Source organism: Lactiplantibacillus garii (genome assembly GCF_003885105.1).
Classification (GTDB): domain Bacteria; phylum Bacillota; class Bacilli; order Lactobacillales; family Lactobacillaceae; genus Lactiplantibacillus; species Lactiplantibacillus garii.
Genome location: NZ_QWZQ01000022.1, coordinates 1 through 50,848 on the forward strand (window position 1 = coordinate 1; position 50,848 = coordinate 50,848).

45 protein-coding genes, 1 rRNA gene and 1 riboswitch are annotated in these 50,848 nt (G+C 48.1%); of the genes, 8 read left to right on the top strand and 38 right to left on the bottom strand.

Translation table 11 applies throughout. The features are described from left to right. The 13 genes from D1831_RS07710 to pth form a co-directional block, all read right to left on the bottom strand. Window positions 1-117, bottom strand: a 16S ribosomal RNA gene (locus tag D1831_RS07710); the annotation flags it as partial. Window positions 118-713: 596 nt separating this feature from the next. Next, window positions 714-2,213, bottom strand: a complete 1,500-nt coding sequence (lysS, locus tag D1831_RS07715) for a lysine--tRNA ligase (protein ID WP_125072356.1) — start codon at window positions 2,211-2,213, stop codon at window positions 714-716. Window positions 2,214-2,314: 101 nt separating this feature from the next. Further along, a complete protein-coding gene (gene dusB / locus D1831_RS07720; protein ID WP_125072357.1) occupies window positions 2,315-3,328 on the bottom strand; it encodes a tRNA dihydrouridine synthase DusB in 1,014 nt (337 codons plus the stop codon). 2 nt (window positions 3,329-3,330) lie between these two features. Beyond that, window positions 3,331-4,218 carry an Hsp33 family molecular chaperone HslO gene (hslO, locus tag D1831_RS07725; RefSeq protein ID WP_125072358.1) on the bottom strand — a complete coding sequence of 296 codons (888 nt, stop codon included), beginning with the start codon at window positions 4,216-4,218 and terminating at the stop codon, window positions 3,331-3,333. Window positions 4,219-4,311: 93 nt separating this feature from the next. Beyond that, complete coding sequence (gene ftsH, locus D1831_RS07730; RefSeq protein ID WP_125072359.1) at window positions 4,312-6,540, bottom strand: ATP-dependent zinc metalloprotease FtsH; 2,229 nt, start codon at window positions 6,538-6,540, stop codon at window positions 4,312-4,314. Between the two features lie 100 nt (window positions 6,541-6,640). Further along, the gene (gene hpt / locus D1831_RS07735) at window positions 6,641-7,180 is read right to left on the bottom strand and encodes a hypoxanthine phosphoribosyltransferase (protein WP_125072360.1); all 540 of its coding nucleotides are present in this window, start codon (window positions 7,178-7,180) and stop codon (window positions 6,641-6,643) included. A 19-nt stretch (window positions 7,181-7,199) separates the two neighbouring features. After that, complete coding sequence (gene tilS, locus D1831_RS07740) at window positions 7,200-8,552, bottom strand: tRNA lysidine(34) synthetase TilS (protein ID WP_125072361.1); 1,353 nt, start codon at window positions 8,550-8,552, stop codon at window positions 7,200-7,202. A gap of 115 nt (window positions 8,553-8,667) precedes the next feature. Next, entirely contained in the window at window positions 8,668-9,213 is a 546-nt protein-coding gene (locus D1831_RS07745) for a S1 domain-containing RNA-binding protein (RefSeq protein WP_125072362.1), read from the bottom strand. A 124-nt stretch (window positions 9,214-9,337) separates the two neighbouring features. Then, entirely contained in the window at window positions 9,338-9,736 is a 399-nt protein-coding gene (locus D1831_RS07750) for an FtsB family cell division protein (RefSeq protein ID WP_125072363.1), read from the bottom strand. Window positions 9,737-9,857: 121 nt separating this feature from the next. Beyond that, entirely contained in the window at window positions 9,858-10,139 is a 282-nt protein-coding gene (locus D1831_RS07755; protein WP_318531883.1) for an RNA-binding S4 domain-containing protein, read from the bottom strand. Window positions 10,140-10,141: 2 nt separating this feature from the next. Beyond that, entirely contained in the window at window positions 10,142-11,746 is a 1,605-nt protein-coding gene (locus tag D1831_RS07760; protein WP_125072365.1) for a putative polysaccharide biosynthesis protein, read from the bottom strand. 19 nt (window positions 11,747-11,765) lie between these two features. After that, complete coding sequence (gene mfd / locus D1831_RS07765) at window positions 11,766-15,302, bottom strand: transcription-repair coupling factor (protein ID WP_125072366.1); 3,537 nt, start codon at window positions 15,300-15,302, stop codon at window positions 11,766-11,768. A gap of 16 nt (window positions 15,303-15,318) precedes the next feature. Then, a complete protein-coding gene (gene pth, locus D1831_RS07770; RefSeq protein WP_125072367.1) occupies window positions 15,319-15,876 on the bottom strand; it encodes an aminoacyl-tRNA hydrolase in 558 nt (185 codons plus the stop codon). Between the two features lie 326 nt (window positions 15,877-16,202). On the opposite strand from pth, the gene D1831_RS07775 reads away from it, so the two are divergent. From D1831_RS07775 to cbpA, 3 genes are all read left to right on the top strand, one after another. Beyond that, window positions 16,203-17,156 (top strand): L-lactate dehydrogenase, encoded by a 954-nt coding sequence (locus tag D1831_RS07775; protein ID WP_404819890.1) that lies wholly within the window; start codon window positions 16,203-16,205, stop codon window positions 17,154-17,156. 231 nt (window positions 17,157-17,387) lie between these two features. After that, window positions 17,388-18,782: a L,D-transpeptidase family protein gene (locus tag D1831_RS07780; protein ID WP_125072369.1), complete on the top strand. Its 1,395-nt coding sequence runs from the start codon at window positions 17,388-17,390 to the stop codon at window positions 18,780-18,782. A gap of 153 nt (window positions 18,783-18,935) precedes the next feature. After that, complete coding sequence (gene cbpA / locus D1831_RS07785) at window positions 18,936-19,574, top strand: cyclic di-AMP binding protein CbpA (protein WP_125072370.1); 639 nt, start codon at window positions 18,936-18,938, stop codon at window positions 19,572-19,574. 692 nt (window positions 19,575-20,266) lie between these two features. Here cbpA and D1831_RS07790 read toward each other — a convergent pair. The 10 genes from D1831_RS07790 to D1831_RS07835 form a co-directional block, all read right to left on the bottom strand. Beyond that, window positions 20,267-20,773 (bottom strand): QueT transporter family protein, encoded by a 507-nt coding sequence (locus D1831_RS07790; protein ID WP_125072371.1) that lies wholly within the window; start codon window positions 20,771-20,773, stop codon window positions 20,267-20,269. 4 nt (window positions 20,774-20,777) lie between these two features. Beyond that, window positions 20,778-20,822, bottom strand: a riboswitch (PreQ1 riboswitch). 213 nt (window positions 20,823-21,035) lie between these two features. Next, window positions 21,036-21,428 (bottom strand): type II toxin-antitoxin system PemK/MazF family toxin, encoded by a 393-nt coding sequence (locus D1831_RS07795; protein WP_125072372.1) that lies wholly within the window; start codon window positions 21,426-21,428, stop codon window positions 21,036-21,038. 277 nt (window positions 21,429-21,705) lie between these two features. After that, complete coding sequence (gene alr, locus D1831_RS07800) at window positions 21,706-22,833, bottom strand: alanine racemase (RefSeq protein WP_125072373.1); 1,128 nt, start codon at window positions 22,831-22,833, stop codon at window positions 21,706-21,708. Further along, window positions 22,833-23,195 (bottom strand): holo-ACP synthase, encoded by a 363-nt coding sequence (gene acpS, locus D1831_RS07805; RefSeq protein ID WP_125072374.1) that lies wholly within the window; start codon window positions 23,193-23,195, stop codon window positions 22,833-22,835. The genes alr and acpS overlap by 1 nt, the downstream gene beginning before the upstream one ends. Window positions 23,196-23,433: 238 nt before the next feature. Further along, the gene (locus tag D1831_RS07810) at window positions 23,434-25,014 is read right to left on the bottom strand and encodes a DEAD/DEAH box helicase (protein ID WP_125072375.1); all 1,581 of its coding nucleotides are present in this window, start codon (window positions 25,012-25,014) and stop codon (window positions 23,434-23,436) included. A 252-nt stretch (window positions 25,015-25,266) separates the two neighbouring features. Further along, window positions 25,267-26,655 carry a UDP-N-acetylmuramoyl-tripeptide--D-alanyl-D-alanine ligase gene (locus D1831_RS07815; RefSeq protein ID WP_125072397.1) on the bottom strand — a complete coding sequence of 463 codons (1,389 nt, stop codon included), beginning with the start codon at window positions 26,653-26,655 and terminating at the stop codon, window positions 25,267-25,269. Window positions 26,656-26,997: 342 nt separating this feature from the next. Next, window positions 26,998-27,786: a hypothetical protein gene (locus tag D1831_RS07820; protein ID WP_179950307.1), complete on the bottom strand. Its 789-nt coding sequence runs from the start codon at window positions 27,784-27,786 to the stop codon at window positions 26,998-27,000. 60 nt (window positions 27,787-27,846) lie between these two features. After that, window positions 27,847-28,746 (bottom strand): zinc metalloprotease HtpX, encoded by a 900-nt coding sequence (htpX, locus tag D1831_RS07825; protein ID WP_125072377.1) that lies wholly within the window; start codon window positions 28,744-28,746, stop codon window positions 27,847-27,849. Between the two features lie 11 nt (window positions 28,747-28,757). Further along, window positions 28,758-29,318 carry a LemA family protein gene (locus D1831_RS07830; RefSeq protein WP_125072378.1) on the bottom strand — a complete coding sequence of 187 codons (561 nt, stop codon included), beginning with the start codon at window positions 29,316-29,318 and terminating at the stop codon, window positions 28,758-28,760. Between the two features lie 105 nt (window positions 29,319-29,423). Beyond that, window positions 29,424-30,128, bottom strand: a complete 705-nt coding sequence (locus D1831_RS07835; protein ID WP_125072379.1) for a class A sortase — start codon at window positions 30,126-30,128, stop codon at window positions 29,424-29,426. 199 nt (window positions 30,129-30,327) lie between these two features. Between D1831_RS07835 and D1831_RS07840 the strand changes: the two genes are divergently transcribed. Then, on the top strand, window positions 30,328-31,464 hold the full coding sequence (locus D1831_RS07840) for a baeRF6 domain-containing protein (RefSeq protein ID WP_125072380.1): 1,137 nt from the start codon (window positions 30,328-30,330) through the stop codon (window positions 31,462-31,464). 216 nt (window positions 31,465-31,680) lie between these two features. Here D1831_RS07840 and D1831_RS07845 read toward each other — a convergent pair whose 3' ends face one another. The 6 genes from D1831_RS07845 to D1831_RS07870 all read right to left on the bottom strand — a co-directional run bounded on the left by D1831_RS07845 (window position 31,681) and on the right by D1831_RS07870 (window position 37,761). Next, window positions 31,681-31,926, bottom strand: a complete 246-nt coding sequence (locus D1831_RS07845; protein WP_125072381.1) for a type B 50S ribosomal protein L31 — start codon at window positions 31,924-31,926, stop codon at window positions 31,681-31,683. 107 nt (window positions 31,927-32,033) lie between these two features. Beyond that, the gene (rho, locus tag D1831_RS07850; protein WP_125072382.1) at window positions 32,034-33,341 is read right to left on the bottom strand and encodes a transcription termination factor Rho; all 1,308 of its coding nucleotides are present in this window, start codon (window positions 33,339-33,341) and stop codon (window positions 32,034-32,036) included. Window positions 33,342-33,366: 25 nt separating this feature from the next. After that, the gene (locus D1831_RS07855; protein ID WP_125072383.1) at window positions 33,367-34,647 is read right to left on the bottom strand and encodes a UDP-N-acetylglucosamine 1-carboxyvinyltransferase; all 1,281 of its coding nucleotides are present in this window, start codon (window positions 34,645-34,647) and stop codon (window positions 33,367-33,369) included. 231 nt (window positions 34,648-34,878) lie between these two features. Then, a complete protein-coding gene (locus D1831_RS07860) occupies window positions 34,879-36,489 on the bottom strand; it encodes a CTP synthase (protein WP_125072384.1) in 1,611 nt (536 codons plus the stop codon). A gap of 175 nt (window positions 36,490-36,664) precedes the next feature. Beyond that, on the bottom strand, window positions 36,665-37,276 hold the full coding sequence (gene rpoE / locus D1831_RS07865) for a DNA-directed RNA polymerase subunit delta (RefSeq protein ID WP_125072385.1): 612 nt from the start codon (window positions 37,274-37,276) through the stop codon (window positions 36,665-36,667). Between the two features lie 44 nt (window positions 37,277-37,320). After that, entirely contained in the window at window positions 37,321-37,761 is a 441-nt protein-coding gene (locus D1831_RS07870) for a DUF1934 domain-containing protein (protein ID WP_125072386.1), read from the bottom strand. Between the two features lie 225 nt (window positions 37,762-37,986). On the opposite strand from D1831_RS07870, the gene D1831_RS07875 reads away from it, so the two are divergent. Genes D1831_RS07875 through yidA form a run of 3 tightly spaced genes read left to right on the top strand, consistent with a single transcriptional unit; the run spans window position 37,987 to window position 40,995 of the window. Continuing rightward, complete coding sequence (locus D1831_RS07875) at window positions 37,987-38,787, top strand: lipoate--protein ligase family protein (RefSeq protein ID WP_225422819.1); 801 nt, start codon at window positions 37,987-37,989, stop codon at window positions 38,785-38,787. A gap of 24 nt (window positions 38,788-38,811) precedes the next feature. After that, window positions 38,812-40,164, top strand: coding sequence for an HD domain-containing protein (locus tag D1831_RS07880; RefSeq protein WP_125072387.1), 1,353 nt, complete (start codon window positions 38,812-38,814; stop codon window positions 40,162-40,164). Window positions 40,165-40,185: 21 nt separating this feature from the next. Continuing rightward, entirely contained in the window at window positions 40,186-40,995 is an 810-nt protein-coding gene (gene yidA / locus D1831_RS07885; RefSeq protein WP_125072388.1) for a sugar-phosphatase, read from the top strand. A gap of 67 nt (window positions 40,996-41,062) precedes the next feature. On the opposite strand, the gene D1831_RS07890 is transcribed toward yidA, so the two are convergent. The 4 genes from D1831_RS07890 to D1831_RS07905 form a co-directional block, all read right to left on the bottom strand. Next, on the bottom strand, window positions 41,063-42,043 hold the full coding sequence (locus D1831_RS07890) for a hypothetical protein (protein ID WP_125072389.1): 981 nt from the start codon (window positions 42,041-42,043) through the stop codon (window positions 41,063-41,065). An 80-nt stretch (window positions 42,044-42,123) separates the two neighbouring features. Continuing rightward, window positions 42,124-43,146: a YdcF family protein gene (locus tag D1831_RS07895; RefSeq protein ID WP_125072390.1), complete on the bottom strand. Its 1,023-nt coding sequence runs from the start codon at window positions 43,144-43,146 to the stop codon at window positions 42,124-42,126. Between the two features lie 118 nt (window positions 43,147-43,264). Beyond that, window positions 43,265-44,245, bottom strand: coding sequence for a ribose-phosphate diphosphokinase (locus D1831_RS07900; RefSeq protein WP_125072391.1), 981 nt, complete (start codon window positions 44,243-44,245; stop codon window positions 43,265-43,267). A gap of 298 nt (window positions 44,246-44,543) precedes the next feature. Then, window positions 44,544-45,365 carry a serine hydrolase gene (locus tag D1831_RS07905; RefSeq protein ID WP_125072392.1) on the bottom strand — a complete coding sequence of 274 codons (822 nt, stop codon included), beginning with the start codon at window positions 45,363-45,365 and terminating at the stop codon, window positions 44,544-44,546. Between the two features lie 173 nt (window positions 45,366-45,538). Here D1831_RS07905 and D1831_RS07910 point away from each other — a divergent pair, with 173 nt between their 5' ends. After that, window positions 45,539-46,264, top strand: coding sequence for an N-acetylmuramoyl-L-alanine amidase (locus tag D1831_RS07910; RefSeq protein ID WP_225422821.1), 726 nt, complete (start codon window positions 45,539-45,541; stop codon window positions 46,262-46,264). A gap of 219 nt (window positions 46,265-46,483) precedes the next feature. Here the strand turns inward: D1831_RS07910 and D1831_RS14830 are convergent, their stop codons facing one another. The 5 genes from D1831_RS14830 to D1831_RS07930 form a co-directional block, all read right to left on the bottom strand. Further along, a complete protein-coding gene (locus D1831_RS14830; RefSeq protein WP_263853680.1) occupies window positions 46,484-46,612 on the bottom strand; it encodes a hypothetical protein in 129 nt (42 codons plus the stop codon). Between the two features lie 21 nt (window positions 46,613-46,633). Next, window positions 46,634-48,016 (bottom strand): bifunctional UDP-N-acetylglucosamine diphosphorylase/glucosamine-1-phosphate N-acetyltransferase GlmU, encoded by a 1,383-nt coding sequence (glmU, locus tag D1831_RS07915; protein WP_125072393.1) that lies wholly within the window; start codon window positions 48,014-48,016, stop codon window positions 46,634-46,636. 65 nt (window positions 48,017-48,081) lie between these two features. Beyond that, complete coding sequence (purR, locus tag D1831_RS07920; protein WP_125072394.1) at window positions 48,082-48,918, bottom strand: pur operon repressor; 837 nt, start codon at window positions 48,916-48,918, stop codon at window positions 48,082-48,084. 209 nt (window positions 48,919-49,127) lie between these two features. After that, window positions 49,128-49,925 (bottom strand): metal ABC transporter permease, encoded by a 798-nt coding sequence (locus tag D1831_RS07925; RefSeq protein WP_179950309.1) that lies wholly within the window; start codon window positions 49,923-49,925, stop codon window positions 49,128-49,130. After that, complete coding sequence (locus D1831_RS07930; protein ID WP_125072396.1) at window positions 49,918-50,619, bottom strand: metal ABC transporter ATP-binding protein; 702 nt, start codon at window positions 50,617-50,619, stop codon at window positions 49,918-49,920. The genes D1831_RS07925 and D1831_RS07930 overlap by 8 nt, the downstream gene beginning before the upstream one ends. Between the last annotated feature and the right edge of the window lie 229 nt (window positions 50,620-50,848).

The following is a 50,848-nucleotide window of genomic DNA, read 5'->3' on the forward strand; positions in this document are numbered from 1 at the left end:
ACTCACTCAAATGTATTTCATGATGCAAGCACCAATCAATACCAGAGTTCGTTCGACTTGCATGTATTAGGCACGCCGCCAGCGTTCGTCCTGAGCCAGGATCAAACTCTCAAATTAATGATGAGTTTTAAAGCTCATTTAATGTTGTACTAAAATTTATTTGCTAGCGAATTGACTTCGCAAATGTTTCGCTCTTGAATCAAGTTCAAGAGACCCTACACATTTGATTCGTCGAAACTTTGTTCAGTTTTCAAAGGTCTAATTCGTTAAGTTGATTACCTCAACGCAACTTAATCATCATACCAAGTCATCAATAACTTGTCAACAACTTTTTATAAATGATTTTTGCTGAAGCTAAGCGGTAAACCGCTTTGTGCGCCTCAACAACGTATACTAATTTACCAATTATCCCCCACAATTGCAAGCCCCAAATTTTAAATTTAACCAGTAATTATTGTCATATTAAATCCCCTAATTTTACAATGTACGGATATCTAAAACGTTATTGGTCTATTTTTATTTGAAATTGGTATTTAAGGGACTCATCATTCGGATTTGCTTAATTTTAATCAGATAATCAAAAACAATGTTCGTCCTATGCAAACAGATGATTTTTTCAAAAATAATCTGTTTCACTCCATAAATTCGCTATCCATACAAAAAAACGACTTAAAAATCGGCAACTGCCAACTTTTAAGTCGTTCAAAAATTAATTACTTATCTTCTTCTGGACGCATCGTTGGGAACAATAAAACGTCACGAATTGAGTCCGCGTCGGTCATTAACATAACCAAGCGGTCAATCCCGACACCCAAACCACCAGTAGGCGGCATCCCGTATTCGAGGGCTTCGACGAAGTCTTCGTCAATGTGTTCCGCTTCGTCGTTACCTTCAGTCCGTTCAGCGGCCTGAGCTTCAAACCGTTGCCGTTGATCAATCGGATCGTTCAGTTCACTAAAGGCGTTTGCGTATTCGTTACCTAAGATAAACAGTTCAAACCGGTCCGTAAAACGAGGGTCCTTTTCGTTCTTTTTAGCCAATGGTGAAATTTCTACCGGGTGACCGTAAACGAAAGTCGGTTCGTTTAACGTATCTTCAACGAATTCTTCAAAGAAGGCGTTGATGATGTGACCAACTTTCCAGTACTTTTCGTACTTCACGTGGTGTTCATCCGCCAATTTACGGGCATCTTCCAGTGACATTGGTTGCCAGAAGTCGATTCCAGTCTTTTCCTTAATGGCGTCCACCATGTGAATCCGGTGGAACGGCTGGTTAAAGTCCACTTTTTGATCGTGGTACGTTACGATACCGTCGTCAGTTACGGCGTCGGCAGCGGCCTTGAAAATGCCTTCCGTTTCGTCCATCACGTCGTGGAAATCATAGTACGCCACGTAAGTTTCCATCATCGTAAATTCAGGGTTATGTTCACGGTCCATCCCTTCATTACGGAAAACCCGACCAATTTCATAAACCTTTTCCATCCCACCAACAATCAACCGTTTGAGGTGTAATTCCAGTGCGATCCGCAAGTATAAGTCAATGTTTAACGCGTTGTGGTGCGTGATAAACGGACGGGCCGCCGCACCACCAGCCTGGTTATGCAACATCGGAGTTTCCACTTCGGTAAAACCTTGACCATCCAAGTGGTGCCGAATTGCCGAAATAATCTTGGTCCGTTTCAAGAAACGGTTAAAGCTATCCCGGTTAGAAATCAGGTCTAAGTAACGTTGGCGGTAAATCTGTTCCACATTTTGTAATCCGTGGAACTTATCTGGCAGTGGCCGTAACGCCTTTGATAAGAACGTTAATCTGGTAACTTTGATCGTCAATTCACCAAAGTCCGTCTTAAAGACTTCCCCGGTAATCCCTAAAAAGTCACCAATGTCGGAACGTTTGAAAATGTGGTACGTGTCTTCCCCGACCACGTCTTTCCGGATATATAATTGCATTTTACCGGAACGGTCCCAAATGTCCGCAAAACCAACCTTACCTTTACCACGTTTGGCCTGCATCCGACCCGCAATGGTTGCTGTTACGTGCTTTGCGTCTAAGTCGTCTTTGTCCATGTCCCCGTATTTATCATGCAAGTCCTGGGCTAAATCTGTTCGTTCAAACCGGTGACCAAAGGGATCAATGCCCTCTTCACGCAGTTCATTCATCTTGTCGCGACGAACCTTAAGTTGGTCGTTCATCGTCTGTTCTTGTCGTGCCACTAGTGTTCCTCCATTTCTAGTTAGCGTACAGTTTACCTGTACCTAAACAATCACTACATGTTAATTTTCACAGTCAAGTTGCAAAAATGCAAGTGAATTCTTCACTTTACCGCGTGAGTTGCCAAATAAGTTGCCGTCCGCTCGGAAAACTCCCGCAAAATCGTCTGCATCTCCGCGAACGACTGGGCCTCCATTAACGCAACCTTGGTCCGGGCCGAACGGGGAATTCCTTTTAAATAGTACGGTGCCTGTTCACGAAATTCGTGACAGCCTCCCCGTTCACCCTTTAAGGTTACCAATCGTTGCAGGTGTTCCTGCGCCGTCTGCATTTTTTCCGCCGGACTAGGAGCAGCCAGTAATTCACCGGTCGCCAAATAGTGCGCCGTTTGTCGTAGCATCCACGGATTACCCTCAACAGCCCGGCCAATCATCACGGCGTCGGCACCCACTTTGGTCAGCATTTTTTCGGCATCCTGGGGAGTCTGAACGTCACCGTTCCCCATAAACGGAATCGTCAAGCTATCCGCGACGCGCTTCAACACGTCCCAATCCGCATGACCACGATACATTTGTTTCCGGGTCCGGCCATGCATAGCCAACGCTGCCGCTCCCGCCCGTTCGGCTGCCCGGGCGTTTTCCACCGCGTAGACGTGCTGGTCATCCCAACCAGTCCGCATCTTGACCGTCACCGGCTTAGCCACCGAAGCCGTTACCGCCGCAACCATTTCGTACACTTTACCGGGGTCTAACAGCCACTTAGCACCAGCGTCGGTTTTAACCACCTTGTTGACCGGACACCCCATATTAATGTCAATGATGTCGGCCGTCGTGTGCTGGTCCACGAACTGTGCCGCCTTAACCAGGGTCTCCTTAGAGCCGCCAAAAATTTGGATACTCATCGGGTGCTCCTTGGGATCAACGAACATCATGTCGAGCGTTTTCTGATTGTTATACATGATTCCCCGGTCCGAAATCATTTCACACACGACCAGGCCCGCACCAAAATCTTTACAGATCACCCGAAAGGCGGCGTTCGTCACTCCCGCCATCGGGGCAACAACTAACCGGTTGGGGATAGTGACGTCCCCAATCTGCCACGGACCGTTACCGACCATAATTAATCCTTCCCCTTAGAACGGGACAACACGGCCTCTAATTCAGCTTCACTAAAGTGATACTGGTTACCACAGAAGTGACAGACCGCGGTGGCACCGTGATCCTGATCGATCATGTCACGGACTTCGTGTTTTGGCAACGCCATTAAGGCTTCCGCAAACCGTTCCTTCGAGCAGTCGCATTCAAACTTAACGGGCATCGTATCAAGTACCTTGACGTCCCCATCAAACAACTGGTTTAGGATGTCTTCCGGTGTTTTACCTTCCCGCAAAAGCTGTGAAACTAACGGCATGTCCTTTAACTTAGCTTCCAGCGTATCGATTGCCTCGTCAGTCGCGTTTGGTAACACCTGAACAAGGAACCCACCGGCCACACCAATCGTATTATCGTCGTTCACAAAAACCGACAATCCGACTGCCGACGGGATTTGCTCCGACTGGGCTAGATAGTAAGTAAAGTCTTCACCCAATTCACCCGAAACAAGTTGCACGGTTCCGGTAAACGGATCACCGACCCCCTGATCCTTTGTCACGGATAAAAAGCCGTCGGTCCCAACGGCCCCCTTCACGTCAATCTTATGCTTAGCGTTCAGCGGCAAGTGTACGTGGGGGTGTTGCAGGTAACCCTTGACCGTTCCGTTAGCATTACCGTCGATCACAATGCCACCCACCGGGCCGTTTCCGTTAATTTTAACGGTCATTCGTTCTTCACCCTTTAACACCGAAGAAGCTAGTAGCAGCGTTCCGACCAAGCTACGACCGAGTGCTGCCGAAGCAGCGCTCCACGTATCGTGGCGGCGCTGGGCTTCCCTTACAATTTCAGTTGCGCTAACGGCGTAGGCCCGAAACATTTCGTTCCCGGCCACACTCTTTACTAAATAATCTGCCATTTAAATACTCCTATCTCACATTTAATATTCTGCAATATCATACCGCATAAAAAGAGCCGAGACAAAGTCCCGGCTCTTTTACAGCTTGATTTATTAAGCTTGACTATTGTGATTTGAATCATCGGACTTTGGAGCGGCACTTTCAGCACCGTCTTCACCCGGTAAACCAGTCTCGTGATCGTCAACGGTTGAATCCGCAGATTCCGCCGAATCAGATGCTTCAGAACCAGCTTGTGATTCACTTGGGAAGGTTGGCTGCTCAGCGGCACTGCTTTCAGCAGGTGCTTCTGAGGCCACTTCACCCTTATCAGTCGCTTCGCTGGATTGGATCGTCGCCTGCTTTTCGGCTTCACGACGTTCCAATTCGCGTTTGGATTCTTCAAAGGTAGCGGCTTTTTCACTAGGGAATTGGCTTGCACTATCCTTTTCAGGCATCTTACCAGTCTTAAACAGACTAAGAATTTGCTTTTCATCCAAAGTTTCGTACTTCAAGAGGGCTTCCGCAATCACCTTATGCTGTTCACGGTGCGACTGAATGATATCGGTAGCCGTCTGGTGAGCTTCTTCCGCTAACCGGCGAACTTCGTCATCAATCAACTGTGCCGTGTGTTGTGAAAAGGCGTTTGCACCCATCCCTTGTTGGTAAGCAGCTTGCTGGTTGGCGTTTTCCAACTCAACCGGTCCGAGTTTTTCACTCATCCCGTATTGGGTGACCATGGCCCGGGCAATTTGCGTTGCCTGTTCAAAGTCATTGGAAGCACCGGATGATTGGGCGTCAAAGATAATTTCTTCGGCGGCCCGGCCACCCATTAAACCAGCCATCTGTTCCTTGGCATCGCGTTTTGACATTAGCATTTGGTCTTCACGCGGTAACATGATGGCGTAACCGCCAGCACGGCCCCGTGGCACGATCGTAACTTTATGCACGACCCGCGCATCGTTTAAGACCAACCCAACAATCGTATGTCCAGCTTCGTGGTAGGCGACGGTTTCCCGTTCCTGCTTGCTGACCACCCGGTCGTGTTTAGCCGGCCCGGCGATAACCCGGTCTTCGGCTTCATCTAAGTCGGACGCGTCGACTTGCTTCTTATTACGACGAGCAGCAAGTAACGCCGCTTCGTTCAATAAGTTTTCAAGATCGGCACCCACGAACCCTGGCGTTTGCTTAGCAATTTCTTTCAAATCAACATCGGCAGCCAACGGTTTGTTCTTAGCATGGACTTTCAAAATGGCTTCACGGCCCTTAACGTCCGGACGGCCCACTAAGATCTTCCGGTCAAAACGACCTGGACGTAGCAAAGCAGGGTCCAAAACATCGGAACGGTTAGTAGCAGCCATGACGATAACGCCTTCGTTACCCGTGAACCCATCCATTTCAACCAATAATTGGTTCAAAGTTTGTTCACGTTCGTCGTGGCCACCGCCCATGCCGTTACCACGTTGCCGCCCAACGGCATCAATTTCATCAATAAAGATGATTGATGGTGCGTTCTTCTTGGCTTGATCAAACAAGTCCCGAACCCGGCTAGCACCAACCCCGACGAACATTTCGACGAAATCGGAACCAGAAATCGAGAAGAACGGCACGCCGGCTTCACCGGCAACCGCTTTGGCAAGCAACGTCTTACCAGTACCCGGAGGCCCCTCGAGTAATACCCCCGATGGGATCCGGGCGCCCAGTGACACGAACTTACGCGGATCTTTCAAGAATTCGACGACTTCGACCAATTCTTGTTTTTCTTCTTCTTCACCGGCAACGTCGGAGAAACGAACTTTGTTTTGTTTACTATCGGCTGGTTTAGCCTTGGTCTTACCAAAGTTCATGACCCGGTTGTTACCGCCGCCTTGTCCGGCTTGTCCCATCATCATGTAGAACAGGAATACAAACAGGATCAATGGCGCGATATACATTAACAGCGTGACCCAGATTCCGCTAGACTCTTCGGCCTTGGCCGTTAAGTTAACGTTGTGTTTTGCCGCCAACTTGGAAACTTGATCAACCGTTGAATTATTTTCCAACATCGTTGTTGAAAACGACGTGGTCTTCGTTGAAGCACTCTTAATCCCTAACGCGTTAGCGGAAGAAGTTGATTGTGCCTTACGGTATGAACCCGTTACCTTGTAGACGCCACCACTAGGCTGGATACTAACGTTCTTAACGTTATCCTTGTCTAATTGTTTGACAAATTCGCTATAGCGAATATTTTGGGTCTGTGAGCTGGAATTTCCACCAAAGAAGAAGTAGATAATCCCCATCAAGCTTAAGAAGATCAAAATATAAAATAAGCTATTACGAAAGAGTCCATTGCGTCGATTGTTCATATGTGCCTCCTTCATCGAAACTTTTATATACTGTTTAAAAGCACGGTACTATTCTTCGATAGTCTAAATAATAGCACATTTGACTATCATTGACCAATTATTAATGCTCGTAAATTTTGGGCTTCAAAATTCCGACGTACGGTAGGTTACGGTAACGTTCCGCGTAATCCAAACCGTACCCCACCACGAACTCATTTGGTACTTCAAAACCAATGTAATCAGCCTTAATATCCACGAGGCGCCCCGCTGGTTTATCCAACAGTGTGCAGACCTTAACGGAGTTGACGTCCCGGCGTTTTAATAAGTCTACTAAAAACTTCAGCGTCCGACCCGTATCAATAATATCCTCAATCACTAACACGTCCCGGCCAGTCACGTCCGCATCCAGGTCCTTAGTTAACTGAACCTCACCACTTGAAATGGTCTCATTCCCATAACTAGATAGGTTAATGAAATCAAGATCCGCGTAAATATCCATTTCCCGGATAATATCCGTAGTGAATAAGACGGCACCCTTGAGTACACAAATAATTAATGGGTTCTTGCCAGCATAAGCGGTCGTTAGTTCTTTTCCAAGTTTCTGTGCAACCTGATGGATTTCCTCGCGACTATAAAGTACTCGTTCAATGTCGTTGTTCATCGTTTCAGATGTACTCCTTTCAACTCCCATGTTTTAAGGCTAAAAATACTGTTTGCGTGCCAAAATCGTGGTCACGATAAGTAAATTTATGACCAACGACCCACAAGACCTGTTCGTGAGCATTCACCAACACCCGTACCCGTGACCGCTGCTCAGCCGGTAATTTTTGATCAATCAGGACCCGGCGAACACTTTGGTGACCACCCCCACGCAACGTGAGTTGATCACCCGCTCGCCACGGCCGCCAGTACAACGGCCAGTCTTGCTCGACCAACCGTAAGGGCTGCCCAGCGGCAACGGTCGGGTGTGAAAAAAGACCCGCGGTTTGAGTCGCAGTAATTTTCTGCCATTGGTTTAAGTCTACCATAATTTTTTCACCGGGCATTAACTTTTTAACCCTTTTTTTATGCGGACGAACGTCAATGATATCAACCTGTTTCACTAAATCAACGGTACCGTTGACTGGTAGTGTTCCGGTCGGGTGGTTGGTATTTTGCAACCAGTGCATTACCGGACGCAGCTTCTCCTCGCTAAACAGCTCGTGCGTACGCTGATGAAGCCAGGCGCGTAGTAGTGGTAACTGCCACGCTGCCGGCACCCGTTGCAAAGCCGCTAAATTGACGGTTTCCGTCTCCGTGACCACGTGCGGTAACAAGTACGCGACCATCTCACTTTTGGCCGTTAACAACTGCCGCAACTGTTGCTGGTACCCCGCCACGTGCGTCAAAAATTCAGGGTTGACCGTCGTTAACTCGGGGACGACCCGTTGACGAATCCGGTTACGGGTAAACTGGACGTCCTGATTAGTGACATCCTCGTAAAATTGAATTTCCTGCGCGGCGGCGTACGCCCGAATTGTTTGCTTCGACCACGTTAACAATGGTCGAATCAGCTGACCACCAGCAAACGGTCGTTGTGGAGCAATGCCCGTTAACTGCGCAACGTCACCCCCTCGGGCTAACTTCATCAAATAAGTTTCCGCCTGATCGTTGGCGTGGTGTGCCGTCAACACAGCTACCGCGCCCGTCGTGGCCATGACTTGTTCAAAAAAGTGGTACCGAAATGCACGGCCCGCCGCCTCCACTCCGGTTTGGGGGTGTGATTGAACCGGCCAATCCGTAACCTGTAACGTTAAGTGGTGTTCAGCACAGTACCGAGTCAAAAAAGCGGCTTCCCGCTGACTCTGCCGGCGTAAATGATGATTAACGTGAGCCACAATGATGCGGGGACGTTGACGTACCGGCAGCCGTTGTAGCAAAGTCAGCAACACCATCGAATCAACCCCGGTCGAAACGGCGACGACCACCGTTTTAGTCGGGTACAGTAGTCGCGATTGCGCCAGTTGCCGATTAAATTGTTGAACTGGGGTCACATTCTCACCTTCCCGTAACAAGTTAAAAAAAGACGGACGTGACCCGTTTGCGTCACGTCCGTACTTAATTACATTTAAACTAAATTAATGGCAAGTAACACTTCAAGTACGTGTTTTAGCTACGCCGACCGCCCCGGCCGCCACGTTTACCTTCAGTATTGCGTTTCAACGTTGCCAGACGGTCTTCACTTTCCTTTAAGAAGCCGGACATTAATGAATCAAAGTCCTCTTTTTTATTTTCATGTTGCCGTGATTGGTAGCGGCCACCGCCGTTACCTCCCCGCGAATGAAAATTATTTGGCCGTTCACGGTGATTACCGTTGCTTTGGTGTTCGTTACGATCGGAGCGACCGTGATTATTACCTTGGTGGTTACCACCCTGATGGGAATTACGATGGTCACCATGGCCGTGTTCACCCTGTGGGTGGTCGACCGCTTTGCGAATTGACAAACCAATCTTACCATCGTTACCAACGGATAATACTTTGACAGTCACTTCGTCGCCCACACTCAAAACATCGTGGATATCCTTAACAAAGCCATCGGAAACTTCACTGATATGAACCAGCCCCGTTTGATTATTACCCAGGTTCACGAACGCACCAAAGTTGGTGATCCCGGATACCTTACCAGTGACTTTCGTACCTACTTCAATTGCCATAAAAAAAGTTGTTCCTCCTATGAAATAATGGTTTTAGTATAGCATACTTTGTGAAATATCGAGTTAAACATTTTAACTCGCAACAAAAAGTGGTCTACCCGTTAAAAGCAGACCGCAACCCCGACTAATTAGCGGTTACATCGGCTGCATTATCATTTGGTAAGCTATAAACCGTTTCGCCGCTCTTCGTGTAATCGTACTTTGACCGCAATAATTTTTGTAAATAATCTTTATTATTGAGTTGTTTGATTTGCGTTTCTAGCTGGCCATTTTTTTGTTGGGCCCGTTTCAACTTGACCTGACTGGTCGCCACTTCACGGTTCACTTGGTGCAAACTCACGCGCGTATTGATCAGTTGATAGCCAAAGAGTAACATTAACGCGCCAAATACCGCGACAATCAAAACAAACCGCCGACGTCGAACCTGAGCGACCCGCTGCTTTTGACCCTGATAGTCGCTGGCAACTTGACGCGAATAATCGTTATCTAACTGTTTGATTTTGCTGCGTGAACCGTTCGTCATGCTGGTGCAGTCCTTTCAAATTGGGTTGCCTAAATTATAACAACTTCAACCGGCGGTGTAAACGACATCATTTCGATTAAACCAATGTTTGGGGCCATATCAATCAACCAAAGCATCCCCATTAATCACTAAACGGTTGCCGATAATCCGTTTTATAATCTTCGCTCACGATGTCATACATGAGTTCGGCATCGTTTTTCTTGGTCGTTTCAATCAACTGGGTCACCTTGACCGTTAACGTTTTATTGCCAAAACCGATAATTAACTCATCGTCAACGTTCACGTTGCTTGATGATTTGGCAACTTTGCCGTTGATTTGAATCCGCCCCTTATCCGCAATTTCTTTAGCGACGGAACGCCGCTTAATAATCCGTGAAACTTTTAAAAACTTATCTAAACGCATACTCATGAATGATGTTCCTTTCCTTTTGCAACGGCTTTGATCAAGCGTTTGCCGTATGGTAGCACTAGCCACTCCCGAATCGAGAATAGTCGAACAACCACCGCACCACCAACGAAGACAATGATGCCGATGACCACGCCAACGAGCGTGATGATCCCGGCAATGCCCCGGTTATTTGCCATGGCGGGACCGACGAGCGCTTGAATCTCATGGCTGCTGATCAGTACGACGATGCCCATCGCGGCGCTAATCGCTAACAGCTTGATCACGTAGCCGCTTTCTAATAAAACTTGTTGTAGATCATCCGGCGAACCCAACCACATAATGCCAAACATCACGGCTAAACTTAACGCCGTCACGAGACTGGCGCCGTTGATTCCGTAACGTACGACTAAGGTGTAGTTAAGGGCCAATTTAGTTACCAGGCCGGCCACGATTCCAATAATCATCGCGGTGTACTGGTTCAAACTTTGTAACACACTGGTATAGGTTGTGATCAGCGCTGCGAAAATAATGCTCAAAACGTAAATTCGGAGCGCGGTCGTGCCTTCTAACGAGCCAAACAACAACCGGTTAATTTGGGGCATTAGTACGATTAAGCCGACCGTTGCCGCCATTGAAAGGGCTAAACTCACGTGCACCATGGCCTGGGTGTGCCGTTTAAATTCAATGAATTGCCGCTTGGCTAACGCGTTGGTTAGCGCTGGTAACAGGGTGGCTGAAAACGACGTGGCTACTACTAACCCTAGTTGTACTAAGGGCTGGCCCCGGTCAAAGACCCCTTTGAGTGACTTGGCAATTTCCGGTAACTGGCCCTGAGCAACCAACCCTTTCATGACGGAGAACGAGTCAATCAGTTGCAACAAAATGACGACCGCTGCAACGAGGCACAGGGTCCCCCCCTCAACGATGAACCGTTTCGTGAGTTTCCGGTAACTTGGCAGCGGACGGGTCGCAGTGGGCGCGGGCGCTAATAAGTGCTTAAGCCCGAAACCGGTAAAGACGAGTGACGAACAGATGGCAGCAAAGGCGGCCGAGCTCATCGCCCAGGTTCCCATGTGATAATCATCCCACCCACGGTGAATACTAAAGTAGGCGGCCATAATAATAACCCCGACCCGCACGACTTGTTCAATCAATTGGGACACCGCGGTGGGGCCCATCAAGAACTGTCCCTGATAGTAACCCCGCCCGGTTGCCAACCACGGCATAAAAATGAACATCCACGCAACCGAACTGACGATTGGTGCGAGCCGAACGTCACCCATCCGAATGGCGATCCAGTTTGCGCCCAGTTGCAACCCCAGAAAAATGACTAATGATAAGCCACTTAAAATGTGGAAGGCCCGCCTGGTCACCAACGACTTGCTGGTTTCGTCCGGTTGTTCAGCGACTAATTTTGAAATGAAGTTGGGAAAGCCGTTTAACGCGAAGGTCATCCCGATACCATAAATCGGGTAGATTTGCTGATAAACGTAAAACCCGGTATTTCCCACCATGTTTTGTAACGGAATCCGGTATACCGCGCTCAAGATTTTCGCCACGAGTGACGAAATCGATAAAATGAGGGCACCCCGGAACATGGTGTTCAGGTGTTCCTTTGGCATAACAAATCCCTTCTACCGATCACTTGACCGGTGCACTGGCCGAATCATCCGCGGGGGTTAAAATCGCACCTAACTGCTGGACGAACTGGGTCAGCTGCTCCAGCCATTCTTTAGTTTGCATTTTCGGCTGGATCACTAATTTAACCTTCATTTTATCATCATCGATTCCGACTGTCGCTCGTAATTTCGTTTTTGCAAGAGCTTTAAAGATATCTTTAGTATCTAGTTTGGCAGTTCCCTGTTTAGACAGCGTCAAGTGCAGATCACTGTCGGCCCGCTGAATTTTCTCGATCAAGGCGTCATCAGCCAACATCTTCAACCGTCCGACGGCTAGTAAACTGGCAACTTCGTCAGGATAATCACCGAACCGGTCCATCAAGTCGTCCTGGACTTCCATGTACTGGTCATTATTTTCCAACTGGCGAATTCGTTTATAAATTTCGATCTTTTGCCGTTCGTCTTCAATGTAACTGGTTGGCAGGTAGGCTTCGATACCCAACTCAATGGTTGCATCGGTCTTGACTTTCGCCTGTTGTCCCCGCTTCTTAGCGACGGCTTCCGACAACATTTGAGTATATAAATCGTACCCAACGGAATCAATGAATCCGTGCTGCTGCTTACCTAAGAGGTTCCCGGCTCCCCGAATCGAAAGGTCGCGCATCGCGATCTTAAAGCCGGACCCGAGTTCGGTAAAGTCCTTAATGGCTTGCAGGCGTTTTTCACCCACTTCGGTTAAAACCTTATTCTGCTGATAAGTAAAGTAGGCGTACGCGACCCGACTACTGCGCCCGATTCGGCCCCGCAACTGGTAAAGTTGTGACAAGCCCATTCGATCGGCGTTTTCTACGAATAAAGTGTTGACGTTCGGAATGTCGACCCCCGTTTCAATAATGGTCGTCGTGACCAGCACGTCGTACTCACCGCGAATGAAGTCGTAAAGAATCCCCTCCAACTGCGATTCGGGCATCTGACCGTCGATGTGTGCCACCGCAGCTTCGGGTACCAAGTCTTTGATCTGCGCGACGACCTTGTCAATATCGTGTACCCGGTTATGCAAGTAAAAGACCTGCCCGTTACGTTGCATTTCCCGCTCGATACCTTCCTTGATTACGCCGTAATTTTGCTCCATGACGTAGGTCTGAATGGGGTAACGGTTAGTCGGTGGGGTCTCAATGACCGACAAGTCCCGCACACCCAGCATTGACATGTGCAGGGTCCGCGGAATCGGTGTCGCCGTTAATGTCAACACGTCAACACTCGCCTTTAACGCCTTGAGCCGTTCCTTATGCTTGACCCCAAACCGTTGTTCCTCATCAATGATCAGCAGGCCTAAGTCGGCAAAGTCGACGTCCTTTGAGAGTAACCGGTGGGTCCCAACGACAATGTCCAACTCGCCGTCCTTTAGTTGCTGGACCGTCTCCTTCATTTCTTTGGGCGTCCGGAACCGTGACAACATGCCAACGTTGACCGGATAACCTTCAAAGCGGTTCAGCATGGTTTCGTAGTGTTGTTGCGCCAGAATGGTCGTTGGCACCAAAAACGCCACCTGTTTACCAGCTTCAATCGCTTTAAAAGCTGCCCGGAGCGCCACTTCGGTTTTCCCGTAACCCACGTCACCGACCAATAGCCGGTCCATCGGCTTAGGCCGTTCCATGTCGTGCTTGATTTCATTGATACTCCGCAGTTGGTCCGGCGTCTCCGCGTACGGAAATTCGTTATCAAAATCATCTTGATAGCTATCGTCTGGTGGGAAAGCATAGCCCTTTTCGGCTTCCCGCTTCGCGTAGAGCTCCACGAGTTCATCCGCAATATCTTCAATCTTAGCCGCGACCTTGCGTTTGGCCTTCGTCCACTCAGTTCCCCCCAACTTATTGATATGGGGTGTTTTAGATTCCGAAGAAACGTACTTCTGAACCAGGTTTAACTGGGTCACCGGGATAAAAATCTTCGCGTTATTCTGATAGGCAATCGTAATGTAGTCCTGGTGGACCCCATCGACTTCCAGCGTTTGCATCCCGACGTACTTCCCAATCCCGTGATTAACGTGGACCACGAAGTCCCCGGGTTTTAAGTCGGTATAGCTTTTCAGCCGTTCCGCGTTGGCCAAGGTCTGGCGACGGGGCCGCTTTTTAGTGACCTTCTTGAACATTTCCTGTTCGGTGATCACCACTAAGTGCCCGTCTGGAAATTCAAACCCATTTTGCAGGCTGCCTTCCACGATTTGGACGACACCCGGCTGAAGGTTTTCCGCCTTTGTCATGACGGCTTGAATTTCAAAATCATCCAGCGTGTTGCTGACCTTGGTTAACCGCTCCGCTTCCGAAACCATTAGCACCACGGTTTGCTTTAATTTATGCCACCGGTCCAGTTCCGTTTTTAGCGTCGGAAGTTGGCCAAAGAACTCCTGCATCGGCCGTGTCCGGACGTTGGTCACCTGCGCTAACTTTACGTTACCAATTCCCTTTTGAAATAGTGAAATCAGCACCTGGGCGTGTTGGTCGTCACGCAGCAAGTCTCGCATCTCATTCCCGTAAGTTGCCGTGGACAGGACCCGGTGGTGCGCCAGCTGATCCGTTACCCAGTCGGCTTCTTGACTCAGCAACTGTTGCTCACTGTCCAAAATTCGGGAATATTCGTCAAAAATCACGACACCGTCAGGGGCCACGTAATCAAAGAGACTCGTTTTACGGTCGTATAAATAATCACCATATAATAGTAAATCACTGCCAATTAAGCCCTTTTCCATATCGGCTAAGGGTTGAGCCAAGTTATCCGCTAATTCTTGACGTTCCGCGGGTTTTAACTGCTTACTTTCCGTTGCCATCGCGGCTTTTAAGCGTTTGGCTCCGGTTTGAAGCATGGCGGTCGTTAAAATAAAATCAGTGGCCGGCAACACCGTATAATCATCCAAGTTTTCCACCGACCGTTGCGTCGCCGGATCAAAGTACTTTAACGTATCGATCTCGGTATCAAATAAATCGAGCCGCAACGGGTAATCCGCATCCAGGGGATAAATATCAACAATTGACCCCCGCACCGCGAAATCACCGGGACGCGCAACTAACTGTTCTTTAACGTAGCCCATGTCGTGTAACTGGTGTTGGAGCTTTTCAAGATCGAGGTCGCCACCCACTTTTAGCGGTAGAGTCGCCGCTTTAAATTGTTCAACCGGTGGTAAGAACCGCCGGGCCCCCGAGACCGAGGTCACCACAATGGCCGGGGTATCCCGCAGTAACGCGTTGACCGCCCGTACTCGTTGCGCTCGGTATTCGGGAGAACTGGTTGCAATTTCCGACGCCATCATTTCTTCGGCGGGGAATAAAAAGACCTGGTCGTCATCCAACAGACCGCTCAAATCGTCGACCATTTGACTCGCATGAAAGAGGTTGTCCGTCACGATCAATAAAGAATGCGTCAATTGATGAAATAACGCGCTTAAATAAACCGTACGTGCAGAACCGTTTAAGCCGGTAATGAGCTGACGACTCTTCGGGCTAATGCCCGCTAAAATTGTTTGAAAGTCGGGCGTTTGCTCAACAATCGCTTCGATATCCATGTGACTTCCTCCCTGACTAGTTATACTGATTCATGACCGCGGCAAAGTCCCCCGTGGTAAGCCAAGCTTCAATGGCGGCTACCGCCGTAATCTTGGCGTCGTTAAAGGCGGCTTGTTGTGCTGGTGAAAATTTTCCCAACACGTAGTCGACCACGCTCATTTTTTGCGGGTGGTCGATGCCCACCTTAACGCGTTTAAACTTCTGATCCCCCACGTGATTAATAATGCTCTTGATCCCGTTATGACCACCAGCCGAACCCTTTTGTTTTAGCCGCACCTTGCCCAACGGTAAATCAAGGTCGTCGTGCACGACTAAGAGGTCAGCCGGGGCCACGTTGTAGTAACTCATCAGGGGACCAACCGCCCGGCCCGAATCGTTCATATAAGTTGACGGTTTAACAATCATTACTTTTTCGCCGTCTTTAAAGGCCGTTGCGACCTCCGCCTCAAACTTACTCGTCTGAAAATCGGCGTTTAACCGCTGGGCCACTTCGTCAACGACCATGAAGCCAACGTTGTGGCGCGTCTGTGCGTACTTGTTTCCGATATTACCCAATCCTACGATCATTTTCATGTGATTAACTGCTCCCATTATCCTTGGCATACCAAACAGGCCGAATCGGGACTTACCCTGATTCGGCGATCCGCCTGTTGCTTATTTTTCAAGCCTGAAAAATGCGTTACGACCCTCAAAAAGTGCGGTCATTTTCATAACGCTTATTTAGTGCAATCAGTATACCACAATCCCCACGTAAACGCCCGCCAAACGTGCGCTCGTCAATTTGTGATAAATTTATTAAAAGCGTGTAAAAATTAGCGACTTGTGATTGTTAATCATGGTATAATCTAATCGTTGAAAGACAAATTTTCGTTACGAGAGGATGACTTATTTTGACAAGCATGCCAAATCATCAAAAAGTTGTGTTAGTCGGCGACGGCGCCGTTGGATCCAGTTACGCTTTTGCCATGGCACAGCAAGGAATTGCTGAAGAATTTGTAATTGTTGATGTCATCAAGGACCGCACCAAGGGTGACGCCCTGGACCTTGAAGACGCCCAAGCATTCACCGCTCCCAAGAAGATTTATTCGGGTGAATACAGCGATTGCAAAGACGCTGATTTAGTTGTGATCACTGCTGGTGCCCCACAAAAGCCCGGCGAATCACGTTTAGACTTAGTTAACAAGAACTTAAACATTCTGTCTTCCATTGTAAAACCAATCGTCGACTCCGGTTTCGACGGCATCTTCTTAGTTGCCGCTAACCCGGTTGACATTTTGACTTACGCTACTTGGAAATTCTCTGGTTTCCCGAAGGACCGCGTTATCGGTTCCGGGACTTCCTTAGATTCCTCCCGTCTCCGGGTTGCCTTAGGTAAGAAATTCAACGTTGATCCACGTTCCGTTGATGCTTACATCATGGGTGAACACGGCGACTCTGAATTTGCTGCCTACTCAACGGCTACCATTGGGACGCGTCCAGTTAAGGACGTTGCTAAGGAAAACGGCGTTTCAGAAGCCGACCTTGCCGAACTTGAAGATGGCGTTCGTAACAAGGCTTACGACATCATCAACTTGAAGGGTGCGACCTTCTACGGTATTGGGACCGCCTTAATGCGGATCTCCAAGGCCATTCTCCGCGACGAAAATGCCATCTTGCCAGTTGGTGCCTACATGGACGGCCAATACGGCTTAAACGACATTTACATCGGTACTCCCGCAGTCATCGGTGGCACCGGCTTGAAGCAGATCATCGAATCCCCGCTTTCAGCCGACGAAATGAAGAAAATGCAAGACTCCGCTGCAACCTTGAAGAAGGTTTTGACGGACGGCTTAGCTGCACTCGATAACAAATAGTTTTAAATTACACCGAACCCGGAAATTTTCCGGGTTCTTTTTTTATGCACTGGCTCAGCCCGTCAACGTTATAAACAATGACTACCAGTCACGATCTTTTATGACGACTTAATGCGCAAAATGCGCTTTCTTTGTGTTTTCACCCCATCAACACCAGCCTTAGGGTTTGCACTTCGTGGGATTCTGTTATAAGGTGAAAATATTACAAACCAAACGGAGGCCAACATTATCATGAAGCACAAACGCGGGCTCATCATTGGTGGCAGCATTCTCGGCATTCTTATCGTGGCCTACGCTGCTACCAGCCTAATCTGGCAAAACCAGCGGACGTTCTTACCCAATACCGAAGTTGCTGGGATCGACGTCAGTGGTCAAACCGCCGCTCAGGCCGCTCCTAAAGTGAATCACGCTTTAGAACACCGCACCTACCACATCGTAGAAAACGGACAAACGCAGTACAGTTTTACAAGCAAGTCGGCCGGTATTTCCATTAACACCAAAAAAGATTTAAGTCAGTTAGTTTCCAAACAAAACTATTGGAGTTGGCCCGTTGCGTTACTAACTTCCGCGCAGGCAGCCAATGACGCGGCCGTCGGTAATTTAACAATTGCCAAGACCGATTTACAGACCTTACTCAAAAAAATTACGACTAAGGCCAACCAAACGCACCGGACTAAAACCGAAAACGCTAAGTTAGTTTACAAAAATAACGCGGTCGCCATAAAAAAAGAAGTCCAAGGGACGGAATTAAGTCAATCCAAACTCAAAAAACTCGTCGTTAAATCACTAAGTGAAGGCAAGAGTCAAATTAGTTTAAAGGACGCCTACGTCAGCCCCACCGTTACGAGTACTAACGCTAATTTAAAATTGGCGCAACGCAAGTCCCAAAAGTACGCGGTCGAAACGGCCACGTATAAGATCAACGGCCACAAATTCACGATTCCTCACGATACGATCCTTAGTTGGATCAAAGTTGATCAACAGGGAAACGTTACTTTGGATCAGAGTGCCGTTTTAAGTTACGTTAAACAATTAAACGCTAAGTATCACACCTACCACACGACCCGCACGTTCAAAAGTACCAAGCGTGGTACGGTCAAGGTCAGCGGTGGCTTCTACGGTTGGACAATCAAAACCAACGCCGAAGCCAAGGCCCTTTCCAAAGAAATCTTAGCCGGTAAAGACTTTACCCGTTCACCGTTGATCAACGGTTCCGGTTACAACAACAAGGGGACCGACATCGGAAATACCTACATTGAGGTCGATAAGGTCAACCAGCACATGTGGGTCTACGTAGACGGTAAATTAAAGGTCTCAACCGACGTTGTGACTGGTAAGCCCGGCAAACACGCCACGACAACCGGTGTCTGGTACGTTTGGAGCAAGCAGCGTAACGCCACCTTAAAGGGTGATAACGACGACGGCTCCAGTTACTCACAACCCGTTTCCTACTGGATGCCGTTTGACAATACCGGTGAAGGGATCCACGACTCGTCATGGCAAACTAAGTACGGTGGAACCTGGTATAAAACCCACGGTTCGCACGGTTGTGTCAACACCCCACCATCGGTCATGGCCAAAGTATTCGCGGCCGTTCCAACTGGGACACCCGTCATCGTTTTCTAATTTAAATTTAATTTATAAAAGCCAGTCCGCACCATTCAGACTGGCTTTTATACTGCTTATATCCGTCATTCCAGCGCAGATTGCTACAAAACAGTTTTGATTTTATGGTATTATTTATTAAAACAAACTAATAAATCTGGGGGATCATCCGTTATGTTATTAAAAACTCTCGTTAAACCCAAAGAACGTTTAACCACGGTCACTGCTGATTCGACCTTGGAAGAAGCTTTACAAGTCCTTGAAGACTCCGGCTTCCGCTGTGTACCGATTCTTGACGAAACTGGCCACATTTTCCGCGGCAATATTTATAAAATGCACATTTATCGCCATAAGTCCCTCGGGGGTGACATGTCCCTCCCCGTTACCTCATTATTAAAAAACGCGACCAAAACGATTCAAGTCGACGCCGCCTTTTACAACGTCTTCTTCTCCATCAAAGACTTGCCATACATTGCGGTGCTTGACGAACACGGTTACTTCTACGGCATCCTAACGCATACCCGGTTACTCGACATGCTGTCGCAATCCTGGAACGTTAACGTCGGCAGCTACGTCCTTACCGTTGTTTCCATCGGTGAACGGGGCGACCTTGCCGCCATGGCCAAAATCATCACTAAGTACACGTCCATCGCCGGTTGTTTGACCCTCGACGTTCAAAACGGCACGCTGGGTCACCGGACGTTATTCACCCTTCCAGAAAATGTCGATACCGAAAAATTAAAACGCATCACCGACAACTTAAACCGTAAACAGTTTAAAGTGATCGAAGTGGAAGACTTACAAGCCGAATAATCTTACTTTTATAACGCCATTAACGTTAACTCGTTAGTGGCGTTTTTTAGTTCAAGGCCTTTAAGTTACCAGATTTAATTTAAATTGGTTAACCCAATCTGTTTTAAATTCCGCTTATCGATTCTAAGTTAGTGCCTATTTCCCAGCCCTCCAGGCTTAGACTAGTCATTGGCGGGCGTTAAACACTAATTTGCTTAGTCTTAATGGCACGTTGCTTAAAACACTTGATTCTAAGTGCCAACCAGATTGGTTTTCGCTAGATAACGATAAATACTCTTTAATCCATTACATACAAGACTAGAAAAAATTTCAAGGTATCTATGACGTTGCGTAAAAATCGTCAGTAAATGGGAAAATTCTTTTTCAATTTACTGACGAATATCAATTCTAACCTACTCGGCTACTTATCCAATTTAAATAATGAGATTCCATCTAGGCACCCGGAGAAGTTTTGGCATATCGCTGTGAAATTGTTGTTGGTCGCGGTCTTTTCGCGGGCGTCGTCCCAGGTGGGGCATTGTTCTAACTAGTCCCACGTCGCAAAGTTACGATAAAAATAGTCAGCGAGTTATTAACGGCTCAACTCGCTGACTATTTTTTAAATGACGTTTAATTCAATTTTGAACGAACTGTGTTTCAACCCGTTAGGGCCTTTCAGCATGCATCAGGCTTCAACTATCCCGTGATGACAACTAACTGATGCGGTCGCTAAAGTGTAGGACCCGGTTGAGACCGTACATGATTGGGGCCGTCACCGTCATGATGATGAGTTCGGATAACGCGGTCGTTAAATAAGTCGGCCAAAATGCGACCCCGCTACTCATCAGCGTAATCATCAGGGCAATCATGAACATTGAAACGGTGAATAAAAAGATGTTTAAAGCCATCCGCTGCCAGACTGTTTTTAGTTTGGGTGCGAGCCAAGTCAACGTTAATAACGCTAATAGCGATTGGCCCCCACCAAATAGGACGTTTAAAAGACTGGCACCGGGCCCAAAGGCGTCAAATAAGATGACACCGGCAACGATGCCCCAAATGTACTTCCGGTTAAATACGGCCAAGTGATTCAGGCCTTCCGATACCCGAAACTGAATGGCGCCGGAAGCTAAACTAAGTGCCGCTGGTCCGAGGCATAGTACCACGTACATGGCGGCCACCAGGGCGTTAATGATCCACGGCCGGATTTTTGATTGAGTCATACGATTCCTCCTAGTTTTTTAACGTGGGATGGTTACGAACCACGTATTCAAAATGCAAAAACGGTTTTCATCGTAGCACGGCGGACACTTTGTCGCAAGCGCTAATCGCCTTATTTTTAACGACGCAACGGTTTGTTAGTTCAAAAAAGGACCCTCGTTAGTTACTATTACAACTAACGCAGGTCCCGCTAACTATTTACCCGACTCGGTCTTCGCACCGAAATGGATCAATTATGTAAACAGACTAATCCCCATCAATCATCTATGGTTGCAAGGTGCGTTGTGAATGCCGTTTGGTACGGTCGGCTAACCCAATGCTAATTTGCAAAGCGTTGTTGACCCGCCGCATCGTTTGGTCATCTAAATGCGTCACCCGGTCCTTTAAGCGTTGCTTATCAATCGTCCGAACTTGTTCTAATAACACTACCGAATTTTTTTCAATTCCCGTATGGGCAGCGTTAATGTTCACGTGGGTCGGCATTTTTGCTTTTTGTACCTTTGCGGTAATCGCCGCAACAATGACGGTAGGACTATAATGATTCCCAACGTTATTTTGAACGATTAACACCGGACGCATGCCGCCCTGTTCAGATCCAACGACTGGTGATAGATCTGCATAAAAAATATCACCACGCTTAATATCAGCTGCGGCCATCGCCTCATCTCCCTTTGTGCTGACACCCATAGTTACACCTAGTACCCCATTGTACTTTAATTACGACTATTCTTGCTACTCATAATAGCATGAATTCTTTACTTTTAGCAACCGTTTACTAATTTTGGCTAATCAACTAATTATTAGTCTAACCATTTACTACTGTCATTTTATAGTGATTAACAACGGAAAAACTACCACCCAGCCACGGTTTATGGCCAAGCAGTAGTTTATATTTAAACATTATTTTATTTTTAATGAAGTTAAAAATTATTCGCTAATCAACGTAGACCCGGGGAACCCGGGGAGCGATGCCACACGCGATTTCGTAATGGATCGTTCCACAATAATCGGCAATATCTTGCAAACTAATGGTCTGATCACCGTCCGTCCCGACTAAGGTGACCTTCGTCCCCACCGGAACTTCGTGTGGTAACCGGACCATCATTTGGTCCATGCAGACCCGGCCCACGATTTCACAAACGTGACCATCCACTAACACGTGAAAGCCTTGCAAACGACGTTCATAACCGTCCGCGTAACCAATCGGAACCGTCCCGATCCACTCGTCTTTAGCCGCGGTATAGGTTGCACCGTAACTAATCGACTTGCCCTTCGCTAGTTTTTTAACGAACGAGAGCTGGGCCGTTAATGACAGTGCCGGTTGTAACGAGTAAGGCGCGCTCAGTTCACGGCCCGACGGATTCAATCCGTACAGGGCGACCCCGAAACGAACCACGTTGCCGTTACATGCTTGGTGCCATAAACTAGTTGCTGAGTTGGAAACGTGCACGTACTTCGGTAACTCGTCCACCGCTGCAATTAACTTTTTCCAATTATCCAGCTGGTGCGTGAAATAGGTGTCGTCAGCCTGGTCCGCGGTAGCAAAATGGGTAAAGATTCCTTCAAAATCAAACGCGGTTTGCGGTTCCCGTAACGTTGCGACCGCGGCAGCCAACTCGGTCGGCGTCTGAAACCCGATCCGGCCCATGCCGGTATCTAACGCTAAGTGGACGTGTAACGGGACCCGGACTTGGTTAGCCGCTAAAATGTGTTTAGCCGTTTGTAACCAGTCAAGCGACCCGACCGCCACCGAAATATCCTTTTCGGCAATTAACGGTGCGTATTCGGGCTCGGTGATTCCTAACACCAGAATTGGTTCGGTGATTCCCGCCGCCCTCAACGCCAGTGCCTCGTCCAAAATTGCGACACAAAAGCCGGTGGCACCAGCTTGTTTAGCCGCCTGTGCAACCTGAATAATGCCGTGTCCGTATCCGTTGGCCTTGACCACGGCCCAGAGTTCGGTCAGCGGATCCTTACGATCCATTTCCGTTTTAATGTTATTTTTAATTGCCTGCAAGTCGACTGTGACTTGTGTGTGGCGGTGTTCCCCAATTACAACCATCACATTTTGCCTCTTTCCAATATAACTTGTGTCATTACGAGTTGATCCGTATGCGAAATGGAAATCCACGCCGGACCGTCAAACGGGTGGCGGGTAATTTCCGGTTTTCCCGCCGCGTTATCTAAAATTTCAATATCTTGAAAGCCAACCGCAGCGCCGATGCCAGTTCCAAAGGCCTTACTATAAGATTCCTTAGCGGAGAAGCGGCCGGCTAAAAATTCGACTTGGCGTTTTTTACCATAACGCGTAAAGACGGCCAATTCGGCCGGTGTCAAAACCTTTTCTGCGAGCTTTAACCCGGCTGCCATAATTTGTTGAATCCGGTTCAGTTCCGTCACGTCAATTCCGGTTCCGTAGATCATTTTCCGCTGCCGCCTTTCAAGACTAATTATCACGTTTGATGTTTCCAATTTACCACAGCTACGGGAACGATAAAAGGTTAAACAGCACGCAATCTTTTCACGCTGACGTGAAGGTTCTTTTGCATTAACTGATTTGGTATCATTCTACCATTGTGACCAAACAAAAAAGCCGAGCAAACGCTCGACTTTTTAAAACGAATCCGTCTTTAACGACGTTAATTTGTCATGTTACTTAAACTTAATCGTTCGTCCGAATGGTGTAGCTCCGCTTGCTGCTTTGCTTACGCCCTTCATCATGATTACGGTTATTACTCCGGTTGTCGTCACGTGAACGACCCTTGTAGCCGCCGCTCTTACGGTCGCCACGACCACCGCGGTCACGATCGCGATTACGACCGTTGTGTGAATAACCGCCACGGTTCCCACCGCGGCCGTTGCTATTCCGGTTACGGTTACCACGGTAACCACCCCGACGGTTGTTACCGCCACCCTTATGGCGTGGTAATGGCCGTTCCGGCGTAATCTTAACGGGTACCGCCGTTGCGTCATCCTTAGTTAATTCGTTTAATAACGCCGCAACTAAGTCGGTCGCATCGTATTTCTGTAATAACTCACTAGCTTGGTCGGCAAACTTATCCGTCGACGTTTTAGCAACCAACGTATCAACGTCAGCTTCCGCAGCGGCTAATTGACCGGCAAAAGCTTCGGCTTCAGTTGGTGGCTTCAATGGTAACATCCGCTTCTTGGTCAACTTTTCAATGACCCGCAAATATTCCATTTCGTTTGGTGTCACGAAGGTCAATGAAACCCCTTTGTGCCCCGCACGACCCGTCCGGCCGATCCGGTGAACATAACTATCCGGATCTTGAGGAATATCGTAGTTGTAAACGTGGGTCACACCAGAAACGTCAAGTCCCCGGGCAGCCACGTCGGTTGCAACCAAGATATCCAACTTACCGGCCTTGAATTGACGCATAATTTGCGTCCGTCGTTGTTGACTTAAATCACCGTGGATTCCAGCAGCGTTGTAACCACGCGCTTCCAACCCCTTTGATAATTCATCAACCCGGCGTTTCGTCCGACCAAACACGATGGTGAGTTCAGGGGACTGAACATCAAACAAGCGCGTCATAATATCGAACTTTTCGTATTCCTTGGCCTTAACGTAGTATTGATCAACCGTATCAGCGGTCATTTCTTTTGATTTAATTTTAACGTGGTGCGGTTCCTTCATGAACTGAACCCCGATGCGCTTGATTTCAGGCGGCATCGTTGCGGAGAACAGCATCGTTTGGCGTTCGTCCGGCACCTGTTTGATAATGGATTCGATGTCTTCTAAGAATCCCATGTTCAACATTTCGTCCGCTTCGTCCAAGACGAGCATCTTCACGTGGTCCAACTTAACGGTACCACGCCGGATGTGGTCTAATAAACGGCCCGGCGTCCCAACAATTACTTGGGGATGTTGTTTCAGATTTCTGATTTGACGGCGAATGTCAGCACCACCGTAAACGACTTGGACTTTTGCCCGTTCGTCTTTACCCAAACGGAAGATTTCTTCTTGAGTTTGGATTGCTAATTCACGCGTTGGTGAAATAACTAAGGCTTGGATATTATGGTTGTCAAAATCCAAGCGTTGTAGGATTGGTAACGCAAACGCAGCGGTTTTACCCGTACCGGTTTGAGCTTGACCAATCACGTCTTTACCTTCAAGCACCATTGGAATGGTTTCTGCTTGAATTGGAGTGGCTTCTTCGTAGCCTGCTCGGTTAACTGCTTTAAGTAGGCTATCGGTTAAGCCTAGTTCTGTAAACTTCAAATATGTTTCCTCCTAAGGATGACACCATGGGATTACTGATAGCTAGGAAAAAATCCGTTCCCCGTAAGGCGCTGTCATGTAAGCCAACGGTCTGACTTTCAAATGGTACAACTGAATTATCATACACCGGTTACCCTAAATAAGCAAGAAAGACCCCTAGCACGAACGGGCCTGAAACGGTTGAGCTAATTTTTGTTAGCGTCACCATTACCTCCCCGTCGCGAGGAGTCTCTCATGATAAAATTTCAAATTTTATTTTTCATCAACGGTTTCCAGAGCCGTTAAAACGTTCTCAAGGTGAATCCCATGACTCCCCTTTAACAGGACCTGGTCATCCGCCTGGACTTCGGTCTGTAAGTCCGCAATTAACTGAGCCTGTTCATCAGTTGGGTAATAGTGCACGGCTCCGGCCGGATACTTAGACGCCAGCGCGGTGGCTAACGCCCGCATGTGCTCGCCGTTCAAATAAACACTCGGAATGGTGTCCGGATTTAACTCACCCGCTAAGCTAACGTGCAGCGCATCCGACTGTTCACCTAATTCCAACATATCACCCAATACGGCAATCCGTTTACCCTTAGCCGGTACCGCGGCAAAGGCTGCCAAAACTCGCCGGGCCGCGGTGGGGTTCGAATTATAAACGTCGCTTAAAATGGCTTCACCCTTACTACCAGTAAGCCATTCCGTCCGGTTTTCGGTCGGAACGAAGCTTGCCAAAGCCTGTTTGGCCGCGGCTGGTCGGATGTGGAACGTATCGGCTACGAGTAACGCGGCCAACGCGTTGTTAACGTTGTACGCCCCCATCATTGGAATCGTGTACGTGTCGTCGGGCCACAAACTGGCCTTGAACGCCGTTTGCGAACGACTCGTCGTGACATCACTTCCAGCTAAGGTGTTGGTTGCTTCCAGGCCAAACGTCCGTTGGTGCTGCGTGACTTCTTTAGCTCGTTCCTGCAGGAGGGGTTCGTCGCCGTTAAAAATGAAGGTTCCGTCAGCCTTTAAGCCGTGGACGATTTCCATTTTGGCATCCGCGATTTTATCCCGGGTCCCAAAGAACTCAATGTGGGCTTCACCAATCATGGTAATGACCGCCACGTCGGGTTGTACTAACCGACTGAGAAAGTCCAGTTCGCCGAAGTGGTCCATGCCCATTTCGACGACCACGACTTCCGTATTAGGTTCCATACTTAGTAAAGTAATCGGAACCCCAATTTGATTATTAAAGTTAGCGTGCGTTTTCGTGACGTTAAACTGCGTACTTAAAGCACTAGCAATCATGTCCTTAGTCGTTGTCTTTCCGTTACTCCCGGTAACGGCCACGACCTTAGGGTTAATTTTTTGTAAATAGTATTGACCAAGTTGTTGTAACGCACTCAGGGTATCCGCCACCATAATAACGGGTAACTCACTCGGGGCACTGTCGGCGTGGTCGCTGGCCCAAAGGGTGGCAACGGCGCCGTGATCGATGGCACTTTGAATAAATTGGTGCCCGTCGTTTTCGCCAACGAGCGGAATAAATAGGTCACCCGCTTGTAGGCGCCGGCTATCAAAGGACACTCCCGTTACGTTAACATCGGGCCAAGCTTGTTCAGCGTTGACGGCTTGAACGGCCTTGGCAATTTCGGTAACTTGCATCTTCATATAAATTAAACTCTCCATTCGTGGTTCCCGTAACGGGTAACCCAATTTTGACTAAGGTTCCACTTTCTCGAATCGTAGCAACTAAAGATCTAGCTACGCGCATAAAAATTATACCACTTTAGGGACCAGAGTGTGAGGTTCTGCCGGGTTGCGTGTGAGCATTGCCTAGTCAGCGGTGAAATGCGGGCCTGGCAGTTTGCCGCTGACGTAGCAAGCACAGCACGCAGCTTGACCTGAGCACGTTTCAAACCAAAACAAGCAACTACCCCACCCAGGAGTAATTGCTTGTTCAACGTTACTGTTCACCAACTAGTGGCTTTTTCATGTGCAAGTTACCAATTATTATAAATGGTCCTCAAAAGCGGCTTGATCGTGGACTTGCAGCCCCCATTTACCCGAAACCAAATTAAACTCAAGGGTAGCAACGTTATGCGTCCGACGGTTTTCTTCACTTCGATCCGGATCAAACACTTCAATGTCGTCGTTTGCCATTTCGGTGTGAACTGGGACTAACAGTTGCCGTTGGCGAACCATCGATTGATCAAAATAGATGAACAATCCATCCGGCATTAATTTCACCAATTGTTTCAAAATATCTTCCGGCACCCGCGGAACGCTTAGCGACCGCATAAACATCCGCCGTCCCCGGTACGCGGCCAAAGTGTGGCGGATAATGGCCGCACTGAGTACGTGACTAAAAGCTGAAATGTAGTAAAAGTACAACTTGATGCCACCATTACGCTGTTCAAGAAAGACGTAGTGGTTACGCAATTTATAATTAAAAGGTGACCGGATGGGCCGGTCCATGTGACCCAGGTACAATAGTTCCGCAATTTCCGTCGCGGTCAAGAAGTCCAGGTCGCCCACTTCGTCATAATCCAACCACTTAACGGGGAGCGAATGTGTTTGTAACAGATACCGTCGAATCTCATTTTCATCGTTGATGACGTTTAATCCAGTATGGGCGTTAACGGCGTGTTCGTCATCGTCAACCCCGACCAGCGAAACAATGTTCGCCGGTAAACGTTTGATACCATGTACGAAGTCACTCTGATCAATTCCATAGGCAAAGACTAAATTATCAAGTTTTTCTAAATTGGCGTAAATATATCTGCGTTGCAACCGTCTCACTCTTTCAACTGTCTATTTAGTCCTATTATAATCCGTTATCAAAATAACCGCAGTCTTTTATTACATCTTTTTTAAACGGGCGATGCGGTCGGCCATTGGCGGATGCGTGTCAAACAGGTGCGCCCACGATTTTTTAGCTTTAAACGGATCAGAAATGTAAAGGGCCGCACTGCTGGGGTCCGCTTGCTGCATCGGCTGACTATCATCAATTTTCTCTAAAGCGTTGATCAAGCCCACCGGGTTGCGGGTTAATTCTACACTACCCGCGTCAGCTAAATATTCCCGGTTACGGGACAGCGCCAGCTGAACTAGGCTGGCCGCGAGCGGTGCCAGAATTATGACCACGACCGCCAAGATCATTAACAGCGCTTGCGCCCCGTTACCATCCCGGTCATCGTCACGCCGGCGCCGACCGCCACCCCACCAAAAGGCGTTCATTCCCCAGTTCACTAGCAAGCTGATTGCAGCGGTGAGGGCTAAGGCAATGGTTTGTAACCGAATATCATAATTACGGACGTGGGTCATTTCGTGCCCAATCACGCCCTCCATTTCTTCGCGGTTCAAACGGGCTTGAATTCCCGTCGTCACCGCAACGGCAGCGTGTTGCGGGTTGTTGCCAGTGGCAAACGCGTTGGGACTGTCATCATCGATAATAAAGACCCGCGGCATCGGGACCTTTGCTACCAGTGCCATGTCTTCGACGGTGTGCCAAAGTTCCGGGTCGTCATCCGCACCGTGTAACTCGCGGGCGTGGTTCATCCCCATGACAACGTCGGTCGACTGGCCAATCATAATGGCCATGTACACCGCCGCAACGATAATTGCCATCAACAGTCCGGCAACCGTATTATCAAAAAAAACGTACCCGACGGCCATCCCAATCACGGCCACTAAAACAACAAAAGCGGCCATCACGTAAAACGTGTGCCGCTTGTTGCGGGCAATTTGCTCAAATAACATGGGCGTAACCTCTAATCTTCAAAAGAAACTTTCGGTGCTTTCTTTTCCGCCTCCGGTACGGTTAGGAATTCGACCTTTTGGAAATGGTGAATTCCCGCAACCAGGTTAGACGGAAATTGTTGTAATTTCATGTTATAGCTGGCCGCACTAGAGTTGAACAATTGCCGTGAATAAGCAATCTTATTTTCCGTGTTCGTTAACTCTTCCATCAGCTTACCAAATTCCTGGTTAGCTTTTAAATCCGGATAGTTTTCGGCCAAAGCAAAGATACTCTTTAACGAATTCGTTAACTGATCCGAAACGGCCATCGCTTGTTGGTGATCACCACTCGGAACTTGGGTCAACTGGTTCCGTAAGGTCACCACTTGCTCTAACGTACTCTTTTCGTGCTTTGCGTAGCCCTTAACGGTATTGACCAAGTTAGGGATCAGATCCGTACGCCGCTTGAGTTGAACGTCAATTTGACTCCACGCTTCCTGGGTGTACATCCGGGACTTGACCAAACCGTTATAAATTACAACGTAAATCGCAATTAGGACTAAGATGACAGCAATAATAACTAAACCTACCATCAAGTGAGACCTCCTCTGATAATTTCTATTGGCATCCTTGCCAATTACTTACATTGTACCCTGAATTGGGGCGTGAAAACACCGTTCCCCGTAAATGTAACAATGTTAATATTTGTTATTAAAATGACTCGCAAACGATTTTTGAACGTTCGTCGGGGCTTGCTTAAAGGCCCACTTCTGCACGTACGTCCCGCGAATCATTAACCGTCCGGCGCCGGTCTTATCACACGTAATCAGGGTCACCAGTTTTTTACCCGGTACGTCGTCAATGACTTGCACGGCGGTCGCCTTGATAAACGTGCGCTGTGTCGTTTTGTAAGCGTAAATGTGCTTTGCGTCGGATAAATAGATCATCTGACCAACCTTACTCTTATAGTACAAGGGACTAAATAGCGCCCCGTGCTTGATCATGTGGTGTCCAGCCAACGCGTAGTTTCCGCTCCCCATTTGCTGATCAGCCTTCATCGTTCCAGCAGCGAGCGCTAACGTTTCGTTGCTGACCCCGCTTCCAATCGGTAAGTATAAATTAACTGATGGTATCACAATCGAACCAATCACGTGAATGGCATTCTTGTTCATGCGCGCCTTTGCGACCGTTTGAAAGTCGAGTGATTTGACCTTCGAAAAGTTGAAATCACCCTTCTTTTTAGCGTTTTGTTTGACCGACTTAGCCGTTACCGTTGGTGAATACGAGCTAACCAGCCAACTCTTGATCTGTTCATTAAAAATTAGTGCTAATGATATCGCAATTAATATGACAAATAAGCCCCGACCTAACCACTTTAAAGCGGGATGCTTTTTTGATTGCATAACAATGCCCTCCCATACGTTTAACGTCAATCATTTAAGACGTCTACCGTAAATATACCTTAATTAGTCAGTAGAAGAAAGTACCGGATTCGTAAAAACGTTATTAATCATTTTATTCTTATCATAATCATAATATTTGCATAAAAGATATTAATTTTGTTATGCTAGATGTATTAAATATAGAAAGTAGGTTGGACCTATGGATACCATGGTAAAAAACGATCTCACCCAGTTAATGCAGCAACGTGACACCGGGCCATTCATCGCTATCTATCTGAATACCGCGGCAGTGCTCAACGACTTAAACCAGCAACGCTTAGAATTTAAGCAACTGGTTAACGACGCTCGAACCCAGTTGGCCCACCGCTTTCCCAGTGTGAGTTTTCAACCGTTTCACGCGCAGTTTGAACGCTTAATGAACGATAATGACTTTTGGTTGCAACACACCGGGCCCCAGACCGGCCTCATCGCAAACGACCAACAATTAATGATCTTTGACCTCCAGTACCCAACCGACAACCAGGTCATTGTCAACGGGATGCCGGCCATCCGGCCCATTCTAGCTGACCGGCAACACGAATTTGACTTTGACCTACTGGCCCTCAACGAAGATTCGATGGCCCTCTACGAGCAACGTCGGGGTAACTTTACGTTAGTTGACCTATTACCCGGTGCACCGCTCAATTTGAAAGCAACGCTGGGGAGTGAAAAACGCGGTGGCGACTTAAACTTTAACTCGAGTCCGGTCCACGGGGTTAACTACCACGGTCATAACGCTAAGGCGGAAGAACGGGAGATCGACCAGAAGAATTATTACCACCACGTGGCCCAGTACTTAACGGACTATTCGCAAAGCACCCAGCGACCGTTAATTTTAATGGGGTTACCCCATAACCAGGCCCTTTTTCGTCAGGTCAATAAAAACCAATATTTATCCGCCTACTTGAGTATCCCTAAATCACCCAAGAACTTATCGTTAGGCGCGATGCAAACCGCCACCGAAACCATCCAAACCAAGTGGCACACCCAGTTAGCCGACATCATGTTGGACCGTTACGACCAAGCCCAGTCGCAAAAACGGGCTTTGAGTGATCCGTTCGACATGATCAAGCCCGCGTTAAGCGGTCGCGTTGAAATGCTGATCGTCGCGAGTGGCGCCCAAGTTGCCGGCACCCTGCCAAGTAGTGACGTCATGCTGACCGACCCCGTCGCCGAACCGGATAACTTAATTGACGACTTAGTTGACGTCGTGATGGCTAAAAACGGGCAAGTGCGAATCATTCCCGCCGACCGTATGCCTAATGGAACGTCCGCGTTAGCCATCCTGCGCTATTAGTGACCGTTATTTAAACTAACGCGCGCAACCTGATCCGCGCTTTCGAAGCACGGGTGACAAAATTTTAAAAGTGTAAATTACGCAAAATGAACGGCGTAATTTACACTTTTTATGTGCCATGGCAGCGATGCTGAAACGGGGCACCGCCATGCTTCACTAGTAGCGATGCCACAAAAAAATCCCCCAGCAAGCTGGAGGATTTCACAATTGTTAAGCTTATTTGAGACCGTATTTCTTGTTGAAACGATCGACCGCACCATCGGCTTTGGTGAACTTTTGTTTACCAGTGTAGAATGGGTGTGAATCGGAAGTAATTTCAACACGGATCAATGGGTAAGTGTTCCCATCTTCCCATTCAACAGTTTCGTCAGACGTTGCCGTTGAACCAGAGAGGAACTTAAAACCAGTCGTTGAATCTTGGAAAACAACTTCGTGGTAATCTGGATGGATTCCTTTTTGCATGTTTTTTACGCTCCTTTGCCCTGAATCATTTGCTGAAACAGAGATTATCATTGTTTTAATCAACGAGTAACATCTTATCATGAACCCGCCATACTCGTCAAGACGCTTTATGAGCGCCGCGAGCCGTTCCCGCGTCCCCGCGTGGACTGACCGCTAAATTTTAAGCCGGCCAAGTCGCGTAAGAATTCCGCGTTCGTTTTCGTATTTCGTAAGAACTGCAACAATTGCTCGGTATAGTCGAGGGCGTTGCCGTTCATTGACCGGCGAATTTGCCAAACCGGTTCCAAGCGCTTCTTAGGTATTAAGAGCTCTTCCTTGCGGGTGCTGGATTGCTTAAGATCAAGTGCCGGAAAGACCCGCCGTTCCGCTAATTCACGGGATAGTTGAAGTTCCGAATTACCGGTCCCCTTAAACTCTTCGTAAATCATGTCGTCCATTCGGCTCCCAGTATCAACTAGGGCCGTACCCAGAATGGTCAAACTGCCACCCTCTTCAATGTTACGGGCAGAACCAAAAAAGCGTTTAGGTTTGTAAAAGGCCGTTGGGTCGAGCCCCCCGGAAAGTGTCCGCCCACTGGACGGAATCACCAGGTTGTAAGCCCGGGTCAACCGGGTAATCGAATCAAGTAAAATAATCACGTCTTGCTTATCTTCGACTAACCGCCGCGCCCGTTCGAGGACTAACTCGGCAACTCGCACGTGGTTTTGCGGTTGCTGATCAAAAGTGGAGCTCACCACTTCACCTTTGATGGAGCGCTCAAGGTCGGTAACTTCTTCCGGACGCTCATCAATTAGTAACATAATTAACTTAGCATTCGGATAATTCGTCATAATACCGTTGGCAATATTTTTGAGTAACGTCGTTTTTCCGGCTTTCGGCGGGGCCACAATTAAGCCCCGTTGACCAAAGCCAATCGGGACAAAGGTGTCAATCAAGCGGGTCGCTAAAACCGACTTGGTCGTTGTTAACTTAATTTGCTGGTTCGGGTAAAGAGGCGTCAGGGCAGGAAAGTGGGGCCGTTGCTTAGCCTCATTAGGGTCCTTACCGTTAACCGTCCCAACCCGCATCAACCCATAGTAACGTTCGTTCGGCTTCGGTGGCCGGGCCTGCCCGGCCACGTAGTCACCGTTACGCAGACCGAACCGGTGAATCTGGGATTGTGAAATGTAGATGTCCTCTTGTGACGGTCCGTAATTGATTGGCCGCAGGAAACCATAGCCCTCTTGGCCAATAATTTCCAAGACGCCTTCCATTTGCACGAATCCCCGCTTTTTATCCTGTTCCCGCAGTACGGCTAAGGAAAGCTCCTTCTTATTCATCTGTGAATAATACTGGATCTTATAGTCGCGCGCGTAAGTGTAGATTTCCTTCAGCGTTTTTTGCTCAAGGTCGTGCATTGTTAAAATTTTTTCCATAAACACAATTCTTTCTAACCGTGGTTTAGCTTTCGGGAACTTGTTCGTCCGCCGCGATTTCCACGTCCGCACCCAAAGTATGCAGTTTTTCAATTACCCGGTCGTAACCGCGCAAGATGTTGTCCGCCCGCGAAATCTCGGTCGTCCCACTAGCCGTTAAGCCGGCAATCATTAGGGCCGCACCAGAACGAATCTCGCCAGCTTCAACGTGCGCACCTTGTAAGTGCGATGAATGTCCCACCACGATCAAGTTGTCTTGAACGTGAATGTCCGCACCCATTTTACGTAATTGCTCAATGTGTTGCGTCCGTTGAGGATAAATCGTATCAATGACCACGCTGTTACCCGTAGCCCGTAAAAGCAGTGGTGTGATTGGTTGTTGCAGGTCGGTTGCAAATCCCGGATAAGTTGCGGTTTTAATCCGCACTGGTCCCAAATCATTGGTTCGCGGGACGTAAATGCTGTCTTCGTTGATTTGAAGGTCAACCCCCATCTCAACCATCTTAGCCGTAAACGATTCCATATGTTCCGGAATAACGTTCTTGAGTAAGATACCGTCACCAATGGCCGCCGCCAACGACAAGTAGGTACCCGTTTCAATGCGGTCGGGAATAATCGTGTGGGTCGCCCGGGACCGTAACGAATCAACCCCTTCAATACGGATCACGTCCGTTCCGGCACCTCGAACCTTAGCCCCCATGTTGTTTAGGAAAGTGGCCAAGTCAATAATTTCGGGTTCCTTCGCCGCGTTTTCAATCGTCGTCGTCCCGTGAGCCTTGACCGCCGCCAAGATAATGTTGATGGTGGCCCCAACGGAAACCACGTCTAAAAAGATGCGCGCGCCGTGGAGACCCTCCGTGCCCGTTGAAATGAACACGGAATCATTTTCTTCAACAACGTTGGCACCAAGGGCTTTAAAACCCTTAATGTGTTGGTCAATGGGCCGGGGTCCAATGTTGTCACCACCGGGGAACGTCACCGTGGCCCGGTTAAAACGCCCCAGTAGGGCGCCCATAAAGTAATAGGAAGCCCGCAAACTTTTAATTGCGCGACTTGGTAATTCTGATTCTTCAATGTGGGTTGGATCAATTGTTAAAACGTCATTTTCAAAAGTGGAATGGACGTTCATCGATTCCAAAATAATTTTTAAATTGTGAACGTCAAGAATGTGCGGAACCGTATCAAATCGGACCGGAGTGTCTGCGAGAATCGCAGCAGGAATCAGTGCGACGGTACTATTTTTTGCGCCACCGATCGTTAATTCCCCAGAAAGTCGTTTTCCGCCATGGATAATCATTTTTTTCATAACATAACTTTCCTCGCTAAATAAGTGTCACACTGTATCATACAATCATTAACCATAATAAAGAATGTCACCCAAAAAAACAACCAATATCAGGAAACTGTAATCTTTTTGCGTAATAAAGTCATGAACTTAATCAATTTAATCGCTTTCAGGCTAAAAGGTCACCTATTTGCGTACGATTTCGACAAAAAAAAGGGCCCCAAGCCCAAATGCTTGAGTCCCTCATTTAACTTACTTAGTTTTACCCGTTTGGTTAGCCGCGTCGATAAAGGCTTTGAATAACCCTTCTGGACGGTTAGGCCGTGATAAAAATTCTGGGTGGTATTGTGACGCCACGAAGAACCGTTTCTTTGGTAATTCAATAACTTCAACCAAACGATTGTCCGGTGAAGTACCGGAGAAGACCATGCCCTTAGCGGCAAAGGCTTCCCGGTACTTATTGTTGAATTCGTAACGGTGACGGTGCCGTTCCATGACAACTTCTTCGTTATGGTAGGCCTTAGCAGCAACCGTTCCCGGCTTCAACTTGCAAGGATAGGCGCCCAACCGTTGGGTCCCGCCCATATCTTCAACGTCTTCCTGGTCAGCCATTAAGTCAATAATGTTATCCGGCGTATCGGGATCAATTTCAGCTGAATTGGCATCCTTCAAACCAAGGACGTTGCGGGCAAATTCGACACTGGCCATTTGCATTCCTAAACAAATTCCTAAGAACGGTACGTCGTTTTCACGAGCATACTGAATGGCCGTGATCTTGCCTTCGATCCCCCGGTCACCGAAACCACCGGGAACTAAAATTCCGTCGGCGTCCCCTAATAATTCTTGAACGTTATCCGGCGTAACGTCTTCCGCGGAGATCTTGTTGAGTTCAATTTCCGCATCGTCGGTGTACCCAGCGTGCTTCAACGCTTCAGTCACAGAAATATAGGCATCTTGTAACGCCACGTATTTCCCAACTAGGGCAATCTTGATCTTACGGGATAAGTTTTGAACGTGGTGTTCCAGTTCAACCCAGTCACTCATGTCAGCTTTCGGTGCATCAATCTCAAAGTGGTCCAAAACGATTTGGTCCATGTTTTGCTTTTGCACGTTCAACGGAATGGAGTAGATCGTCTTAACGTCTAAGGATTCAATAACGGCTTCCGGTTCAACGTCACAGAAGGACGCAATCTTGTTCCGCATTTCCCGGGTAATTGGCTTTTCGGTCCGAACAACTAACATGTTCGGCTGAATCCCATAACTCCGGAGTTCCTTAACAGAATGTTGTGTTGGCTTAGTCTTCATTTCACCAGCGGCCCGTAAGTACGGGATCAAAGTCGTGTGGATGTAGAAGACGTTATCGGAACCTAAGTCACTCTTCATTTGACGGAGGGCTTCGATGAACGGTAAGGATTCAATGTCCCCAACGGTCCCACCAATTTCGGTGATTACGATGTCTGAATCGGTCGTCGTCCCGGCCCGCATGATTTTTTCCTTAATGGCGTTCGTGATGTGTGGAATCACTTGAACCGTAGCGCCTAAGTAATCTCCCCGACGTTCTTTTTGCAGAACTTCTGAATAAATCTTACCCGTCGTAACGTTGGAATACTTGTTCAAGTTAATGTCGATAAACCGTTCGTAGTGACCTAAGTCCAAGTCGGTTTCCGTACCATCGTCCGTCACAAAGACTTCCCCGTGTTGATAAGGACTCATCGTACCAGGATCAACGTTGATGTATGGATCAAACTTTTGAATGGTGACTTTTAAGCCCCGGTTCTTTAATAATCGTCCTAACGAAGCTGCGACGATACCTTTACCAATTGATGAAACAACGCCACCAGTTACAAAAATATATTTGGTCATGTGATAACTCCTTAAAGATTTATTTCGTGGGGTTTGGCTACAATAAAGAAAACTCCCTATTCCAAATGAAATAGGGAGCTAATTACGTTCGTTTGTCCCATGTACTTCTACATGAGAGCCCAAATAAGATAATACAAGGAGATTGACTTTTCGTCAAGGCAAAATCTCGGGAAGCTTATTTGTTTTGATCATCATCTTCGTCATCGTAGTCGTCATCATCGTCATCGTTCAATTCGGATAATTGACCTTCAATGCCGTCTGGTAACGTCTCGTCCGCGGCGTCGTCATCGCTATCATCAACACCGGCTAATTCATCATACTTACCGTTGCTTTCTGAATCGTCATCGTCGTCGTTTTGATCGTCATCATCGTCATAATTATCATCATCTTCGGGATCGTCGTCATCGTAATCGATCACGTCGTCATCATCCCCGGCGTCGGCTAAGAAGGCGTTAACTTTCTTACGCTTCTTACGCTTTGGCCGATCATCGTCTTCATCGTCATCGGTATGAATAACGGCTTCGTCAATGGATTCGAATGGGTACCATGCACGCAGGCCCCACATATTGTCACCGAGCGAAATGAAACTACCGTCGATGTTCAGATCGGTATAAAATTGTGATAAACGCTCCCGAATTTCTTCGTCGCTTTTACCTAAATATGATTGCACAGCGTTGGTTAAATCGGCAAACGCCATCACATCACCATGTTGTGATAAGATCGCATGCGCAACCTCGATTAAAGATAATTCGGACTTCTTTTGTCCATCAAATTGTTTTAGTTCCAAACTGGTGCACGTCCTTTCCACAGTTTACAGTTCATCATACCAAATCAGGCCGTGAATTGCAATCGCAACTTGTAGTTACCAATTAGTTGCTCCCCTGCGTATAAATCATAATTAACGTTAACTTCACCAGAAAATGGCCGTTCCCGTAATCGCACTTGTAACATCGGTGTGACCGTTTCGACCGGTAAAATACCCATCGGGGTTTGGTAGTGCGCGCGCACCCGCTTACCATTTGAGAAGTGCAACCGTAACCGGTTTTCAGCGCTGCGCGTCAGCACGACATCCCCGTTGCTTGCCAGTTTAATGGTTACCGGAATCGGGTCGGGCGCATCATCGTTCACTTCTTTGTAGCGTAAATAAAACGCGCCTCCCATTTGGACCAGCTGCCCGTCAACGTCCAAAGCGTAGTTGGCGGTATCACCATCTTGGCGAGCCTGCGTTTCTAAGTGAATGGCTACGGGTACCCCGGTTGTTAAATCATCCATAAAATTGTCCTCCTAATACTCGGTACGCCTAGTCAGGCCGTACCCTGATTTCCAAATTGGTCACCAGTACGTACGTGTCCGCTCACGTCCTTAAACTTCATTTTTAATTATAAGCCATTCCCCTAAAAATAACTAAAAATCAACCTAAGCACGGCTTCACCCTGCGATAGCGGTTTAATTCGGGTATAATTAAGCTTGAAACTGATGTCTGAACGGGGTGAATACATGCCAACAATTGCCACTTTAAGTCAACATTACGAACCAGCCGCGCTGCTGGACAGTTTCGCGTACACCAACGCCTTACTGTGGCTCACGGCCGAACGCCAACAGCCCATCGTCCACTTTTGGCAACTTAGTCACACGGTAATTTTAGGACTGCTCGACCAGCAACTGCCGCAGTTAACCACCGGACTAGCCGGTTTACAGCGGGCCGGCTACCAAACCCTCCTGCGTAATTCGGGGGGGTTAGCGGTCGTGGCCGACGACGGGGTCTTAAACGTCTCACTTTTCTTACCTGCCAGCCGTAGCGATTACTCCATTACCGCCGCCTACCAACTGATGGTCGACTACGTCCGAGCGGTGTGGCCGACCTGTCCCATTGCGACCGGTGAAATCGCGCAATCGTATTGCCCGGGCGATTACGACCTGAGCATTCACGGTCAAAAGATCGCCGGGATGTCCCAGCGCCGAACCGCGAACGCCCTAGTGATCATGCTCTACGTTAGCGTCAACGGCGACCAAGCACGCCGCAGTCGGCTGATTCGCGACTTTTACACGGCGGGGCTGGGTAACCACACTGACGCCCGCTTTCCCACCGTTGACCCGGCCGTCATGACTACGGTCGCTGAACAGCTTGGTCAGCCACTAAGCGTACCGGCAGCGCAACGGGCATTTCTCGCCGTCCTGCGCCAACGGGGAGCGGTTGACACCACCAGCTTACCGCTGCTAACCGAAGAACCAGAATTTCAGGCCCATTTAAAGCGAGCCTACCAAGAAATGCAACGCCGCCAACAACGTCTGCATTAACGGATAACGAACGGAGGAATTTTTTTGACTTACCGTCAACAATTATTACCCATGGAAAAAGTCTTACGTGACCCGGTCCACGATTACGTTTACGTGCAGCACCAGGTCATTTTAGATTTAATCAATACGTCGGAGTTCCAGCGACTCCGGCGAATCAAACAACTCGGCACGACTTCACTCACTTTTCACGGCGCGGAACATTCTCGTTTCGGGCACTGCCTCGGCGTTTACGAGATCACCCGCCGAATCTGTGACAACTTTGAGCGCAACTACCCCACCAAAACGCCCGGTGACGGTGGTTGGGACGATCACGAACGCCTAGTTGCGCTGTGCGCGGCCCTCTTGCACGACATTGGTCACGGTCCGTATTCCCATACGTTTGAGCACATCTTCCATACCGATCACGAAGCGCTGACCGCGCAGATCATCACCTCACCCGCAACCGAGGTCAACCAGGTTTTACGGCGAGTCGCCCCTGATTTTCCAGAACAAGTCGCGGCCGTGATTCAAAAAACGTACCCTAATCCCCAAGTTGTTCAGATGATTTCCAGTCAAATCGATGCCGACCGCATGGACTACCTCTTACGGGATTCTTACTTTACCGGCACCAACTACGGCAACTTTGATTTGACCCGGATTTTACGGGTCATGCGCCCGTACTCAGGGGGGATCACCTTCGCCATGGAAGGGATGCACGCCGTTGAAGACTACATCGTTAGCCGTTTTCAAATGTACATGCAAGTTTACTTCCACCCAGTTTCCCGTTCAATGGAAGTGATCTTAGACCACTTATTGGAACGGGCCAACGACCTGTACCAGAGTCACGCGGTCGATGCCGAAGCGACGCCGCATATGCTGCTGCCGTTTTTTAATAACAACTTTACGTTACACGATTACTTACGTTTAGATGACGGGGTCTTAAACACCTACTTTAACCACTGGCGCGACAGCCGTGATAGTATCTTAGCCGACCTAGCCACCCGCTTCTTGGACCGGCGACCGCTAAAATCAGCGCGCGTTGATCACCTGACTCAACCGCTGATTTCCGACTTACAAAAACTGATTGAGCAGGCCGGTTTCGATAGTCACTACTACACTGATACCAACGATAGCTACGACTTACCCTACGACGCTTACGATCCTAAGATGAAGAAACCGCGGACCCAGATCGAACTCATGCAAAAAGACGGCACCCTGCTGGAACTTTCGACCGTCAGCGACCTAGTCCGCGCAATTACCGGTAAGGTTTCCGGTGATCAGCGCTTCTTCTTCCCAAAGGAAATGCTCAGCAGCGAAGCGGAAAGTGACCTGTTCAAACCCGTCTACCAGGAATTCCAGAAATACATTTTAAACGATCGTCTGATCTTACCAAACTAACCGAATTGCGGAGGAATTTTTATGTCAGTCAAGCTAATCGCCATCGATATGGATGGTACGTTACTCAACGAACACAGTGAACTCAACCCGGCGACCATTGAAGCCGTTCACGCGGCCAAGGCTCAGGGAATCAAAGTCGTGATTTGTACCGGACGACCACTTAGCGGCGTCACCCCCTTTTTAAAGCAACTCGACTTGAGCGGTGACGACAACTACGTGATCACCTTTAACGGTTCAATGGCCCAAACCGTCACCGGCAAAATCATTACCAGTCTCACGCTTTCACACGAAGACTATATTGACATTGAGGCACTGAGTCGGAAACTAAACATCCACTGTCACGTCGAAAGCGAAGACCATATTTACACCGCTAACCGCGACATTAGCCCTTACACGGTCGGCGAAAGTTCACTGGTCAACATGCAGATCCGTTACCGGACGCCGGACGAAATGCGGCCCGACTTACCAATCGTTAAGGCCATGCTGATCGACCACCCGGACCTGCTTGAAGCCGCCAGTCAAAAAATCCCAACGAGTTTCCACGACCGGTTCCACATCGTCCGTTCGGCACCCTACTTCTTAGAAATTTTAAACAACCAGGCCAGCAAGGGACGCACGCTTAAAGCATTGGCCGAATACCTGCATTTCAATGCCGCTGAAGTCATGGCAATTGGTGATCAGGGTAACGACTTAAGCATGCTCGAATACGCTACTAACAGCGTTGCCATGGGTAACGGTATTCCTGAAGCAAAACAAATCGCCAAGTACGAAACCAAAACCAACGTTGAAGACGGCGTCGCGTACGCCATTCGCCAGTGGGCGTTAGCTTAACCCATCAACGCAAAAAAAGTCCCCGTGAGTAAATTCTCACGAGGACTTTTTAAAATCCAATTAATTACTAGTCAAATTCACCGGTTGATGAATCTTCCTTGGTTACTTTGCCACTATCCGGGTAATAACGGTAGTTTTCGCTACTGCTGCCTTGCGAACTATCGGCCGGAATAACCGCAATCTGGTAATACTCACTCGTCTTTTTAGTGATATCAAACTCGGTGTCGTTGGCAAACGTCCCACCAGCGGCATCCTGGAATTGCTTGATGATGTCAGCGGTCGTTGGTTCATGACTGCTGCTGGACGAACTCGTACTGCTGCTTGCGGAACTCGTAGCGGTCGATGACCCACTCGTTGAATGACTCCCGTTGTCACTAGCAGTGGCAGACGTTTGACTGTCAGAACTCGTGGCACTGCTGGACGAACTGCTACTCGTTACGGTCGAGCTGGCACTGCCCGAACTCGTTGATTGCGAAGCCTCATAGTTCATGATGGCCTGTTTCATATCCAAAGCTTTTTGTTGGAGCTTTTTGATAACCGGGTGACTGGCACTCAGGCTGTCTAATTTATCAATGTTAGTTTTAGCACCGGTCAAATCGTGCATGCTCAGTTGGTCGCGCGCTGCGTTATAATAACCGTTGGCTAACTTAACGGCTTGGTACTGCCGCTCCAGTTTGCGCCGAGCCGCGATAAACGTCGCGTCGGTGGTTCCCTGATAGTCGCTTAACGTTTGAAAATAAGTCTTAGCTGAGCTAAGTTGATTATCATTCAACGCATCCGCGGCTTTTTGATAATACCGGAGCCCGGTTGCTAAGTTTTTAACGGACTTATTTGGGTTAGAAACTTGATTCAACGTTTTACGGGCAGCGGAAATTTTTTGTTGCGAAATTTGCTGATCAGCTTTGGTTAAAACGGCCCCGGAACTGTCGGTGGCCGTTGCCGAACTTGCGGTTACGCCACCGGTAGTTTTGGTACAGCCCGATAACGTGAGCAATCCAAACAGGATGACCACAATCAGGCGCCAAGGTGATCGATAGGCATGATCCACGGCAAACCCCTCCTTTTACTCCGTCCATTATAACATTAACTGCGCAAAAACTAATTTTAATTCTTGAGTACCGTTCCAACTTAAACTAACTTTACTAACTCCAAGACGTACCAAAGTCCCAGACCCAGTACGGCGAACAGGTTTGTCCAGCGGTACATTAAAATCAAAGCTAAGTATTCCCGAAACATTGCAAATGGTAAGTAGTACCAAGGCGTGCGGGCCCCGATGCCCGTTAAGTTTAACGATAACTGACGGGCTAAGATATTGGCCCGTAACACGTGATAATCGCTGGTGACCATTACCGCGTGGTAAAACGGGGCTTTTTTTACGATCAGTTCGTGGGAAAACCGTAAATTTTCCCGCGTGGACGTTGACCGATTTTCTTCTTGAATGACGTCGCGGGGAATCCCCATCGCAACTAAGTACCGGCGCATGGCCGTACTTTCGGCGACCACTTCGTCACTTCCCTGACCGCCCGATACCACAATCGTCACCGGTTGATGGTACTTTCTCCGTTGATCGCGGTAAACTTTGGCCGCCGTTTTAAGCCGGTAACTAAGCGTGCGGGTGGGCCGGCCATCCGGCATTAAGCCGGCGCCCAAAACGATCACGTGGTCGATTTTGCGTGGCAACCCTAACCGCGTCGTCAAGCAGGCCACCAAGTAAGCTAAGAAGCTAAACGCAAAAAAGGCGGTTAATAACAATGCCAAACCTAATAATTGCCATAATCGGCGACTATGCCATCCTTCGAAGTTAACCACCGACAACCCGAGCATCAGGATCATCAATACCCCCACAATGGCCAGTAAACTGTAATGAAAGTGCCAGCCTTCCTTACGAATCAACCGGTAACTATACCGGACAAAGCTCACGGCGACCACCAAAATAATGATGGGAAGTAACCCGTACGCTAAGACCTTCATCCCCACAATGATAAATTGCCAAAGGGGACTGGCTTGCGCACTAAACCGGTGGTAAGCCGAGAGTAATAACGCCCCCGCGGCAAATAAAAATAAATGACCCGTTAACCAATGGCGCCGGTCCGTCCACTGCAACGTCACCGCGCCAACCAGTGCTAGACTGCCCCAATAAAATGCATTCACGGCAAGCACCCCTTTCATCCTTTATTGTAACCGTTTTTAACGGTGAGACCAGTTTATTTCATTGGTCACAAAAAGACGCCGGTTGGACGATCCAACCCGACGTCTTTTAAAAGTAACGTTAGTTTTCTTCGTTGTGGAAACGGTTCTTGAACAACGGACTAACTGGTTTGTTTTCGTGAATAAACTTAATTGCTTGTCCCATCAACTGACCAACTGAAACTTGTTCGATCTTATCGATCTGCTTTTCAGCTGGTAAGGCGATTGAGTCGGTCACAATCAACTTTTTGATTGGGGATTTTTCGATTCGTTCAATAGCCGGACCAGAAAGGACTGGGTGCGTACAGCTAGCGTAAACGTCCGTAGCACCGGCATCGACTAAGGCCTGGGCACCTAACGTAATGGTTCCGGCCGTATCGATCATATCGTCGATCATGATGGCCCGTTTACCCTTAACGTCACCAATGATGTTCATGACTTCCGCCACGTTCGCCCGTGGACGCCGTTTATCGATAATGGCAATTGGGGCCTTCAAGAATTCAGCCAACTTACGGGCCCGGGTCACACCACCGTGATCAGGTGAAACGACAACCGCGTTTTCATCTAAGTGGTGAGTTAAGAAGTAGTCAGCCAACAGTGGCGCACCCATTAAGTGGTCCAATGGGATATCGAAGAAACCTTGGATTTGAGCCGCGTGAAGATCAAGGGCTAAGATCCGAGTTGCACCAGCGGTTTCCAGCATGTTAGCAACTAACTTAGCGGTAATTGGTTCGCGAGAACGGGCTTTACGATCTTGACGTGCGTAACCGTAATAAGGGATTACCACGTTAATGGTCTTGGCGCTGGCACGCCGTAACGCATCGATCATGATCAACAATTCCATCAAATTATCATTAACGGGAGCGGAAGTTGATTGAATGATGTACACTTGGTCACCACGAATACTTTCCTCAATGTTAATGCGAATTTCGCCGTCGCTAAAGCGATCAACCGAGGTCTTACCTAACTTAACCCCCACGGCGTCCGCAATCTTTTCTGCCAATGGTTTATTTGAATTCAAAGCAAAAATCTTTAACTTTGGATCAAAATACTGTTCTGACATAATTTCCTCCATTCGAAAATTTATTACTTACTAAATAATAGGCATTTTACTAGTGAAAATCAAGCCCCCACGGTAGTGATAAATTGCGTTAGACTGGGCTGGAAGCGGCCCTTTCGCCATTAAACCGGCCATTACTAATCAAAAATTAAAGTTTCGTGAGTCGGAACCTTTAATAATTCGGGTTTACGGCTAATCGCCGAGTGGCACCGTTGTTACCGGTACCAAGTGAAATCGAGCCGAACAACCAATTTAACCGGTTTTTGCGCTCATCCAGCCGTCCCATCCACCCGAACAATGATCAACGATGATGGTTCAAATAATTAACCACGTCACGTCCAAGCCGATTCATCCCCCGGTACTGTTGCCACTGCCGGCCGCTTTGTGCCATGACCACGATACTGTACGTGCCCCGCTTCGTATGAAAAATGGCCGCGTCGTTTTGAACGCCCTTATCCGGATATTCCCCGGTTTTATTATAAACGGTCGCACGTTTAACTAACTTCGGTAACTTACTGTGGTTCCGGCACCCCCGTAACAGCGCAAGCATTTGCTTATCATAAGTTTTGCCTAGTAATTGGTGGTGGTAAATATTCACTAGTACCCGTGTAAGGTCGTTGACCGACGTGTAGTTATCCCGACCGCGGCGCAACGCGTGCGTATCTAACATGTACCGTTGTAAAACCGTTTGCTTAAAGTGGTAATGTCGAATCGTTTGATTGACCACTTTAAAACCGCCCGCCCGGCGAATTAAGCGGTTGGCCACGGCGTTATCCGAATTATGAATCATTAATTTCAAGTCTTGGCGGTCACGGGAATTCAGCTTCAGCTTGTGCTGTTTAGCCCGTCGAAAAATTGTGACCATCACAAACACTTTAATGGTGCTGGCCGACCGCTGACGTGTGATTGACTGGTTTCCCGTCCGTACACTTAACGGATGTTTGCCCAAGCGCGTCACTTTAACTGACCATTTTCCACCCACCGGTTTTAAATCCCGTTTGATAATTTTCTTAATGGCCGTTTGCTCTTTCTTAACACTCGTCGCTTGTGCCGTTGTCCAATACCCAACACCGCCCGCTAGCGCTAGCACACCTACCATTAGACGCCACCATTTCCCCTTCATTTTTACCAACTCCCATGGCCAATTCGGCGCGAATTAACCGTATTTTCTTCCATTGTACCTTGTTAGCCGCTCAGCGTCGCAATCAATATTAAATAATTTATTTTTTATTATTTGATAAGACCAAGTAATGGTAAACTAGCATTGGGGAGATTTCAAAAGGAGCTTTATTAGCTATGAAAAAAATTATGACTGCACTCGCCGTTAGTGCCCTGAGCGGGGGCCTATTTTTAGATCAACCCGTTACGACCGCTCAAGCCGCGCGTAAGACGAGTTCATCCAAAGTCACGGTCAAAAAAGCCGCGACTAAAAAAACGACCACTAAGAAAAAGAAAAAAGTGGTCAAAAAACACCACTACATTTTTGTCATGGGCCACGGCGCTGGTGATCCCGGTGCACGGGGAAACGGGACCAGCGAAGCCACGTACCTTCGCAAGCATTTAATGCCGAAGTTAAAAAAATACGCTAAGCACGTTAAAAAAAGTACCGTTACGTTCTACAACCCGAAGCATAACATCGTTAAGGACACCCTGGTCTACCACCGGGGATCGTATAAGATCAGTAAAAAGAATACGACCGTTATCATGTTTCACCTGGACGCTTCAACTAGTTCGCGCGCGCATGGCGGCCACGTCATCATTCACAAACGCAAACCCAACGCCCGCGACGCCCGGATTCGCAGCGTGATCAAGAAGTACGTCGGCCTCAACCGGTCTAACGGTGGGTATAGCTACCGGACAAACTTGCGTAACTGCAACGTCCTCCGCCGCCGCGGGGTCGATTACGACTTGATTGAAACTGGTTTCATCACTAACCATTCCGACTACAAGCACATTAACAAGCACCTCAACAAAATTGCTAAGGGTTACGTCACCGCCATTACTCACGAAAAGATCAAATAATTGACGGCCACTCACATTTAAACTAACCATCCCCAAAATAAAAGTACCGGTTACTCACGAGTTATAACACTCTGAGTAACCGGTACTTTTTTAACGATGAAAAATAACACTTTCCGAAACGTGTTCGGGTCCAGCTAAGGGTTGCGCTTGCTACGCTATATGTGCACTTTCTACCCATATTGCCGAAACGTGCTTTTAAAACCAGCAATCTCCGCCTAGCTACGTCACCAACACGATGCCATTTTTTTGAAACGTGTTCGGGTCAGACTGGGCCTTCCGGTTAGCTACACCACCAGCACCATGCCAAAACCGCATGATACTGATGGTTAGGCTAATCCTCAGGTCCAACCCGTCTGAACCTCACACTCTTTACTCGTTCTCCGGTTCGTGGGGTAACTTCTTCCAGTAATCCGGCTTGTTCGTCTGCCGGGCACGGGCAATCGCCATGTCGTGGAAGTTGACGTCGTCCGTAATCGTGGAGCCCGCCGCGATGAAGGAGTGGTCCGCCACGTCAACCGGTGCGATCACGTTCGAGTTACTACCGACAAAGGCCGAATCGCCCACGTTGGTGTGGTGCTTCTTCACGCCGTCGTAGTTAACAAAAACCACCCCACAACCAACGTTGATGTCCTTACCCAAAGTTGCGTCACCAACGTACGTTAAATGACCAACCTTCGTCCGGGCACCAATTTGTGCCTTCTTAACTTCCACAAAGTTACCTAAGTGAACGTGTTCACCAATTTCAGCCTGTGGCCGCAAGTGGCTGTAAGGCCCAATGTTGCTATCGGCATGCATGATCGAATCTTCCAAGAAGGAAGCCGTGACCCGAACCCGGTCTTCAATGACCATGTCGTGAATTTCAGAATGAGCACCAATAAAGCAATCTTCACCAATCGTGGTGTTTCCTTTGATCAACACTCCGGGTTCAATAATGGTGTCGGCGCCAATTTTAACGCCCGCATCGATGTACGTATCGTCCGGGTTGATGATGGAGACCCCGTTCGCCATGTGTGCTTCGTTGATCCGGCGTTGCATCACCTTCGTTGCTTGGGCTAACGCCGCACGGGTATTAACACCCATCGATTCATCAAAATCAGACATCCGGTAAGCCGCTACTACGTCACCCTGGTCCTTCATGATCTGAATCACGTCGGTCAGGTAGTATTCGCCCTGCGCGTTATCGTTAGTCACTTGGTGTAGCGCCGCGAACAACTTCTTGTTATCAAAGCAGTAAACCCCGGTGTTAATTTCGTGGATCTCCTGCTCTTCTTTCGAAGCGTCCTTTTGTTCAACAATTTTTTCAACGATTCCTAAATGGTTACGGACAACCCGACCGTACCCCTGAGGATCAGGCGCGTCGGACGTCAAGATCGTTCCGGCCGCCCCCTTAGCTTGGTGGTATTCGAAAAGTTCTTCGAAAGTTTCCGCCCGGAATAACGGGGTGTCACCACTTACGATCAACGTCATCCCGTCGGCATCCTTCAGCAGTGGTTCGGCCTGTAAGACCGCGTGACCAGTTCCTAATTGTTCGGTCTGTTCCGCGTACTTAGTCCGGTCACCCAGCGCGGCCTCAACGTCCTTGGCACCGTGGCCCACGATGGTCACAATGTTGTTCATGTGCGTTGCTTCAACCTGCGTCAGCACGTGGTCGACCATTGATTTACCACACACCTGGTGCAACACTTTGACGAGCTTGGATTTCATCCGGGTCCCCTTACCAGCGGCCATGATGATTGCATTTTTGGTTGTCATTAGAAAATCTCCTTAGTCCTCAGATAAGTCCATCATACCAAAAAATTGGTCTGGTTTACATAAGCTTAAGCTTCTGCGCCAAAAACCTTTTCTAAATAGTTACCAGGTACGACTTTAATTGCTTTATCGTTATCGTTGACGTTGGTGACCCGTAGTAAAGAGGTATAGTCATCAATCAAACGGTTCCCCGTAAAGGCGGCTTCCGCAAAGACGGTGATTCCCACCAGGTTGGCGTCAAATTCTTCAATCAGCGTCTTCATCCCGTTGATCGTACCGCCGCCCTTCATAAAGTCGTCAACGATCAACACGTTGGCACCCTCGGTCAGACTGCGCTTGGAAAGCTCCATCTTTTTGATTCGTTCGGAAGAACCGGAGACGTAGTTCACGCTAACCGTGGAGCCTTCCGTAATCTTAGAATCGTTACGGACGATTACGAACGGCACGTTTAAGTAAGTCGCTACGCTTTGCGCAATCGGAATACCCTTAGTTGCCACCGTCATCACGGCATCAATTTTTTGGTTTAAGTACTGAGTGGCAATGACCCGTCCCACTTGGCGTAAAATGTCGGGTTGGCCCAAAATATCGGATAAATAAACGTAACCCCCGGGGAGGACCCGACTCTTGTCAGCAACCTTATCCGCCATTTCGTCGATAAACGCTTGGGCTTCTTCCTTGAGGATGTAAGGAATAAACCGAGCTCCGCCGGCCGCGCCGGGGATGGTTTCCAAGATCCCGGTTCCGCGGGACTGGAAAACCTTCTTTAAAATAGTTAAATCTTCACTGATCGAAGACTTCGCTGATTCGTAACGTTCCGCAAAATACGTTAATGAGACTAACGTATGGGGACGTTCCAACAAATAGCGCGTCATATCGATTAAACGTTCGCTTCTGCGTACTTTCATGTTTCCACCTCAACCTAAATCATCTTTTTTAAAGTCTATGCAAAATGATAACACAAACGTTCGGAAATAAGGTAACTTTTTGTAATCTTTTTAGTAAATAATCGGAATTTCTTAACATTTACGTTCCTATTAGGGGCGACAAACAATTTTAGTCACCAAAAAAAGAACAATAAAAAAAGTGTTAGGAAACTACTCCCAACACTTATTTTTTAACTGCCCACGTGGACCCGCTGATAAGTCAACGCGGCGAAGTAAAAGAGACATTCAATTGAAGCAATAAAGAAGCTAACCGGTAAATTAGTCAGGTAACTCAGGTATAACCCGATCCAAACGCCCGCTAGCGCAAACCCAATCGATAAAAAAATCATCTTGCTGACGGTGTGTACAAAGTAACGGGCGGCGGCGGCCGGTAACGTTAGTAAGATAAAGATCAGTAACGACCCGACAATTTGGGCGGCCACACTCACACTCATCGCCACTAACACGAGGAATACGACCGAAATGGCCGTTGTCCACAGGCCGCTGACACGCGCCCCAATGGAATCAAACGAATCAAATTTTAACGGTCGGTATAACGCCAGCATAACTAGTAAAACGATGGCCGACAGCACCGCTACCCGTAAAACGTCGGCGTTGGCAATGCCAATCACACTCCCAAACAAAATGCTCGTCGCGTAGCTGGACGTTTGGTTCGACAAGGATAAGAATAAAATCCCTAACCCGATAAACAGCGCCGAAATGGCGGAAATTGACGCTTCACGCCGGGACTGTTTAACACTCATCTGGCCAACAATCACCGAACTAACAACCGTAAAAATTAGCATCCCGCTCAGGGCCGTCCAACCCATGAAAATTCCAAAGGCCGCCCCGGCGAAGCCAATTTCGGACAACGTGTGAGTCAGGAATGATAGGTTGCGGGCAATTACGAAAACCCCAATCGTCCCACAAATAATGGCGATAAACGTTCCGGCTAAGTAGGCGTTGCGCATGAACGCTAAACTAAACATTGCTAACATTCGTGACCTCCTTCAGCTGCTCGACCGACATATCCGCGATGTTCCCGAATTGTTGTTGGCCCGGCTTTAACGCTAAGTAATGCTTCGCGTACTGCTTCGCTAACGGCAGGTCGTGGGTCACAAAAAAGACCGTAATCCCGCTGGTCTGATTTAGGTTTTGCACTAAGTCTAGCAGTTCGTACTTCATTTCATTATCCAAACTAGCCGTTGATTCGTCTAAAATCAGCAGCTGGGGCTGTTCCACGATGGCTTGGGCTAAGTAAGCCCGTTGTTTCTCCCCACCGGAAGCCATTCCGAGTGGCCGCTGCCGAATCTTTTTGACGTTTGTTACCGCCATGGCGGTGGCTACTTGGCGGTGTTCCGCCTTGGACAACCACGGACGCCAGCCGCGTAAGTTCAAGCTAACAAAGTCCTCGACCGTTAGCGGGTACTCCTGGTCCAAATTGCGAAATTGGGGAACGTAGCCAATTTTAATGGCCTTTTTATTCGGGTAATACTGAATTTGCCCCGCAACTGGTTTAACCATCCCCAGCAACGCGCGGATCAGGGTCGTTTTCCCAACCCCGTTTTCACCGATGACCGTTAAAAAGTCACCCCGTTGAATATCAAAATTTAAATCTTTGAACACCTCGTTATTCGGAAAAGCGATACCAAGGTGTTGGACGGCAATTAAGGGTTCCGTCATTTCACTACCCCCATCTGTTTTAAATAAAGTAAATAGTAATGATTACTATTTTAGTTTACCTGAAAGCCACTATTTGTCAATAGAACGACTAACAAAAAACAACGTGACCACGTGATCACGGATATACTCCTCTTTGGGTAGACAAGCAAATAATCAAAGCTTGCCTACCTAAGGAGGAGTTTTTCTATGGGCAGAAAAGGTTCTCGCTATACGATTAAAGAGAAGTTGT

Bases quoted from the DNA above. Each gene is read 5' to 3' on its own strand.
- D1831_RS07755 (WP_318531883.1), bottom strand. From the start codon at position 10,139: ATGCGTTTAGATAAGTTTTTAAAAGTTTCACGGATTATTAAGCGGCGT.
- D1831_RS07855 (WP_125072383.1), bottom strand. From the start codon at position 34,647: ATGAAAAAAATGATTATCCATGGCGGAAAACGACTTTCTGGGGAATTA.
- D1831_RS07905 (WP_125072392.1), bottom strand. From the start codon at position 45,365: ATGAAGGGGAAATGGTGGCGTCTAATGGTAGGTGTGCTAGCGCTAGCG.
- ftsH (WP_125072359.1), bottom strand. From the start codon at position 6,540: ATGAACAATCGACGCAATGGACTCTTTCGTAATAGCTTATTTTATATT.
- D1831_RS07900 (WP_125072391.1), bottom strand. From the start codon at position 44,245: ATGTCAGAACAGTATTTTGATCCAAAGTTAAAGATTTTTGCTTTGAAT.
- D1831_RS07840 (WP_125072380.1), top strand. From the start codon at position 30,328: ATGGATACCATGGTAAAAAACGATCTCACCCAGTTAATGCAGCAACGT.
- D1831_RS07870 (WP_125072386.1), bottom strand. From the start codon at position 37,761: ATGGATGATTTAACAACCGGGGTACCCGTAGCCATTCACTTAGAAACG.
- alr (WP_125072373.1), bottom strand. From the start codon at position 22,833: ATGGTTGTAATTGGGGAACACCGCCACACACAAGTCACAGTCGACTTG.
- pth (WP_125072367.1), bottom strand. From the start codon at position 15,876: ATGAAAATGATCGTAGGATTGGGTAATATCGGAAACAAGTACGCACAG.
- D1831_RS07860 (WP_125072384.1), bottom strand. From the start codon at position 36,489: ATGACCAAATATATTTTTGTAACTGGTGGCGTTGTTTCATCAATTGGT.
- dusB (WP_125072357.1), bottom strand. From the start codon at position 3,328: ATGGTCGGTAACGGTCCGTGGCAGATTGGGGACGTCACTATCCCCAAC.
- D1831_RS07875 (WP_225422819.1), top strand. From the start codon at position 37,987: ATGCCAACAATTGCCACTTTAAGTCAACATTACGAACCAGCCGCGCTG.
- D1831_RS07815 (WP_125072397.1), bottom strand. From the start codon at position 26,655: ATGAAGATGCAAGTTACCGAAATTGCCAAGGCCGTTCAAGCCGTCAAC.
- htpX (WP_125072377.1), bottom strand. From the start codon at position 28,746: ATGTTATTTGAGCAAATTGCCCGCAACAAGCGGCACACGTTTTACGTG.
- D1831_RS07845 (WP_125072381.1), bottom strand. From the start codon at position 31,926: ATGCAAAAAGGAATCCATCCAGATTACCACGAAGTTGTTTTCCAAGAT.
- glmU (WP_125072393.1), bottom strand. From the start codon at position 48,016: ATGACAACCAAAAATGCAATCATCATGGCCGCTGGTAAGGGGACCCGG.
- D1831_RS07835 (WP_125072379.1), bottom strand. From the start codon at position 30,128: ATGCAATCAAAAAAGCATCCCGCTTTAAAGTGGTTAGGTCGGGGCTTA.
- mfd (WP_125072366.1), bottom strand. From the start codon at position 15,302: ATGGATATCGAAGCGATTGTTGAGCAAACGCCCGACTTTCAAACAATT.
- D1831_RS07910 (WP_225422821.1), top strand. From the start codon at position 45,539: ATGAAAAAAATTATGACTGCACTCGCCGTTAGTGCCCTGAGCGGGGGC.
- purR (WP_125072394.1), bottom strand. From the start codon at position 48,918: ATGAAAGTACGCAGAAGCGAACGTTTAATCGATATGACGCGCTATTTG.
- D1831_RS07745 (WP_125072362.1), bottom strand. From the start codon at position 9,213: ATGGCAATTGAAGTAGGTACGAAAGTCACTGGTAAGGTATCCGGGATC.
- D1831_RS07795 (WP_125072372.1), bottom strand. From the start codon at position 21,428: ATGGCCGCAGCTGATATTAAGCGTGGTGATATTTTTTATGCAGATCTA.
- hpt (WP_125072360.1), bottom strand. From the start codon at position 7,180: ATGAACAACGACATTGAACGAGTACTTTATAGTCGCGAGGAAATCCAT.
- D1831_RS07760 (WP_125072365.1), bottom strand. From the start codon at position 11,746: ATGCCAAAGGAACACCTGAACACCATGTTCCGGGGTGCCCTCATTTTA.
- hslO (WP_125072358.1), bottom strand. From the start codon at position 4,218: ATGGCAGATTATTTAGTAAAGAGTGTGGCCGGGAACGAAATGTTTCGG.
- acpS (WP_125072374.1), bottom strand. From the start codon at position 23,195: ATGATCTACGGAACCGGAATTGACGTGACGGAACTGAACCGGATTCAA.
- D1831_RS07830 (WP_125072378.1), bottom strand. From the start codon at position 29,318: ATGGTAGGTTTAGTTATTATTGCTGTCATCTTAGTCCTAATTGCGATT.
- D1831_RS07750 (WP_125072363.1), bottom strand. From the start codon at position 9,736: ATGACGAACGGTTCACGCAGCAAAATCAAACAGTTAGATAACGATTAT.
- rho (WP_125072382.1), bottom strand. From the start codon at position 33,341: ATGGAAAAAATTTTAACAATGCACGACCTTGAGCAAAAAACGCTGAAG.
- cbpA (WP_125072370.1), top strand. From the start codon at position 18,936: ATGTTATTAAAAACTCTCGTTAAACCCAAAGAACGTTTAACCACGGTC.
- D1831_RS07930 (WP_125072396.1), bottom strand. From the start codon at position 50,619: ATGACGGAACCCTTAATTGCCGTCCAACACCTTGGTATCGCTTTTCCG.
- yidA (WP_125072388.1), top strand. From the start codon at position 40,186: ATGTCAGTCAAGCTAATCGCCATCGATATGGATGGTACGTTACTCAAC.
- D1831_RS07790 (WP_125072371.1), bottom strand. From the start codon at position 20,773: ATGACTCAATCAAAAATCCGGCCGTGGATCATTAACGCCCTGGTGGCC.
- D1831_RS07925 (WP_179950309.1), bottom strand. From the start codon at position 49,925: ATGTTTAGTTTAGCGTTCATGCGCAACGCCTACTTAGCCGGAACGTTT.
- D1831_RS07775 (WP_404819890.1), top strand. From the start codon at position 16,203: ATGCCAAATCATCAAAAAGTTGTGTTAGTCGGCGACGGCGCCGTTGGA.
- D1831_RS07780 (WP_125072369.1), top strand. From the start codon at position 17,388: ATGAAGCACAAACGCGGGCTCATCATTGGTGGCAGCATTCTCGGCATT.